At 58.0% G+C, this 55,913-nt stretch carries 63 protein-coding genes and 1 tRNA gene (1 of these 64 running past the window's edge); 24 read left to right on the top strand and 40 right to left on the bottom strand.

The window, feature by feature from the left end; genetic code table 11:
- The 5 genes in view from lptG to rsmA are tightly spaced (at most 45 nt apart) and all read left to right on the top strand, a layout consistent with a single transcriptional unit that may run on beyond the window.
- Positions 1-267 carry the 3' end of an LPS export ABC transporter permease LptG gene (gene lptG, locus C8N45_RS15670; protein ID WP_108387203.1) on the top strand. The gene continues 828 nt to the left of window position 1, outside the view, so the window shows 267 of its 1,095 coding nt (coding positions 829-1,095); the start codon falls outside the window, past its left edge; its stop codon occupies positions 265-267.
- Between the two features lies 1 nt (position 268).
- Positions 269-2,365, top strand: coding sequence for an LPS-assembly protein LptD (locus C8N45_RS15665; protein WP_108387283.1), 2,097 nt, complete (start codon positions 269-271; stop codon positions 2,363-2,365).
- A gap of 18 nt (positions 2,366-2,383) precedes the next feature.
- Positions 2,384-3,607, top strand: a complete 1,224-nt coding sequence (locus C8N45_RS15660) for a peptidylprolyl isomerase (RefSeq protein ID WP_108387202.1) — start codon at positions 2,384-2,386, stop codon at positions 3,605-3,607.
- Positions 3,604-4,563, top strand: a complete 960-nt coding sequence (gene pdxA / locus C8N45_RS15655) for a 4-hydroxythreonine-4-phosphate dehydrogenase PdxA (protein WP_108387201.1) — start codon at positions 3,604-3,606, stop codon at positions 4,561-4,563. Before C8N45_RS15660 ends, pdxA begins: the two co-directional genes overlap by 4 nt.
- Positions 4,564-4,608: 45 nt before the next feature.
- Positions 4,609-5,454, top strand: a complete 846-nt coding sequence (gene rsmA / locus C8N45_RS15650) for a 16S rRNA (adenine(1518)-N(6)/adenine(1519)-N(6))-dimethyltransferase RsmA (protein ID WP_108387200.1) — start codon at positions 4,609-4,611, stop codon at positions 5,452-5,454.
- A 29-nt stretch (positions 5,455-5,483) separates the two neighbouring features.
- On the opposite strand, the gene C8N45_RS15645 is transcribed toward rsmA, so the two are convergent.
- The 7 genes from C8N45_RS15645 to C8N45_RS15615 all read right to left on the bottom strand — a co-directional run bounded on the left by C8N45_RS15645 (position 5,484) and on the right by C8N45_RS15615 (position 11,834).
- Positions 5,484-6,053: a DUF4167 domain-containing protein gene (locus tag C8N45_RS15645; RefSeq protein WP_108387199.1), complete on the bottom strand. Its 570-nt coding sequence runs from the start codon at positions 6,051-6,053 to the stop codon at positions 5,484-5,486.
- Positions 6,054-6,244: 191 nt separating this feature from the next.
- Positions 6,245-7,129, bottom strand: a complete 885-nt coding sequence (gene prmC / locus C8N45_RS15640; protein ID WP_245882693.1) for a peptide chain release factor N(5)-glutamine methyltransferase — start codon at positions 7,127-7,129, stop codon at positions 6,245-6,247.
- On the bottom strand, positions 7,126-8,181 hold the full coding sequence (prfA, locus tag C8N45_RS15635) for a peptide chain release factor 1 (protein ID WP_108387198.1): 1,056 nt from the start codon (positions 8,179-8,181) through the stop codon (positions 7,126-7,128). The genes prmC and prfA overlap by 4 nt, the downstream gene beginning before the upstream one ends.
- 18 nt (positions 8,182-8,199) lie before the next feature.
- The gene (locus C8N45_RS15630; protein WP_108387197.1) at positions 8,200-8,652 is read right to left on the bottom strand and encodes a DUF1499 domain-containing protein; all 453 of its coding nucleotides are present in this window, start codon (positions 8,650-8,652) and stop codon (positions 8,200-8,202) included.
- A 67-nt stretch (positions 8,653-8,719) separates the two neighbouring features.
- A complete protein-coding gene (gene speB / locus C8N45_RS15625; RefSeq protein WP_108387281.1) occupies positions 8,720-9,661 on the bottom strand; it encodes an agmatinase in 942 nt (313 codons plus the stop codon).
- Entirely contained in the window at positions 9,661-10,629 is a 969-nt protein-coding gene (gene speB, locus C8N45_RS15620; RefSeq protein ID WP_108387196.1) for an agmatinase, read from the bottom strand. The genes speB (C8N45_RS15625) and speB (C8N45_RS15620) overlap by 1 nt, the downstream gene beginning before the upstream one ends.
- Positions 10,630-10,676: 47 nt before the next feature.
- Positions 10,677-11,834 carry a M20 aminoacylase family protein gene (locus C8N45_RS15615; RefSeq protein ID WP_108387195.1) on the bottom strand — a complete coding sequence of 386 codons (1,158 nt, stop codon included), beginning with the start codon at positions 11,832-11,834 and terminating at the stop codon, positions 10,677-10,679.
- Between the two features lie 62 nt (positions 11,835-11,896).
- Here C8N45_RS15615 and mazG point away from each other — a divergent pair, with 62 nt between their 5' ends.
- The 10 genes from mazG (at position 11,897) to C8N45_RS15565 (ending at position 20,378) form a co-directional block, all read left to right on the top strand.
- A complete protein-coding gene (mazG, locus tag C8N45_RS15610) occupies positions 11,897-12,724 on the top strand; it encodes a nucleoside triphosphate pyrophosphohydrolase (protein WP_108387194.1) in 828 nt (275 codons plus the stop codon).
- Positions 12,725-12,792: 68 nt separating this feature from the next.
- The gene (locus C8N45_RS15605) at positions 12,793-13,797 is read left to right on the top strand and encodes a Fe(3+) ABC transporter substrate-binding protein (RefSeq protein WP_108387280.1); all 1,005 of its coding nucleotides are present in this window, start codon (positions 12,793-12,795) and stop codon (positions 13,795-13,797) included.
- A 38-nt stretch (positions 13,798-13,835) separates the two neighbouring features.
- Positions 13,836-14,519 carry an HAD family hydrolase gene (locus C8N45_RS15600; protein ID WP_108387193.1) on the top strand — a complete coding sequence of 228 codons (684 nt, stop codon included), beginning with the start codon at positions 13,836-13,838 and terminating at the stop codon, positions 14,517-14,519.
- A gap of 289 nt (positions 14,520-14,808) precedes the next feature.
- Positions 14,809-15,684, top strand: a complete 876-nt coding sequence (locus tag C8N45_RS15595; RefSeq protein WP_108387279.1) for an ATPase — start codon at positions 14,809-14,811, stop codon at positions 15,682-15,684.
- A gap of 23 nt (positions 15,685-15,707) precedes the next feature.
- Positions 15,708-16,625, top strand: coding sequence for a homoserine O-acetyltransferase MetA (gene metA / locus C8N45_RS15590; protein WP_108387192.1), 918 nt, complete (start codon positions 15,708-15,710; stop codon positions 16,623-16,625).
- Position 16,626: 1 nt separating this feature from the next.
- Positions 16,627-17,604 carry an alpha/beta fold hydrolase gene (locus tag C8N45_RS15585; RefSeq protein ID WP_245882691.1) on the top strand — a complete coding sequence of 326 codons (978 nt, stop codon included), beginning with the start codon at positions 16,627-16,629 and terminating at the stop codon, positions 17,602-17,604.
- Between the two features lie 100 nt (positions 17,605-17,704).
- A complete protein-coding gene (ppk2, locus tag C8N45_RS15580) occupies positions 17,705-18,574 on the top strand; it encodes a polyphosphate kinase 2 (RefSeq protein ID WP_108387190.1) in 870 nt (289 codons plus the stop codon).
- Entirely contained in the window at positions 18,567-19,184 is a 618-nt protein-coding gene (locus C8N45_RS15575; RefSeq protein WP_108387189.1) for a TetR/AcrR family transcriptional regulator, read from the top strand. The genes ppk2 and C8N45_RS15575 overlap by 8 nt, the downstream gene beginning before the upstream one ends.
- A gap of 11 nt (positions 19,185-19,195) precedes the next feature.
- Positions 19,196-19,711, top strand: a complete 516-nt coding sequence (locus C8N45_RS15570) for an acyloxyacyl hydrolase (protein WP_108387188.1) — start codon at positions 19,196-19,198, stop codon at positions 19,709-19,711.
- Between the two features lie 346 nt (positions 19,712-20,057).
- Positions 20,058-20,378, top strand: coding sequence for a flotillin domain-containing protein (locus C8N45_RS15565; protein ID WP_108387187.1), 321 nt, complete (start codon positions 20,058-20,060; stop codon positions 20,376-20,378).
- A gap of 111 nt (positions 20,379-20,489) precedes the next feature.
- On the opposite strand, the gene C8N45_RS15560 is transcribed toward C8N45_RS15565, so the two are convergent.
- The 3 genes from C8N45_RS15560 to C8N45_RS15550 are packed head-to-tail and all read right to left on the bottom strand — an operon-like array spanning position 20,490 to position 23,217.
- Complete coding sequence (locus tag C8N45_RS15560) at positions 20,490-21,563, bottom strand: ABC transporter ATP-binding protein (protein WP_108387186.1); 1,074 nt, start codon at positions 21,561-21,563, stop codon at positions 20,490-20,492.
- On the bottom strand, positions 21,560-22,360 hold the full coding sequence (locus tag C8N45_RS15555) for an ABC transporter permease (RefSeq protein ID WP_108387185.1): 801 nt from the start codon (positions 22,358-22,360) through the stop codon (positions 21,560-21,562). Before C8N45_RS15555 ends, C8N45_RS15560 begins: the two co-directional genes overlap by 4 nt.
- On the bottom strand, positions 22,357-23,217 hold the full coding sequence (locus tag C8N45_RS15550) for an ABC transporter permease (RefSeq protein ID WP_168769494.1): 861 nt from the start codon (positions 23,215-23,217) through the stop codon (positions 22,357-22,359). The genes C8N45_RS15555 and C8N45_RS15550 overlap by 4 nt, the downstream gene beginning before the upstream one ends.
- A 168-nt stretch (positions 23,218-23,385) precedes the next feature.
- Here C8N45_RS15550 and C8N45_RS15545 point away from each other — a divergent pair, with 168 nt between their 5' ends.
- Positions 23,386-23,934: a hypothetical protein gene (locus C8N45_RS15545; RefSeq protein WP_108387183.1), complete on the top strand. Its 549-nt coding sequence runs from the start codon at positions 23,386-23,388 to the stop codon at positions 23,932-23,934.
- A gap of 35 nt (positions 23,935-23,969) precedes the next feature.
- Here C8N45_RS15545 and C8N45_RS15540 read toward each other — a convergent pair whose 3' ends face one another.
- The 11 genes from C8N45_RS15540 to C8N45_RS15490 all read right to left on the bottom strand — a co-directional run bounded on the left by C8N45_RS15540 (position 23,970) and on the right by C8N45_RS15490 (position 34,487).
- Positions 23,970-25,103, bottom strand: a complete 1,134-nt coding sequence (locus tag C8N45_RS15540; protein WP_108387182.1) for an alanine racemase — start codon at positions 25,101-25,103, stop codon at positions 23,970-23,972.
- Between the two features lie 2 nt (positions 25,104-25,105).
- On the bottom strand, positions 25,106-26,263 hold the full coding sequence (locus tag C8N45_RS15535; RefSeq protein WP_108387181.1) for an amidohydrolase: 1,158 nt from the start codon (positions 26,261-26,263) through the stop codon (positions 25,106-25,108).
- 24 nt (positions 26,264-26,287) lie between these two features.
- Positions 26,288-27,463: a thiolase family protein gene (locus C8N45_RS15530; RefSeq protein ID WP_108387180.1), complete on the bottom strand. Its 1,176-nt coding sequence runs from the start codon at positions 27,461-27,463 to the stop codon at positions 26,288-26,290.
- Between the two features lie 11 nt (positions 27,464-27,474).
- Positions 27,475-28,767 (bottom strand): ArgE/DapE family deacylase, encoded by a 1,293-nt coding sequence (locus tag C8N45_RS15525; protein ID WP_108387179.1) that lies wholly within the window; start codon positions 28,765-28,767, stop codon positions 27,475-27,477.
- Between the two features lie 8 nt (positions 28,768-28,775).
- Positions 28,776-29,429 (bottom strand): 3-oxoacid CoA-transferase subunit B, encoded by a 654-nt coding sequence (locus tag C8N45_RS15520; protein WP_375342477.1) that lies wholly within the window; start codon positions 29,427-29,429, stop codon positions 28,776-28,778.
- A complete protein-coding gene (locus C8N45_RS15515; RefSeq protein ID WP_108387177.1) occupies positions 29,416-30,108 on the bottom strand; it encodes a CoA transferase subunit A in 693 nt (230 codons plus the stop codon). Before C8N45_RS15515 ends, C8N45_RS15520 begins: the two co-directional genes overlap by 14 nt.
- Positions 30,108-31,460: an aminotransferase family protein gene (locus C8N45_RS15510; protein WP_108387176.1), complete on the bottom strand. Its 1,353-nt coding sequence runs from the start codon at positions 31,458-31,460 to the stop codon at positions 30,108-30,110. Before C8N45_RS15510 ends, C8N45_RS15515 begins: the two co-directional genes overlap by 1 nt.
- The gene (locus C8N45_RS15505) at positions 31,457-32,227 is read right to left on the bottom strand and encodes an amino acid ABC transporter ATP-binding protein (protein ID WP_108387175.1); all 771 of its coding nucleotides are present in this window, start codon (positions 32,225-32,227) and stop codon (positions 31,457-31,459) included. The genes C8N45_RS15510 and C8N45_RS15505 overlap by 4 nt, the downstream gene beginning before the upstream one ends.
- A 15-nt stretch (positions 32,228-32,242) precedes the next feature.
- On the bottom strand, positions 32,243-32,899 hold the full coding sequence (locus C8N45_RS15500) for an amino acid ABC transporter permease (RefSeq protein ID WP_108387174.1): 657 nt from the start codon (positions 32,897-32,899) through the stop codon (positions 32,243-32,245).
- Between the two features lie 18 nt (positions 32,900-32,917).
- Positions 32,918-33,565, bottom strand: a complete 648-nt coding sequence (locus C8N45_RS15495; protein ID WP_108387173.1) for an amino acid ABC transporter permease — start codon at positions 33,563-33,565, stop codon at positions 32,918-32,920.
- A gap of 148 nt (positions 33,566-33,713) precedes the next feature.
- Entirely contained in the window at positions 33,714-34,487 is a 774-nt protein-coding gene (locus C8N45_RS15490; protein ID WP_108387172.1) for a transporter substrate-binding domain-containing protein, read from the bottom strand.
- 142 nt (positions 34,488-34,629) lie between these two features.
- On the opposite strand from C8N45_RS15490, the gene C8N45_RS15485 reads away from it, so the two are divergent.
- Positions 34,630-35,589, top strand: a complete 960-nt coding sequence (locus C8N45_RS15485; RefSeq protein ID WP_108387171.1) for a LysR family transcriptional regulator — start codon at positions 34,630-34,632, stop codon at positions 35,587-35,589.
- Between the two features lie 61 nt (positions 35,590-35,650).
- Here the strand turns inward: C8N45_RS15485 and rpsI are convergent, their stop codons facing one another.
- The 3 genes from rpsI to C8N45_RS15470 form a co-directional block, all read right to left on the bottom strand.
- Positions 35,651-36,148 carry a 30S ribosomal protein S9 gene (rpsI, locus tag C8N45_RS15480; protein WP_108387170.1) on the bottom strand — a complete coding sequence of 166 codons (498 nt, stop codon included), beginning with the start codon at positions 36,146-36,148 and terminating at the stop codon, positions 35,651-35,653.
- On the bottom strand, positions 36,148-36,609 hold the full coding sequence (gene rplM / locus C8N45_RS15475) for a 50S ribosomal protein L13 (protein WP_108387169.1): 462 nt from the start codon (positions 36,607-36,609) through the stop codon (positions 36,148-36,150). The genes rpsI and rplM overlap by 1 nt, the downstream gene beginning before the upstream one ends.
- Positions 36,610-36,756: 147 nt before the next feature.
- Complete coding sequence (locus tag C8N45_RS15470; protein WP_108387168.1) at positions 36,757-38,157, bottom strand: aminotransferase-like domain-containing protein; 1,401 nt, start codon at positions 38,155-38,157, stop codon at positions 36,757-36,759.
- Positions 38,158-38,243: 86 nt separating this feature from the next.
- Here C8N45_RS15470 and C8N45_RS15465 point away from each other — a divergent pair, with 86 nt between their 5' ends.
- Entirely contained in the window at positions 38,244-38,471 is a 228-nt protein-coding gene (locus C8N45_RS15465) for a DUF1127 domain-containing protein (RefSeq protein WP_108387167.1), read from the top strand.
- 59 nt (positions 38,472-38,530) lie between these two features.
- On the opposite strand, the gene C8N45_RS15460 is transcribed toward C8N45_RS15465, so the two are convergent.
- Complete coding sequence (locus C8N45_RS15460; protein WP_108387166.1) at positions 38,531-38,950, bottom strand: PaaI family thioesterase; 420 nt, start codon at positions 38,948-38,950, stop codon at positions 38,531-38,533.
- A gap of 52 nt (positions 38,951-39,002) precedes the next feature.
- Between C8N45_RS15460 and C8N45_RS15455 the strand changes: the two genes are divergently transcribed.
- On the top strand, positions 39,003-39,785 hold the full coding sequence (locus tag C8N45_RS15455; protein WP_108387165.1) for an enoyl-CoA hydratase: 783 nt from the start codon (positions 39,003-39,005) through the stop codon (positions 39,783-39,785).
- A gap of 49 nt (positions 39,786-39,834) precedes the next feature.
- On the opposite strand, the gene C8N45_RS15450 is transcribed toward C8N45_RS15455, so the two are convergent.
- The 3 genes from C8N45_RS15450 to C8N45_RS15440 form a co-directional block, all read right to left on the bottom strand.
- The gene (locus C8N45_RS15450; protein WP_245882704.1) at positions 39,835-41,256 is read right to left on the bottom strand and encodes a carboxypeptidase M32; all 1,422 of its coding nucleotides are present in this window, start codon (positions 41,254-41,256) and stop codon (positions 39,835-39,837) included.
- A 51-nt stretch (positions 41,257-41,307) separates the two neighbouring features.
- On the bottom strand, positions 41,308-42,444 hold the full coding sequence (gene ctaA, locus C8N45_RS15445) for a heme A synthase (RefSeq protein ID WP_108387164.1): 1,137 nt from the start codon (positions 42,442-42,444) through the stop codon (positions 41,308-41,310).
- A gap of 108 nt (positions 42,445-42,552) precedes the next feature.
- A complete protein-coding gene (locus C8N45_RS15440) occupies positions 42,553-43,293 on the bottom strand; it encodes an RNA methyltransferase (RefSeq protein ID WP_108387278.1) in 741 nt (246 codons plus the stop codon).
- Positions 43,294-43,451: 158 nt separating this feature from the next.
- Between C8N45_RS15440 and C8N45_RS15435 the strand changes: the two genes are divergently transcribed.
- Complete coding sequence (locus tag C8N45_RS15435; protein WP_108387163.1) at positions 43,452-44,078, top strand: thiamine phosphate synthase; 627 nt, start codon at positions 43,452-43,454, stop codon at positions 44,076-44,078.
- On the opposite strand, the gene olsA is transcribed toward C8N45_RS15435, so the two are convergent.
- From olsA to C8N45_RS15420, 3 genes are all read right to left on the bottom strand, one after another.
- On the bottom strand, positions 44,040-44,885 hold the full coding sequence (gene olsA, locus C8N45_RS15430) for a lyso-ornithine lipid O-acyltransferase (protein ID WP_108387162.1): 846 nt from the start codon (positions 44,883-44,885) through the stop codon (positions 44,040-44,042). The genes C8N45_RS15435 and olsA overlap by 39 nt on opposite strands.
- On the bottom strand, positions 44,878-45,657 hold the full coding sequence (gene olsB / locus C8N45_RS15425) for an L-ornithine N(alpha)-acyltransferase (protein WP_309499067.1): 780 nt from the start codon (positions 45,655-45,657) through the stop codon (positions 44,878-44,880). The genes olsA and olsB overlap by 8 nt, the downstream gene beginning before the upstream one ends.
- Positions 45,658-45,785: 128 nt before the next feature.
- Positions 45,786-45,968: a DUF3553 domain-containing protein gene (locus C8N45_RS15420; RefSeq protein ID WP_108387276.1), complete on the bottom strand. Its 183-nt coding sequence runs from the start codon at positions 45,966-45,968 to the stop codon at positions 45,786-45,788.
- Positions 45,969-45,996: 28 nt separating this feature from the next.
- On the opposite strand from C8N45_RS15420, the gene C8N45_RS15415 reads away from it, so the two are divergent.
- On the top strand, positions 45,997-46,587 hold the full coding sequence (locus tag C8N45_RS15415) for a histidine phosphotransferase family protein (protein WP_108387161.1): 591 nt from the start codon (positions 45,997-45,999) through the stop codon (positions 46,585-46,587).
- Here the strand turns inward: C8N45_RS15415 and C8N45_RS15410 are convergent.
- The 9 genes from C8N45_RS15410 to C8N45_RS15370 all read right to left on the bottom strand — a co-directional run bounded on the left by C8N45_RS15410 (position 46,584) and on the right by C8N45_RS15370 (position 53,731).
- The gene (locus tag C8N45_RS15410) at positions 46,584-47,849 is read right to left on the bottom strand and encodes a glutamate-5-semialdehyde dehydrogenase (RefSeq protein ID WP_108387160.1); all 1,266 of its coding nucleotides are present in this window, start codon (positions 47,847-47,849) and stop codon (positions 46,584-46,586) included. The genes C8N45_RS15415 and C8N45_RS15410 overlap by 4 nt on opposite strands.
- A 10-nt stretch (positions 47,850-47,859) precedes the next feature.
- Positions 47,860-48,966 carry a glutamate 5-kinase gene (gene proB / locus C8N45_RS15405; protein WP_108387159.1) on the bottom strand — a complete coding sequence of 369 codons (1,107 nt, stop codon included), beginning with the start codon at positions 48,964-48,966 and terminating at the stop codon, positions 47,860-47,862.
- Positions 48,954-50,000 carry a GTPase ObgE gene (gene obgE, locus C8N45_RS15400; RefSeq protein ID WP_108387158.1) on the bottom strand — a complete coding sequence of 349 codons (1,047 nt, stop codon included), beginning with the start codon at positions 49,998-50,000 and terminating at the stop codon, positions 48,954-48,956. The genes proB and obgE overlap by 13 nt, the downstream gene beginning before the upstream one ends.
- Before the next feature lie 18 nt (positions 50,001-50,018).
- Positions 50,019-50,540 (bottom strand): GNAT family N-acetyltransferase, encoded by a 522-nt coding sequence (locus C8N45_RS15395; RefSeq protein ID WP_108387157.1) that lies wholly within the window; start codon positions 50,538-50,540, stop codon positions 50,019-50,021.
- Positions 50,537-51,049 (bottom strand): GNAT family N-acetyltransferase, encoded by a 513-nt coding sequence (locus C8N45_RS15390; protein WP_108387156.1) that lies wholly within the window; start codon positions 51,047-51,049, stop codon positions 50,537-50,539. The genes C8N45_RS15395 and C8N45_RS15390 overlap by 4 nt, the downstream gene beginning before the upstream one ends.
- On the bottom strand, positions 51,046-51,588 hold the full coding sequence (locus C8N45_RS15385; protein WP_108387155.1) for a GNAT family N-acetyltransferase: 543 nt from the start codon (positions 51,586-51,588) through the stop codon (positions 51,046-51,048). Before C8N45_RS15385 ends, C8N45_RS15390 begins: the two co-directional genes overlap by 4 nt.
- Before the next feature lie 173 nt (positions 51,589-51,761).
- A complete protein-coding gene (rpmA, locus tag C8N45_RS15380; RefSeq protein WP_108387154.1) occupies positions 51,762-52,031 on the bottom strand; it encodes a 50S ribosomal protein L27 in 270 nt (89 codons plus the stop codon).
- Positions 52,032-52,043: 12 nt separating this feature from the next.
- Positions 52,044-52,697, bottom strand: a complete 654-nt coding sequence (locus tag C8N45_RS15375; RefSeq protein ID WP_108387153.1) for a 50S ribosomal protein L21 — start codon at positions 52,695-52,697, stop codon at positions 52,044-52,046.
- Between the two features lie 200 nt (positions 52,698-52,897).
- On the bottom strand, positions 52,898-53,731 hold the full coding sequence (locus C8N45_RS15370; RefSeq protein ID WP_245882690.1) for a DUF2059 domain-containing protein: 834 nt from the start codon (positions 53,729-53,731) through the stop codon (positions 52,898-52,900).
- A 140-nt stretch (positions 53,732-53,871) separates the two neighbouring features.
- Between C8N45_RS15370 and C8N45_RS15365 the strand changes: the two genes are divergently transcribed.
- From C8N45_RS15365 to C8N45_RS15355, 3 genes are all read left to right on the top strand, one after another.
- A tRNA-Ser gene (locus C8N45_RS15365) sits at positions 53,872-53,961 on the top strand.
- Between the two features lie 121 nt (positions 53,962-54,082).
- Entirely contained in the window at positions 54,083-55,303 is a 1,221-nt protein-coding gene (locus C8N45_RS15360) for a tyrosine-type recombinase/integrase (RefSeq protein ID WP_245882689.1), read from the top strand.
- Complete coding sequence (locus C8N45_RS15355) at positions 55,296-55,718, top strand: hypothetical protein (RefSeq protein WP_108387150.1); 423 nt, start codon at positions 55,296-55,298, stop codon at positions 55,716-55,718. Before C8N45_RS15360 ends, C8N45_RS15355 begins: the two co-directional genes overlap by 8 nt.
- Positions 55,719-55,913 lie beyond the last annotated feature (195 nt).

Here is a 55,913-nt window from a genome sequence, read left to right as displayed (position 1 = left end):
TTTCATAGCGAACTGGCGCTGCCTGTCTTTCTGGTGGCGATGGTCATGATCGGTGCGAGCTTTACCCTGCGGCATCAACGTGGCGGGCGCACCGGACTGATGGTGATGTTTGCCATCACCTTGGCATTCCTCATCTATTTCGTACGCAACTTTGCGCAGGTTTTGGGCGAAAACGGCCAGCTTCCTGCCCTTCTTGCGGCATGGGCACCGCCCTTTGCGGCCATAGGGCTGGCGCTTGGTTTTTTGCTGCATAGCGAGGATGGCTGACTTGCGCTGGTTATTGTTCTTGTTCTGTATGTGGCCCTGCTTTGCCGTGGCCCAAGGTGCGGCCACACTTGTTGCTGACAGCGTAGTGCTGACCGAGGACAAGCAACTGGTCGCCAGCGGCAACGTCGAAGTGCTGTATGAGGGCACAAAGCTGACCGCCACGGCAATCACCTATGATCAGCCGTCAGACCGACTGGTTATTGATGGCCCCATTGTGATCAAGGCGGCTGACGGGACCCTGCTGGTCGCGGACAAGGCCGACCTTGATCCGCGCCTGCAAAACGGCATGTTGCTGGGGGCGCGGCTTGTGCTGGATCAGCAATTGCAGCTTGCCGCCAACCAGATTGACCGACGCGAAGGGCGCTTTTCACAGCTTTACAGGACCGCCGCCACGTCCTGTCAGGTCTGCGGCGAAGGCCCGCCCCTTTGGGATATCCGCGCCGAACGTGTCGTGCATGACGCCGAAGAAAAGCAGCTTTACTTCGACAATGCTATCGTCAGGATCAAGGGGTTACCGGTTTTCTGGCTGCCCCGCATGCGCCTTCCTGACCCTACGCTTGACCGGGCGAATGGTTTCCTGATCCCAAGTCAGGAAACGAACACCCAACTGGGGGTCGGCATACGTCTGCCGTATTTCGTGACACTGGGGGATTCGCGCGATGTGACCCTGACCCCCTATTTGTCTGAAAAAACCCGCACGTTGGAACTGATCTACCGCCAAGCCTTCACAAACGGAAACCTGCGCCTGCAAGGCGCGGCGAGCAGAGACACGCTGGAAGAAGGTTTGCGGACCTATCTGTTTGCGAACGGGAATTTCAACTTGCCGCAGGATGTCGCGCTGCGCTTCGACATCGAGACTGTGTCTGACCCTTCATACTTGTCTGACTATAATTATTCATCGAAAGACCGAATCGATAGCGCTGTCAGTATCATCAGGGTCAAGCAAAACAGCCTGTTACAGGCCAATCTGACCTACTATCAAACGCTGCGCGACGACGAAACCAACAGCACGCTGCCTCCGATTGTGGCCGAGTTGGGATATGAACAGCGGCTGCGCCCCGCCATTGGCGGCATAACCCATGTCGAGGCAGGGCTGGACCTGTCCTACCGGTTCAGTGATCTCGACGGCGTGCGGGGGCGCGATGTTGTGCGGGCAGGCGTCGCGAGCGGCTGGGAAAATAGTTGGGTCCTGCCCGGTGGCATTCTGGCAAGCGCACAAACAGGAGCGCGCCTCGATGCCTACTGGGTCGCGGATGATGCGGCCTTCTCTGATGAACGACTGCGTGTTGTCCCGAACGCGGCTGTTGCCTTGCGCTGGCCGTGGGCCATGACAACAGCCACAGGTGTCACACATGTCATAGAACCTGTGGTGCAGGCGGCTGCATCAACGGCACTTGGTGGCACCCCCCCGAACGAAGACAGCACCCGCAACGAATTTGACAGTGGCAATTTGCTGGCGCTTTCGCGGTTTGCGGGGGATGATGCCGTTGAAACCGGCACGCAGGCCGCATATGGCGTGTCATGGACCCGCTATGGCAACGAAGGCGCCAGCAGCAGGCTGGCCTTTGGACGGGTGGTCAGGGACAGTTCCGAGACTGATTTTACGCCCTCTTCTGGCTTGAGTGGCAGCTTTTCAGACTGGCTGATTGCAGGACAGATACGCACGCCCGACGGTTTTTCCTTTGATGCCTATGCACTGCTTGATGACACAGGGGAGGCAACCCGCGCAGCCAGCCTGATCGGGTGGGAAAGCCGCGACCTCTCGCTGGCGACGGCCTATATCTGGCAGGCCGCCGATCCAATCGAAGAACGCGAGGAAACACTGTCGGAATGGACCGTGGATGCAGGCGCCAAAATAACACAGGCCTGGTCGCTGACTGCAGATGGGCGCTACAACGTCGCTCAGGATCGCCCCGTCAGCGCGGCGCTCGGGCTGAGGTGGCGCAACGAATGCGTGACCATCGACGTTTCCGCCTCGCGCCGCTATTCCTCTTCGACTAACGTAGAACCAACAACAACATACGGCATCAGTGGATCCCTGACTGGATTCTCTGTCGGACGATCACAAAGTGGCCCGGCCGCCCCTTGCAGGAACTAAAAGCACGATGAGGACCCAATGCGCGCACGACTGACATTCGCAGCTTTTCTGGCATTCATACTGAGCCTGACCAGCCTTGGCGGTGCGCAGGCCCAAGGCCAGTTCGCACCGGTTATTACGGTCAACGACAGGGTCATTACCCAGTTTGAACTATCGCAGCGCATCTTGCTGTTGGAACTGTTCCGTACGCCGGGTGATCTGAACAGGCAGGCGCGCGAGGGCCTGATCGAGGATCGCCTGAAACAACAGGAGATGGACAGGGTCGGCCTGTCGCTGACCGATGAGGCCCTGAACACGGCGCTCGAAGAATTCGCAGGCCGGGCCAATCAGGATCTGGACAGCTTCAACCGTTTCTTGCAGCAAAATGGTATCGCACCGGAAACCCTGCGCGATTTTGTCAAAGTGGGCGTGTCGTGGCGTGACTATATCCGGACCCGTTTTGGACGGCAGGTCACGATCACCGACAATGATATCGAACGCGCCATCGCCCAAAGGGGCAATCGGCCCACGGCCATCAAAGTGCTTTTGTCTGAAATTATCATTCCCGCCCCGCCAGACCGTGCCCGGGAAGCGCAGGCAACGGCGGAACGGATTTCGCGCCTGCGCTCATTCGCAAGCTTTGAGGCCGCTGCGCGCGAAGTCTCTGCACTGCCGTCACGCGATCAGGGCGGGCGGCTGGGATGGCTTCCGATCACAAACTATCCGCCTCAACTGCGCCAGCTTTTGCTGGACTTGCGCCCCGGTGAAGTGACCGAGCCGATCACGATCACCAACGGCGTCGCCCTGTTCCAGATGCGCGGCATCCGCGAAGTGGCACAGTCTGTCAGCCCGCCCGTCAGCATCGACTATGCCGCCTATTACATCGCCGGTGGCCAAAGTGCCGCTGCCCTGCAAACCGCGCAGGAGGTCGCAAACCGCGCAGACACCTGCGATGATCTATATGGGATCGCAAGAAACCAGCCAGCCGAGGTGCTGGACAGGTCCGACGTGCCGCCTGCCGATATTCCCGGCGATGTCGCACTGGAACTTGCCCGGCTTGACCCGGGCGAAATCTCGACCAATCTGACCCGCGACAATGGCAACACGCTTGTCTTGCTGATGCTGTGCAGCCGGACTGCTGCGGGACAGGCAGGCGCTGACCCTGATGCCGTACGCAACCAGATCAGAAGCCAGCGACTGGGCGGTTTTGCAGACGCGCTGCTGTCTGATCTGCGCGCAGCGGCGGTCATTGAAACCCGATGAAGCCAATCGCGGTCAGTTGTGGTGAACCCGCAGGTATCGGCCCTGAAATCGCCGTTGCCGCTTGGGCCGCATTAGGCAATGCACTGCCACTTTTGTGGATCGGCGATCCGGGGCACCTGCCCGCAGGCACCGATATTGCGATCACGCAGGACCCATCCAACTGGATAGCCGGCAAATTCAACGTGCTCGCCCGTGATTTTGGCCCCCCTGCAATTGCAGGTACGCCAAACCCTGCCCATGCCCAAGGGGTCATTGATGCGATTGCAACCGCCGTGTCGCTGACGTCTCAAGGGACGACTGCGGCGCTTTGCACCGCGCCTATTCACAAGGCCGCCTTGGCAGATGGGGCGGGCTTTGCCTTTCCGGGTCATACCGAATATCTGGCGCATCTGGCAGGAGCGGAGCAGGTTGTCATGATGCTGGCCTGTCCTGCGTTGCGGGTTGTTCCCGCGACAATCCATATTCCGCTGTCCGCCGTCCCACAGGCGCTGACCCCTGCGTTACTGCGGCAGACGGTGGACATCACCCACAAGGCGCTTATCAAGGATTTTGGCATTGTGGCCCCGCGCATTGCGGTTGCGGGCCTGAACCCGCATGCGGGCGAGGATGGCAAGATCGGGACTGAAGAGCAGGCCTGGATCAACGACACCATTGCCGCTCTGCGACAGACCGGAATGGATATCAACGGCCCGATGTCGGCGGATACGATGTTTCATGCTGCTGCCCGTGCCACATATGACGCCGCTATTTGCATGTATCATGATCAGGCCCTGATCCCGATCAAGACCATTGATTTTGCAGGTGGTGTGAATGTCACGCTGGGGCTGCCATTCATTCGCACATCCCCTGACCACGGCACCGCCTTTGATATCGCAGGCCAGGGCAAAGCGGATCCGACGTCGATGATCGCCGCCTTGCGAATGGCGGCCGAAATGGCGCAGGTGCGGCATGGCTGATAGGTTTGGAGCCTCCGGCGGGGATATTTTTGGCCATAAGAAAACATGAGCAGCATTGATGATCTTCCCCCCCTGCGCGAGGTCATTGCCACGCATGGGCTGGCAGCGAAAAAATCGCTGGGCCAGAACTTTCTTCTTGATCTCAACCTGACAGCCAAGATTGCCCGGCTTGCGGGGGATCTGACCGCTGCCGATGTGCTTGAGATCGGCCCCGGCCCCGGCGGGCTGACCCGCGGGTTGCTGGCCGAAGGTGCGCGCAAAGTACGGGCGATCGAGAAAGACCCGCGCTGCATGCCCGCGCTGGCAGAGATTGCCGACGCCTATCCCGGTCGCTTGCAGGCCATTCAGGGCGATGCGTTGGATGTGGACCCGCTGGCCTATTTGCAACCACCCATCAAAGTGGCGGCGAACCTGCCCTACAACGTGGGTACCGAATTACTGGTCCGCTGGCTGACACCGCCTATGTGGCCGCCGTTTTGGCAAAGCCTGACGCTGATGTTCCAACGCGAGGTTGCCCAACGCATCGTGGCCACCCCTGGCAGCAAAGCCTACGGACGGTTGGCCCTGTTGGCGCAATGGCGTACCGATGCGCAGATCGTTATGGAACTGCCGCCCGAAGCCTTTAGCCCGCCACCTAAGGTCAATTCGGCTGTGGTGCATCTGACGGCCCTGCCCGCGCCACGATTTGCAGCCGACGCTGCCGTCTTGAACCGGGTTGTCGCTGCAGCCTTCAACCAACGGCGCAAGATGTTGCGGTCAGCCTTGAAATCGGTAAGTCCAGATATCGAACAGCACCTGATGGAGGCGGGGATCAAACCAACGGAACGCGCAGAGCAGGTTGGTTTGGAAGCGTTTTGCGCACTCGCCCGCAGCTTGGAACAGGACAGCTAGACCCCCACGGAAACAGGAAGGCGCGTGCGTTATTCCGCTGCTTCGGGTGCGTCGGGCGTGGATTGTGGGGAAGCGTCGCCATCACTGGCCGCCTTGCGCGGTTTGCGCGGCGCCCGTGGTTTGCGCGGGCGTTTTGGCTTTTCTTCCGGCGTTTCAACCAGACCGCTGTCTTCGCGGTCAGCCTCTGAGGTTTCAATAACCGGCTGTTCCATCTTGGACGGGTCAACTGGCGCATCGGGCTGGGCAGCCTGGGCCGCTTCCTGTGCTTTTAACCGTTCGTTGCGCTCGCGGTCCCGCTCTGCCTGACGCTCGCGGTTCTGGGCTTCCTGTTCTTCGCGGCGTGCATCAACTTCGCGTTGGGCTTCGGCCAAAAGACGGGTGTAATGTTCGGCATGTTGCGCAAAATTTTCCGCGTCAACACGATCGCCCGACAATACCGCATCGCGATGAAGCTGGTTATATTTTTCGATGATCTGTTGCGGTGTTCCGCGCACTTTGCCATCCGGGCCAGAGCTGTCAAACACCCGGTTGATGATGTTACCGCCCGAGGGCCGGTTATTGCGGTTCTTATTCCGCGACCGTGACTTCGATGATCTCATTGATGTGCTTTCAAGCCTTTGGCTGTCGTTGCGCTAGCTTCTGTCGCGCTCGCTTGCGCGTCTTTATTATGGAGCCTTGCGATGTTTTGGCGACTGATCGGGGAAAGGACTTCAAAAACCCTCTCACCATCCGATGCATCTAAATAGGCATGTGAGGGGGTTCATGACAAGTCCAAATTAGGAAAAATGCGCTATTTCGGGGTTTTTGCGCTATTGGTGGACAGGTTTTGCGGCATTTTTCCACTCACAACTCTGTCGCGCCCATCAAGGTCCGGAAGGACATCCACGGCAACCAGACCGGCTGCTTCCATCATGTCGCGGACCGGCTCTGCCTGCGTTGGCCCGATCTCGACAATCAGGCGTCCGCCGGGGCTCAAATGGGCGGGTGCACCTGCAATCAGGGTGCGATATGCAGTGAGCCCGTCCGCCCCGTCGGTCAGCGCCATGGGCGGTTCGTACAGCCGCACCTCGTCTTGCAGCCCCTCCATTTCTGTGGCGGCGATATAGGGGGGATTGCTGACAATCAGGTCGAAGCGACCAATTATGCCTGCAAGCCAGTCAGCACGCTGAAACTGCACCCTGTTGGCCACACTATGGGTCTGCGCGTTTTGCTCTGCGACTTGCAAGGCCTGCTCAGACAGGTCCGTGGCATACCCGTGGGCCCCAGGGCGCTCGGCCAAGAGCGTGACGATGATCGCCCCGCTGCCGGTTCCAAGATCAAGGACCCTGTCAAAGGGCTGACCCAAAGCCGCCATAACCAATTCTTCGGTTTCGGGGCGCGGGTCCAGCACGCGACGATCAACAAAGAACTCACGGCCAAAAAAGTTGCGGCGCCCTAGAATGTGACTGACCGGTTCACCCTTGATGCGCCGGTCAACCAGGCCAAGTGCGGCCTGTAATACCTCATTGGGCAGATCGTCGCCGCCCAGCAAGGTCAGCCTTTGCGACGGCACCCCCATCGCATGCGCCAGAAGCATGCGCGCCTCGCGCGGCCTGTCAGGGACAGGGCCGCCTGACCTGGCAGCCGCGTTCAGACGATTGATAAGGGTAGTGATTGCCTGCTGAACCGTCGTCACGCGCCCATCTCGGCCAGCAGGGTTGCCTGAGCGTCGGCCTGCAAGGCACTGATCACCTCATCCAGATCGCCCTGCATCACCTGCCCCAGCGAATAAAGCGTCAGGTTGATCCGGTGATCGGTCATCCGCCCTTGCGGGAAATTATATGTCCTGATCCGTTCGGACCTGTCGCCGGACCCCACCTGGCTTTTGCGATCGGCAGAGCGTTCGCTGTCAACCCGTTGACGCTCCAGATCAAACAGCCGGGTTTTCAAGACCTGCATGGCAATTTCACGGTTACGATGTTGGGATTTTTCAGAGCTGACAACTATGATTCCCGTGGGTTCATGCAGGATGCGCACGGCTGAGTCAGTTGTGTTGACGTGCTGGCCGCCGGACCCGGATGCGCGCATCGTATCAATACGAATATCGGCGGGGTTAATCTCTATATCCACGTCCTCGGCCTCTGGCAGGACAGCGACTGTCGCGGCAGAGGTATGGATGCGCCCACCGCTTTCGGTTTCAGGCACGCGCTGGACCCGGTGCACGCCGCTTTCGTATTTCATCTTGGCAAAAACGCCATCGCCTGCGATGCGGGCAACCACTTCCTTGATGCCGCCAAGCTCTGTCAGGCTCTGCTCCAGTATCTCGAAACGCCAGCCCTGCCGTTCGGCATAGCGCTGGTACATCCGCAAAAGATCCGCGGCAAAAAGTGACGCCTCATCGCCCCCTGTGCCGGGTCGAATTTCAAGCAAGGCAGGGCGCGCGTCGGCGGCATCTTTGGGCAAGAGGGCCAGCTGCACTTCCTCTTCTGAGGCCGCAAGTGCGGCGCGCAATTCCGGCAATTCAGCTTCTGCCAACTCTTTCATCTCGGGATCGGACAACATCGCCTCTGCGTCGGCGATCTGGCTGAGCAGGTCCTTGTAAGCGGTCACGGTTTCGACCACCGGACGCAATTCCGAATATTCGCGGCCCAGTGCACCGATGTCATTGCCCGCGCTGCCATCTGCCATCTTTGCCTCAAGAAACTGGAAGCGGTCGATGATCTGTTCAATCTTGTCTGCTGCAATCATGGCATAGGAAGTGGCCGATCAGGGGGCCACGGTCAAGAGCCCAAGCTCAGCAAGCCAGCGGTTGACGCGTTCCTTGTTGACCCCAAGATCGGATTTTCCATAGCGGGCACGGGCGCTGATCTGCAACAGGGGGGTCTGCCCGTCTTCAGCCATCACGATCTGCACTGTGGTATAGTCAGGAAAGCCGAATATCCGCGAGCGGGTGACATAGGTTATCTGGCGTTCCTCGACGCTGCCAGCAAGCCAGCGGGTGCGCGGTGTCGATTTGGCAATGTCGTCAAGCACCTCAAGTAATCGCTGTGGTGTCGTCGTAATCTCGCGCGTGACCGAATAACCCTTTGATGCAGGGTAGTCGCCGGGCACGTTGGCCGGAAAGGTCGCATGCACACTTTCTGCCGTGACCGGAATCACGCGCGGCAGAATGAGCGCCGCGGCCAACAAGACGATCACACCCAAAAGAAACCAGCGCATAGCAAACCTGCCCCATTTAAAAACTACTTTGCGCCCTCATAAGGTCATCTCCGAAAGGCCGCCAGCCTTAACGGTAGGGAACCCCGGGCAAAATCGACAACATTTCAAATATAAGGTTGGCACCGGTTAAGGCCGTGTTACCAGACGGGTCGTAGGGCGGCGACACTTCGACCAGATCGCAGCCAACGATGTTCAGTCCACGCAACCCCCGGATCAGCTCCATCGCTTGCGGCGTTGTCAGCCCGCCAATCTCTGGCGTGCCAGTGCCGGGCGCAAAGGCCGGGTCAAGACTGTCGATATCGTAGGTGATATAGCACGGCTGATCACCGATTTTCGCCTTGATCTCCTGCGCCAGTGGCGTCAGCGATTTATGCCACAGATCAGGCGCAAGGAACTGGTTGAAACCCCAAGCAGCGGCTTCCGCAAAGTCATCGGCCGTATATCCGGTGCCACGAAGCCCAATCTGAAACACTTTGTCGGGCGTGATGATTCCTTCCTCATAGGCGCGCCTGAACACAGTGCCATGGGTTTCGCGTTCACCGAACATCTCGTCATTCACATCTGCATGGGCATCGACATGAACAAGTGCCACCGGCCCATGCTTGGCCGCCACTGCGCGCAACACGGGCAAAGTCAGCGTATGATCCCCGCCAAGGGTCATCGGTATAAAGTCATGCCGCAAGTGCGCGGCGTAAGCCTCTGTAATAATGCGGATACTATCGCTTAAGCTAAAGGTATTGATCGCAATATCGCCCAGATCGGCGCATTGCAGGGCATCAAACGGGGCGGCGCCTGTCTGAATGTTATAGGGTCTGATCATGGCGGACTGTTCGCGCAGCTGTTTGGGGCCCATGCGGGTGCCCGACCGCCACGATGTCCCGATATCCATAGGAATGCCGATAAAGCCGACATCCAACCCGTCTGCCGTCTCCACTTGCGGCAGGCGCATAAAACTCTGCGGCCCCGAAAACCGGGCCAGATCATTGCCGCTGATGGGCATATTGGGCATCATTTTTTCCTTTTGTTCCAAAGGGCCAGACAACAAAGCTCCATCGCGATATGCGCGCCCGCAACGGCCGTGGCGCCGGTCGTGTCATAGGGGGGCGAAACCTCGACGATATCGCCGCCGACCATGTTGATATCGGCCATATCACGCAGCATTGCAGCGGCCTGCCAACTGGCCAGACCGCCCCAGACTGGCGTGCCCGTGCCGGGCGCAAAGGCTGGATCAAGCGCGTCAATATCAAAGGTCACGTAAGTCGGGCAATCGCCGACACGGTCTCTGATCCGGGCCGCGACCCATGCAGGGCCCCTTTCATGACAGGTCCGTGCGTCAATGTAAGGCATCCCCAGATAATCGGCACAGTCCGTCCTGATCCCGACCTGCAAAGAATGGTCCACATCCACCAGCCCCAGCTTGACCGCCTTGTACATCATGGTGCCGTGGTCAATGCGGTCCATATCATCATCGGGCCAAAGGTCGGAATGGGCATCAAACTGCACAACGGCCATCGGTCCGAATTTCTCGGCATAAGCCCGCAAGATCGGGAGCGTGATAAAGTGATCCCCGCCCAATGTCACCGCGCGGCACCCTCGGGCCAATATGCCCGCGATATGGGCCTGCACCAGTGCGGGAACAGATCGCACATCAGCATAATCAAACGCTACGTCGCCATAGTCCGCGATGGCATATTCACCCAAAGGATCAAACCCGTCCCACCCATAAGGCGGGTCATAGGTCTGCAAGCTGGAGGCTTCGCGAATTGCACGCGGGCCAAAACGGGTGCCAGGGCGATGGGTAACGGCCTGATCGAATGGCACCCCGGTCACAGCCAGATCAAAGCCTGTCAAATCCTTGCTATAGGTCCGGCGCAAAAATGAAGTGGCACCACCAAAGGCATTCTCGAATGACAGCCCCCGCCGCCCCTCACGCGTAAATGCACCATCCACATCTTCGCGGGCCTTCTTCAATGACATAACCGTCCCCTGACTTTCTTCGTCCAATCAAACTTTCGCCGAAGGCATCACGACAGCGGCAAAGCGCGCTCCACCAGCTTTGCAAAGAATGACGCGCCCGCAGGGGCGGCCTCATCATCAAAATCATAGGCGGGATGATGCAGTCCCGCAGTATCACCATTGCCGACGAACAAGTAAGCACCGGGCCGTTCCTCAAGCATATAGGAAAAGTCCTCTGCGCCCATCTCGCGTCCGGCGGCCTCATCGACATCGGCAGAGACTTCGCGGGCGACATCGGCAGCGAACGCCGTTCTTGCCGGGTCATTGACCGTGGCCGGATAGCCAACATCATAATTAAACGCGGCAGTCACACCATAGGTCGCCGCCTGCCCGTTCACGATATCTTCCAGCCGGGTCCTCACCATCGCCTGCACCGACTTGTCGAACGTGCGCACGGTGCCGTTCACATAGGCCGTGTCTGGGATGATATTGTCGGCAGACCCGGTGTGAATCTGGGTGACAGAGACCACCAGATCCTTCTGCGCATCATGATTGCGGCTGACGATAGTCTGGATTGCATTGACCATGCCGACAGCCGCAACAATCGGGTCGGCAGTCTCGTGGGGATAGGCGCCATGGCCGCCGCGTCCGGCAATATGGATATGGAACGTGTCCACCGCCGCCATTATTGGCCCCGGCATCGTATGGAATGCGCCCACACCCACCCCCGGCGCATTATGCAAAGCATACACTTCGCGGATGTCAAACCGTTGCAGCGTGCCCTCCTGCACCATAACCTGCGCGCCGCCACCGCCCTCTTCGGCGGGCTGGAAAATCAGCGCAACGCGGCCTTTGAAGTTTCGGGTCTCAGCCAGATAGCGGGCCGCGCCCAGCAGCATTGTTGTGTGTCCGTCGTGGCCGCAGGCATGCATCCGCCCCGGTACGGTCGATGCGTAATCCAGCCCGGTCTTTTCATCCATCGGCAGCGCATCCATGTCAGCCCGCAGGCCGATCGTCGGGCCATCACCCTGACCGTTGATGATCGCCACCACACCGGACGTGGCGATCCCCTCGTGAATTTCGTCCACGCCGAAGTCGCGCAACCGTTCCACAACAAAAGCTGCGGTCTGATGGCAGTCAAACTGCAATTCTGGGTGCATATGCAAATGTCTGCGCCAGGCGGTCATATCATCGGCATAATCGGCGATCCGATTGATTACAGGCATGGGTGGCACTCCGCTATCAGGCTCAATAGGGTGCAGTTGAACGCAACTTACCGGACGACGCAATGGCCCACGACCTTATTCATGATCCAAACGGAGGCATGCCACGGCTGCTCGAAATCATGCGGCGGCTGCGCGACCCGCAAACCGGCTGCCCCTGGGACATCGAACAGGACTTCGACAGTATCGCGCCATACACAATAGAAGAGGCCTACGAGGTCGCCGACGCTATCGCACGCAGTGATTGGGGCGAACTGGAGGGCGAATTGGGCGATTTGCTGCTGCAAACAGTCTATCACACGCAAATGGGGTCCGAGGCCGGACATTTCACCTTTGACAGCGTGGTCAAGGCGATATCGGACAAGATGGTCGCACGGCATCCGCATGTTTTCGGCGACGAATCACGCGATAAATCGGCCGAACAACAGGTGTCTGACTGGGAACGTATAAAGGCGGCAGAGCGGGCAGGCAAAGCCCAGACGCGTACGCTTGACGGGGTGGCAACAGGCCTGCCCGCCCTGACACGGGCGGTGAAACTGCAAAAGCGTGCGGCACGGGTTGGATTTGACTGGCCCGACACATCCCATGTCATTGACAAGATCGTCGAAGAAGCGGGCGAGTTGGTCGAGGCACGCGACAAGCTGACGCAGGATGAGGTCACGGAAGAATTCGGCGATCTGATGTTTGTCGTCGCAAACCTTGCCCGCCATCTGGATATCGACCCCGAAGCGGCCCTGCGCGCCACAAACGCCAAATTCACAAGGCGGTTTGAAGCTGTCGAAGATGCGCTAGCAGATATTGGCAAAACGCCAGCCGACAGTGATCTGGCGGAAATGGACGCCCTTTGGGACGCAGCCAAACTGGCAGAAAAGCAAAAAATAATGTCTGACTAATTTATTCAGGTATTGACCCGACAAAAAGACTCAGGCTTAAGGGCACCATTAACAACGGAGCCTTCATGATGACTATGCGAACCCTTCTTCTTGCAAGCACCTGCGCCGCAATGGCCGCCCCTGCACTGGCAGACGTCAACATCTACACCACCCGCCAGCCCGAACTGATCCAGCCGGTGATGGATGCCTTCACGGATGAAACCGGCATCGCCGTCAATCTGGCATTTGTGGATGACGGGCTTGTCGAACGGTTGAAAGCCGAAGGCGCCCGTTCGCCTGCCGATCTGGTGATGACGGTCGACATTGCCAACCTCAAACAGATTGTTGATGCCGGTGTCGTCCAGCCTGTGCAAAGCGATGTGCTGACCGCTGCCATCCCAGACACTTTGCGCGACTCTGAAAACCGCTGGTTTGGTCTGACGACACGGGCGCGGATCGTCTATGCCTCCAAGGACCGGGTCGCCGATGGCGAAATCACCACCTACGAGGACCTTGCTTCTGACAAGTGGAAAGGCCGGATTTGCAGCCGTTCGGGGCTGCATAATTACAACCTTGCCCTCATGTCCGCAGTGATTGCCCATGTCGGCGAAGAAGCGGCAAAAACTTGGGCTACGGGCGTACAGGACAATCTTGCGCGCAAACCCGAAGGCAACGACCGTGCGCAGGTCAAGGCGATCTGGGCCGGCGAATGCGACATCAGCCTTGGAAATACCTACTATATGGGCAAGATGCTTGAAAATGATGAGCAGATCGAGTGGGCCAACGCCGTCGACATTATCTTCCCGACATTCGAAGGCGGCGGCACCCATGTCAATGTCTCTGGCGTGGCCATGACGACCGCAGCGCCGAACAAAGACAACGCACTGCAACTGATGGAATTCCTCGTGTCGCCCCAAGCGCAGTCGATCTACGCCGAACTGAACTATGAATATCCGGTTCTTGAGGGCGCAGATCTGTCCGATCTGGTCGCCGGTTGGGGGACCTTCACCGCAGACGACACCAATCTGAGCGAACTGGCTGCAAATCGTCCTGTTGCTTTGCGGATCATGGAAGAAGTCAACTTCGACGGATAAGTCTGGACAACAACCCGGCGCTCAGGTTTTCAAAGCAAATGGACAAGAAGACCACCATCAATGCAAACGACCGCCCCATCCGGGCGGTCGTTTTTGATATGGACGGGCTGCTGCTGGATACCGAACGGATTTATTTCGAAGGATACAAACGCACCCGCGCCAGCTTTGATCTGCCCCCCGATGATGCGACCTTCCTCGAGATGATCGGACGCCCTCAGGCTGAAGGACAGGCCGTTTTGCAAAATGGTCTGCAAGGGATCATGAAAGCCGCAGTTTTTGACGCCCGGTGGGCTGTGGAAGTCCGCGCACTGACCCAAGGCCCCCTGCCCGTCAAACCCGGCGTTGCGGCTATGGTCAGCCACTTGCAGGGCACGGGCCTGCCCTATGCCATCGCCACCAGCACCAAGACACCCAACGCCCACAAGCATCTGGCGCAGGCTGGCATCGGTCATCACTTTCCGATCATCATCGGCGGTGATCAGGTGACACGCGGAAAACCCGCGCCCGATATCTATCTGCGGGCAGCCGCAACCCTTGGGATCGCGCCCGCCGACTGTGCGGCGTTCGAGGATTCCGAAAACGGGGTCCGCGCGGCATTGGCGGCAGGCATGACCACGGTACAGGTGCCTGACATCAAACACCCCTCGCCCGACTTCGCGGCCTCTGGTCAACACATAGCGGCGGATTTGGTCGCAGGGGCAAAGCTGTTGGGGCTGATGTAGCGGCGACCGCCGATTCAATTTTCAGATCGACGTTCTTTGACGGTGTAGGCACGTTTCTTCCAGTTTAAATGCGGATGATCGCGAAAAGAGATCCAACCCCCAATAGGGCCGCAATAATGGTGGATTCCACTCAATCCACCCTGATGGAATGAGTTGAAAAGCAACATTCCATTCCGAAGGTCAGCAAAAATCAACTACTCTTCCGGCGCCAACGCATAACGGCCCACCCGCGACAATTCGAGTGAAAGGCCCTAGCGTCTTGGATCACATGGCTTTAACCCTTGCCACCATGATTTACACAACCGCTGACCATTGGCGCAACGCCCCGCAAAAACGTGTCCTGCTGTTTGCTATGTCGGGGCTTGGCAAAACCTATCTGTCCAAAATGCTGCGTGACAGCGGGGACTGGTTTCATTATTCGATCGATTACCGCATTGGCACCCGCTACATGGGCGAACAGATCGCCGACAATGCCAAGCGCGAGGCGATGAAAATCCCATTCCTGCGGGATTTGCTGCGCTCCAACAGCATCTATATCGGGTCCAACATATCGTTCGATGACCTGCGCCCGATGTCGTCTTATCTGGGCAAGCCCGGCAACCCCGACTTGGGCGGGCTGCCGTGGGATGAATATACCCGCAGGCAGGCGCAGTTCGAAGCCGCCGAAGTGGCCGCTCTGCATGACACCGGATATTTCATCGAACGCTCGTATGATCTGTACCAATATCCGCACTTCATCTGCGATACGGGTGGATCAATCTGCGAATGGGTCGATGCGCATGATCCGGATGATCCGATCATGACAGATCTGGCTTCCAGGACCCTGATGGTCTGGATCAAGGGCACCGACGCGCATACCGCCGAACTTGTCCGCCGGTTTGACCGTGAACCCAAGCCGATGTCCTATGATCCCGCCTTTTTGCTGGCAACGTGGCAGGCTTATCTGACGGAATTCAGCACAACGCCAGACAAGGTGGACCCGGATGATTTCATCCGCTGGGCCTTTGCCAAGGCACTGGCCCACCGCCAGCCCCGTTATCAGGCCATGGCCGACCGGTGGGGGATCACGGTACCGATGGATGCGGTCACGCAGGTTCACGATCAAGCGGGATTTGTGGATATGATCGCCGACGCCCTTGAGAAGCACAGCGCACCCACTATTTGATGCACCCAATCAGGACCTGACCGATGCCAATCAAATTGCCTTCCGCCCTGCCCGCTTATGACGTCCTCAGCCACGAGGGTGTCATGGTGCTGGACGAAGATGCCGCCGCCCATCAGGATATCCGCCCGCTGCGGATCGCCTTGTTGAACCTGATGCCCAAAAAGATCGACACCGAAAACCAGTTCGCGCGGCTGATCGGGGCAACGCCGTTGCAAATCGAACTGACCCTGATCCGCATGTCAGAGCATCAGACCAAAAACACCGCCGCCGCCCACATGGAGGAATTCTATCACCCGTTCGAAGAGGTGAAGGACCAGAAATTTGACGGGTTGATCATCACCGGCGCCCCGATTGAGCATCTGCCGTTCGCTGACGTGACCTATTGGCAAGAGCTGACGCAGGTCTTTGACTGGACCCAGACCAATGTGCATTCCACTTTTGGTGTCTGCTGGGGCGGCATGGCGATGATCAATTACTTTCACGGCGTTGAAAAACACCTTCTGAAGGAAAAGCTCTTTGGCTGTCTGCGCCATCGCAATACAGCCCCCAATTCACCTTATCTGCGCGGGTTCTCCGATGATTGCGTGATCCCCGTCAGCCGGTGGACTGAAATGCGCCAGGATGAAATTGATGCCACCCCCGGCCTCAAGACGCTGATTACCAGCGATGAAGCTGGCCCGGCACTGGTCGAAGATCAGGATCACCGTGCGCTCTATATCTTCAACCACTTCGAATATGACAGCGAAACACTCAAGCAAGAATATGATCGCGATATTGCAAGCGGCACACCGATCAATATCCCTGCCAATTACTACCCCAACGATGACCCGACCCAGACACCGCAGAACAGATGGCGCAGTCATGGACATCTGCTTTATGGGAACTGGATCAACCAGATTTATCAGACCACGCCTTTTGAGCTTGAAAAAATTGGGACGTAAATTGATCACAACTGTTACGCTTTGTGCAGTCCTTGCAATTGGAGTGACGGGCTGCGCGCGCTACCGTGCCGCGCAGGCAGAGCAGACCTATCCGCCCGTAGGCCAGTTTGCCGAAGTGACCGGCGGGCAGGTCCACTATGTGCAAAAAGGGTCCGGTCCGCATCTGATCTTGTTGCATGGTGCCGGTGGAAACCTGCGTGAATTCACCTTTGACCTGATGGACCGTTTGACGGACCGCTATACGGTAACCGCCTTTGACCGCCCCGGCATGGGATACACCGACCGCGTACAGGGTGTTGAGACCGGACCAGTAGCCACCGAAGGCGACAGCCCGCTGCAACAGGCCCGTATGCTGCGCGAAGCCGCCACAGCACTCGGCATCACCGACCCGATTGTGGCGGGCCACAGCTTTGGTGGCATTGTGGCTTATGCTTGGGCCGTTGAGGGGCTTGATAGTGACAACCCTGTGAATGCCAAGGCGCTGGTATCGCTGGCGGGGGTTACTATGCCATGGCCCGGCGATCTTGATCCTTACTACACAATCAACGGCAGTGCCTTTGGCGGTCTTGTCACTGTGCCCCTGATCGCGGCGCTGACCCCGCCCAGCGTTGTGCGCAGCCGGATCGAGGGCACATTTGCCCCCCAACCTGCCCCTGATGGCTATGCAGAGCATATCGGCGCCGGCCTGACCCTGCGCCAGGACAGCTTTCGCGCCAATATCCGGCAGGTCAACACGCTGCGCGCCCATGTGGTTGAGTTGTCCAAACGGTATCCCGATTTGACCCTTCCGATTGAAATCGTACACGGAAACGCTGACGATACCGTCCCGATCAACATTCACGCCGAGGTGGTGATCGAAATCGTCCCTTCTGCCAATCTGACCGCGCTTGATGGCGTTGGGCATATGCCCCACCACGCGGCACCTGAGGTTGTGACTACCGCAATCGACCGCGCCGCCACGCGCGCAAAACTACGCTAATGCAAATGTGGCCGCCGCTGGTTTGCCACTTCTGATAAAGCCGAATTGCGCTTGGCGCTGCAAACCCCCATATATGGAGGGACGGATCGGGAGAGCTTTCATGGAATTACCCCACGGTGGTGGTATCAGCCGCTATTTTGAACAGGATGCGCCTGATGACGTACGCGACGCGATCAAAACTGCACGCAAATCCGATATCCTCAATCCCGATTTCCCCTATGACACGCGCTGGAAGCGCAGCAGCTACGAGGAAGCGCTTGAAAAGCTGCAAATCGAACTTGTGCGCATGCAGGCATGGGCCAAGGACACGGGCCAGCGCATTGCCATCGTATTCGAAGGCCGCGATGCGGCAGGCAAAGGCGGCACCATCAAGCGGATTCGCGAAAACCTGAACCCGCGCAACACCAAGGTGGTGGCCCTGTCCAAACCAACCGAAACCGAAGCAGCACAATGGTATTTCCAACGCTATATCGCGCATCTGCCAGCCAAGGGCGAGGTCACGATCTTTGATCGCAGTTGGTACAACCGTGGCGTGGTTGAACATGTTTTCGGATTTTGCACGCCGCAGCAGCGCGAACGCTGGTTCAGCCAAACCCCTGAATTTGAAAGCATGCTGGTCGACGAAGGGATCACGCTGATCAAGATCTGGCTCAACGTCGGGCGCGCCACGCAGCTCAAGCGGTTTCTGGACCGCGAAAAAGACCCATTGAAACAGTGGAAACTGTCATGGATTGATGTCGAAGGACTTGCCAAATGGGGCCCCTACACAGACGCAATTGGCGAAACCTTGCGGCGCACCGATACCCCCGCCGCCCCCTGGACGGTGGTGCGGTCGGATGACAAACGGCGCGCACGGGTGCAGGTGATCAGCAAAATCCTGCATCAGTTGGATTACACCCATAAGAACCCTGCGGCCCTTGCCGCCATCGACACACACGTTGCAGGAGGCATCGACCTCTGGCATGCCTAAGCGTGGGTATCATCACGGCAATCTGCGCGAAGCGTTGATTGCGGGCTGTCTGACGCTGATCGAAAAGCGCGGGCCCACTGGCTTTACCCTTTCTGAGGCCGCGCGCGAGGCAGGTGTGACACCTGCGGCAGTCTATCGCCATTTTGAAGGGCGCGAGGACCTGATCGCCGCTGCAGCCCTGCAAGGCTACGAGATGTTTGGCGACTTGATGGAACATGCATACAACAATGGCCAACCCTCGGCACTGTCCGCATTCGAAGCGACCGGGCGCGCCTATCTGGCCTTTGCGCGCAAATACCCGGGCCATTATATCGCGATGTTCGAATCCGGCATTTCAATCAACCGCACGTCAGAGCTGAACGCGGTCGCGACCCGCGCCATGGGCGTGTTGGAAAAGGCCGCAGAAGAGCTGTCAAAACATATTCCCGCCGAAAAGCGCCCGCCGCCACAGATGTTCAGCGCGCATATTCTGGCGATGTCACACGGCGTCGTTGAATTGTTCGCCCGCTCAAATCCGGGCACGCAAAGCCCTTTCCCCCCCGAGGACCTGCTTGAAACGGGTATCGGCATCTACCTGCGCGGGCTCGGCCTGCTGGACCCTGACAGTTAGGACACGACACAATGGACGGAACGCTCGCTGTAATCTGGTTGCTCACAAGCTTGACTGACATGGGTTTTAACGATTGCCCAACAGGATGTTTGCGCGAAAAAGCCCAGACGCAGCGCCTGTCGTTCAGTGCGGCCGACGTGCAGTTTCAAGACGAGTCGATTAGCGAGGAACTCTATATCGGGCTGGACGCCAACCGCAGTTTTGGCCCGTTCCAACCCACCATGGGCGGGTCGGTCACAAATGATGGCGACTTGTGGTTCGGTGCGGGTGCAAAATGGACGTCGCAGCAGGTCTTTGACGTCCCGCTTTTTGTCGAAACCTCGCTGATGCCGGGGGTTTATAAATCAGGTGATGGGCCTGACATCGGCGGCGCTCTACAGTTTCGCTCTGCCTTTGGGGTCGGATACAGCTTTGACAGCGGGGCGACCCTTACTGTGCTCTATGATCATCGGTCGAATGCCGACAGCCAGCCGCTGAACCCCGGCCTCGAGACGCTGTCGATCCGCTACGCCATTTCGCTCGAATAGCGCGTTTCCCCACAGAATTTGCCCGTTATGTAACCATGGCTCATGATTAATCGATGATTCCCGCGCCTGATTGTTCACTTCGCCGCAACAGGTTTCCATCATCGCCTGCACGGTACTGAATTTTGGGGTAGATGTAACAACGCGTGAAATCCAAGCGATGTATACAGCCAGCGTTGGAGGGCCGATGAAAGATGTATTTCTCAGTCCACAAGCCATCCCGTTTTCTATTGCGCTTCGCACCTGTGCGGGCTTGGGTTTTGCCCTGCCGCCTCTGGCCACGGTCCCTCCAAGCTTTATGCCTTTTCCGAGGGCCTGCTGAAAAAAGGATTGGAGCCGAAGGCCGACAATGCGATCGCAGGTACCGAAAACGCTGACTGCGGACATCAGCAGGAAAAAGCTGGCCATCGCACGTCCGGAGGCCCTGCCCGACGTTATTGCCGAGATCCCCAAACCCGCTGAAAAGATCAATTCGATCAAGATCCATCAGGTCACAGGCATGAACGGCGGCGGTTCAGGTCGCGATGGCATTCGCGTTGCGTCGGTCAATCAGACGCTGGACGGCAACAAGGGCATGGCGTTGCAGATGCCCGCAATGAAAAAGCTGGGCGAAGAGATGGGGCCGAGCCATGAAAGTGGCCTGACAAGATGTTACCAACGGCAGCTTTGACGCGCCGTCACGGTCCGACACTTCTGCGACAAACGACAGCCCTGCCCCCAAAACCACGCCAAAGCCCAAAGCGGAGGCGTAGCCAAACCGTAAGATGGATCTTGATCCATCCTACCTGAAACAAACCATGGCACGCGGGTCCCAAACCACGCGCGTGGGCGCGCCCACCTCTAGAACCGGGCGCCCCATGATGTTTTTCATCGCAATATTCAACGGCTTGTCGCTGCCGGAAATGCGTACATCATAATAGGTCATGTCACCGTAATAGACGACCTCGTCAACGATCCCGTCCAAAATCCGTTTATCCGTGACCTCACCATCAAACAGCAGGCCCAGCGTTTCGGGGCGCATCCCCACCACGGCAGGCCCCGGCTGGACAGGCTCAGGCATTTGATCAAGGGCCAGTTGGACCATGCCGAACCCCTCCACTTCCACGCCGCCGTCGTGCACCTGTGCGGACTGGAAATTCATCTTGCCGATAAACGACGCCACCTGCCGGTTCTGCGGCCGCCGGTAAAGTGTCTCGGCATCCGCCAACTGACCGATGCGCCCCTCAAACATCACGGCGATCCGGTCTGACATGACCAGCGCCTCTTCCTGATCATGGGTCACAAGCACAAAAGTAATCCCCACATGGCGTTGCAGCTTGATCAGTTCCACCTGCATCTGTTCGCGCATCTTTTTGTCCAGCGCCGACAGCGGCTCATCCAGCAGCAGCACCTTGGGCTTCAGGATCAGGGCCCGCGCCAGCGCCACCCGCTGCCGTTGCCCGCCCGACAGGGCGTGTGCCGCGCGTTTGCCGTAACCCTCCAGCCCCACCATCGCCAGCGCTTCGGCAACCATGGATGCCTTGGCATCACGGTTGAGGTCCGCGCGCTTGCGCAGGCCAAATGCGACGTTCTCTGCCACGCTCAAATGGGGAAAGATGGCGTAGGATTGAAAAACCATATTGGTCGGGCGCAGGTTGGCAGGCACATCAGCCATATCCCTGCCACCAATCGTCACAACACCATCTGACACAGCTTCAAACCCGGCAATGGTGCGCAACAACGTGGTTTTGCCGCAGCCTGACGGCCCCAGCAGCGAAAAGAACTCACCCGCTCCGATCTCGAGATCGATATCGCGCAAGGCATGATAGTCGCCGTAGTATTTATTGACGCCTTTCAGCGTGATCAAAGGGGTCACAAGAACCCTCCCTTATCGTTGACGCCCGCCCGCGACATGCCGCGGCGGCGCAGAATTTCGGCGATTGTCAGCAGCAGGATGGACAGGGCCACAAGTAGGGTGCCCAAGGCCATCACTACCGGCAAGGATTTGGGAAACCGCAGCAACCCCCAGATATAGACCGGCAAGGTCGGTTCGGACCCCGACAAAAAGAACGCGATGATGAACTCATCCAGCGAGATCGTGAAAGTAATCAGCAGCGACGCCACAATGCCCGGCATAACCGGCGGCAAGGTAACAAGCCGAAAAGCCGAAAACCGGCTCTCGCCCAGATCCATCGCGGCCTCCTCCATGGAGGGATCGAGATTTTGAAAGGCCCCGTTCAGGATAGCAATGGAGAACGGGGTACAGATCAGCACGTGGGCCGTGATGATGGTCCAGTTGGACAAGCCCAGATCAAGGATCTGGACGACGACAACCAACAAGGATACCGCCACAATGATCTCGGGCAGCACCAGCGGCAGCATAATGAATCCCATGATCCCGGCCTTGGCCGGAAACCGGTACATTGCCCCCGCCCGCGCCGCGCAAATGCCCAGCAGCGTGGACAAAACCGCTGTCATGCAGGCGATAAACAGCGAGTTTTTCAGCGCCGCATGCAGCGCAGTCGTGGTCCAGAGTTCCCCAAACCATTTTGTCGTCGCCCCCGACAGCGGAAAGGCGATGATCGTGGCATCATTGAAGGCAAAGATCGGCAGCAAAGCGATTGGGGCATAAAGGAAAACCAGATATGCTATCGCATAGATACGCAGGCTCATGTGCGGCCCCGCAACCAACGCCGGTTAAGCAAAATCAACACCAGTGAAATCGCGGTAACGGACAACATGGCCACAACAGCCAGCGCCGCCCCGAGCGGCGCATTGTTGAGGGCCAGAAACTGGGTCTGGATCATATTCGCCACCAGCTTGCCACCTGCCCCGCCCATCAGTTCCGGCGTCACATAGTCCCCGATCGTCGGTATAAAGACAATCAGAACCGCAGCCACAACCCCGGGCACCGACAGCGGCAGCGTGACCCGCAAAAATGTCATCAGCTTGCTTTCACCCAGATCTTGCGATGCCTCCAGCAGCGACCGGTCGATCTTTTCCAAGGCCACAAAAATTGGCAGGATCGCAAAGGGCGCAAAGGCATGGGCCAGCGCAATAATCACCGCGTTGACGTTATAAAGGATAAAGGTCAGCGGCTCTTCGATCAGGCCTGCGTTGATCAGCCCGCTGTTGACCACACCGTTATAGCCCAGAATGACTTTCCACAGAAAAACCCTGATCAGGTAGGACGTCCAGAAGGGGATCGTAATCAGGAACAACCAAAGCGATTTACGCGCGGGCCGGACATGAAACGACACGAAATAGGCTACCGGATAGGCAGCGATGACGGTCACGACAGTGACACAGGCCGACACATAGACAGAGCGTCCCAGCAGTGCGCCGTAAATCGGCTTTTCAGCCAATTCGCGATAGTTGTTCAGGGTGAGCGTCGTGTCGACAGTCATGAAATCCTGTGTCCAGAAACTGAACAACACGATGGCCCCCAAGGGCACCGCCAACAGCAGCAGCGCATAGACCAAAGGCGGGCTGACCATCAGCAACCCGCGCCCGCTTTCAGAAGAGGTCATCCATCTCCACATTGCGCGATGGTTCCGCCTGTTGCGGGAAAGATCAATATGAAATCAGACAGCTGCACGAATAATATCGTGATTAATCGGATAGAGTGAATTCTGTGCCATAGTTCGACCAACCGCTGCCCCTATAGGATGGTTAAATGCAATTGAAAGGCCGAAAAATTGATCAAAAACCTTGTATTGTTGGCGCTTTGCCTTCCCTCTTTTGTGAGCGCCGATACGGCCTATTGGGAGTATCGGGACTGGCGGGTCATGGTGGAATCCTTTGATACCGGCGAAGATCACCGCGTCAACTGCACCGCGATGACAGGGGGCGACGGCGACCCCAGTTTGCGGATCGAAATATCAAATGGTGACGCCTTGCCGCCCTCTTATTACCCCGTGCCAGTTCTCTACGAAGGGGCGCCGCGCGGCTATCCGACGATGATGCAGGACGGCCAGCGCGTGTTGTTCACATTCGATGACGCCAGCCTGACCGAAGGGTTCGTCAGCGCAGGGTTTGATGATCAGGGCTTTGCCTGGGCGCAGGCGCATGCTCACGATAGTGACAGCCTTTGGCTGTTGCAGCAGATGCGGCAGCTGAACACACTATGGGTCACGCTTGACGGTGAAATCGTGTACGAGGCATCGCTCAACGGGTTCACCGCCGCCTATGGCAAAATCGCAGAGCAATGCGGTTTTTCCACAGCGGGTGTGATTGATGTGCGCTAGCCTCTATTTGATCCGGCACTCGCTGTAGCGCAGGATCAACAGCCCTTGTGGTCGCGATATATCCGCGGGTTTCGCATCCCCCAGTCGGAAAAAAGGTCAGGCAGGATCGTCCCGAATTGCGCGGTGGCCCTGTCTGGCCCAATTGCCTGTGGGCCGCTGCCGCCAAAGACCGTCGCCACATCGCCAATCTGCGCTGCGGCAATGTCGCTGACGTCCGCGACAATCGTGTTCATCGACACTTTCCCAAGTACCGGCGCCAACTGGTCCCGGATCAGGACAGCCCCACGATCCTGTGCGATCCTGCCGTAACCGCCCGCATAGCCGATGGAAATGCAGGCAAGGCGTCGGTCAGCCTCCAAACGGCTATCACGATCATAGCCGACGCTGGAGCCAGCTGGGTAATCCCCCACCTGAACCACGCGGGCCTGCAATTCCATGGTTGGAAGGAAACCCAACTCCGGCTTCAGAAACCCGTAAAGGATCGCCCCGCAGCGGTACATATCGGTCCCGACAGGGACACCTGAAAGCAGGGTCAGCGTGCTGCCGGCATGGGACAGAAGCGCGGATCGTTCCAGTTGGCTGTTGTCACAGACCCAAGACACCTGCTGTGTGAAAAGCGCAGCACTCTCTTGCAGCGGTTCGGGGTCGTTCGCGGGAAAGTGGGTGCATACGCCAACGATGCGTTGCCCTATTTCATCAAGTATTTGCAGACATTCCTGCTGTCCCGCCTTGGTCGCGATTTCCAATCCATCCCGCGACATGCCATCAGCATTCAAGGCCAGATGCAGGCCAGAGATTGTTTTTGCCGCGCCGTGTATCGCGCGCAGCTGACGGGCCGTGGCAAGAGAGCCCACCTGTTCTTCAACCCCATCCTTCAACGCGCCTTTGATTTCCTGCGGCGTCGCCGCACGCAACCGGATCATTGTACCGGTGAAGCCCGCGGCACGCACTGCACGCGCCTCTGCATTTGACGTGATACCGATGCAAGGTACGCCTTGCTCTCGCAGCAAAGGTACCACCTGTGCGATGCCATGCCCGTAGGCGTCCGCCTTCAAGACCGCGCAGAACCGCACGCCTTGGGGCAAAAGGCCAAGCGCCAGTTCAAGGTTCCTTGAAATCCGGTCCCGGTCTATCAAACACCACGCGCTTGGCTCGGACATCTGCGCCATGTTCAACTCTGCGGGCTGCCCAGAGTGCGGTCAATAATACCGCTGAACAGATCGGCCATGGCCGGGATCAGCGCATCGGGAAAGTCATAATCGGGATTGTGCAGTTGGGGATGGTCTTGGCCTGCGCCGACATACAGCAAGGTGGCCTTTGCACCATCGCCCCCCACGCGCCCGAAGTCTTCGGACCAACTCATCGGGGTTGGCATGTCATAAATCGCGCGCCGCTGATCCTGCGCCACATGCCGCGCAATGGCGGTCGCCTCCGTGTCGTTTGCGACCGACAGAAAAATGTCGTGCCAGTGCACCTCAGTTGTCAGGTCGGGAGTGTTTTGCGCAACCAGCGCCATCGCGTCGCGGACCAGCGCGTCCATTCTCGCATCGGTCATGCAGCGCAGCGTCACACGCAACTCGCCCTGTCCCGGTGCGATGCCAAAGGTCGGCTCACCCAGCCGCGCATGGGTCAGCGTGCACAGCGCAAACTCATCGTCGCCTATAGTGCCCGTGCCCAGCTTTGGCAGCGCCTCCATCAACGCGGCCATTGCCCGGGCGGGTGAGACGCCGTCTTGGGGTGCTGCGGCATGGGTGCTTTTGCCCTCAAGCAGAATTTGCATCCCCCGGGAGGCGCAGTTGCCCGGCCCCGCCCGCAGACCGATTTCACCCAGCGGGCGACCGGGCACATTATGATAGGCAAAGGCATAGTCGGGGCGGATTTCTGGCCAGCGCGGATCCGCAATCACCGCCTTGGCACCTGCACCGGTTTCTTCGGCGGGCTGAAACAGCAGGATAACGCGCCCGGTGGCAGGCCGTGTTGCCAACAGATTGGCCACCCCCAGAAGGGACACCATATGCCCGTCATGGCCGCAAAGATGCCCTTTGCCCACGATTTCGGAGCGGTACGCATGATCTGATGTCTCATGAATCGGCAACCCGTCCAGTTCACATCGCAACAGGACGGTTGGCCCGTCCTCCCTGCCCTTGAATTCCGCTGCAACACCATGCCCACCAAGCCCGCGCCAGATGCGATCGGCCCCAAGAGCGGCAAGTTCCTGCGCAATAAGTGCGGCGGTCAGCGCCTCCTCCCCTGACACTTCGGGGCGGCGGTGCAGGTCATGGCGCAATTTCGTCAGCGCGGCGCATTGTTGTTGGGTAAGACCCGTCATGTTCGCCCCTTCGGGTTCAGGTTATCAGAAAATCTCGAACAGCCCGGCGGCACCTTGCCCGCCACCGACGCACATGGATACAACTCCCCATGTCACGCCTCTGCGCTTTCCTTCCAGCAGGATATGCCCAGCCATGCGTGCCCCCGACATGCCATAAGGATGACCGATAGAAATCGCGCCGCCGTTGACGTTCAGTCTGTCATCGGGAATTTCCAGAGTGTCCCTGCAATAAAGCAGCTGTGCTGCGAAAGCTTCGTTGATTTCCCACAGGCCAATGTCATGCAGCCCAAGCCCCGCGCGTTCTAATAGTCGCGGGATTGCCACGACGGGCCCGATCCCCATTTCTTCGGGGGCGACACCGGCAACGGCGAACCCGCGCAGGGCACCCAAAGGGGCCAAGCCGCGGCGCGTGGCCTCTTGTGCCTCCATGATGACCAATGCAGCGGCGCCGTCAGACAGTTGACTGGCATTGCCCGCGGTGACGGTCTTGCCATCGCCCAGCACAGGGGCAAGCCCCGCAAGCCCTGCGGCTGTCGTCGTGGGGCGGTTACATTCATCCTGCGCAAGGCGAACGTGCTGTTCACGGGTCTCGCCTGTTGTTTTGTCTTTCACCAGACTGACCGTGTCCACAGGGATAATCTCGTCGGCAAAAAGCCCGGCCTGTTGTGCGCGTGCGGTCCGTTGCTGACTGGCCAAGCCATATTCATCCTGTGCGGCGCGGGTGACGCCGTAGCGTTTTGCCACGACCTCTGCGGTTTCCAGCATGCTCAGGTAATAGCTGTCCTGTGTGTTTGGGTCGTGGTAGCGGTGACCATTCCAATGGCTGTTCTGCACCAGCGAAATACTTTCCACCCCGCCAGCAAGTGCTATGTCCACCCCTTCGCAGCGCACCATGTGGCCTGCGATTGCGATGGCGTTCAGGCCAGAGGCGCATTGCCGGTCAACGGTTGCCCCTGCAACGCTGTCAGGCAGGCCTGCCGCCTGCGTGATATGCCGGGCCACGTTGGCACCGGATGACCCTTGGGTCAGGGCTGATCCAAAGGCGGTCTCTTCAACCTCGGGCCCGGTCAGGCCTGCCCGTTCCAGCGCGGCGTGCACGGCGGGTTTTGCCAGGCTGGGGGCAGTCGTGTTGTTAAATGCGCCGCGATAGGCCTTGCCAATCGGCGTGCGGGCCGTGGACACGATAACAGGGTCGCGCATGTGCCGTCTCCTCAGAAGTTTTCGGTGCCGCACCAGTCAGCAATAAACAGGGCGGTGGCCTTGGTAATCCGGCGCATACTTTCCAGATCAACCCGTTCGTTAAAGCCGTGGATCGCCTCGGCGCGCGGGCCGTAGACAAGTGCGGGCGTATCGGCATAAAGCCCAAAGAAGCGCGCATCCGTGGTGGCGGTGATCGCCTCGCGGACCAGCGGTTCACCGGTGGTGGATTGATGGGCGTGATCCAAGGCATTGATGGCCGCCGCCGCATTGGCGGAACTGTCTTGCGACAAGGCGTAACCTTCGGCATGAAACCCGTGATAGACGATTTCCGGCAGCGCGTTGCGCAGGAAATCATTCTCGCGCGCGGCATCAAGGATCACTTGTTCGATCTCGGCTTTGGCAGCGACGATGGACTGGCCGGGAAAGATCGCCATGCGCACGTCAAATACGCTCCATGCAGGGACTGAACTGGTCCAATCCCCACCCTGAAATTTGCCCACATTGAGGTTCAGCGCGTGATCCATGTGGGCGTAGTCATCGGGGCGGTTTTCGGCGGCATTCCAGCGATGTTCCATGGCGTGAAGGGCATTGATCAGGGGGATTGCCGCTTCGATCGCGTTTGCGCCGCTGCCGGCATAGGCCACGTGGGTGGGCCGCCCCTTCAGGTGGACCTGAAACCAGATCACGCCAAGTTGGGCTGTGACAAGATGCTCTGCAAATGGTTCAGGGATAAGTGCCGCATCGGCGGTATAGCCACGCGCAAGACAGGCCAGCGCGCCATTGCCGGTGCATTCTTCCTCGACCACGGATTGGTAATAGACGTCAGCCGCAGGGGCCAGACCACAGGCGGCCAGCGCATCGAGCGCAAAAAGGTTCGACGCAAGACCCGCCTTCATGTCGCCGCCGCCGCGCCCGTATAGCCAACCATCTGCGATGCGCGGCTCGAACGGTGGGCTGTCCCACATATCCAGCGGCCCGGCTGGCACCACATCAACATGGCCATTCAGGATCAACGAACGCCCTTGTCGGGTCTTTGATCGGTGCGCGCCGACAACATTGACGGCATTGTCGTATGGGCCAAGCACCGGCGAAAAGCCCGGAAGGTCCTGAATTTCGGCCACATCTATCTGCCAGCGATCGACAGCATAGCCGCGCACGGTCAGCGCGCGTGCCATGAAATCCTGCGCGGATTGTTCCTGCCCGCGGGTGGATGGATGGGCGGTCAGTTCCGACAGAAAGGCCGTTTGCTGGTCAAAGCCTGCGTCCACCGCATCGCACAACCGGGTTTGCAGATCAGATTGCATGGGGAACCTCAGAATCTGGGGAGAGTTGTTTCAGGAATGTTCAGCGGTGCGCCGGTGGCATCGGCGACCTCTGACGGGCTGACCTCATGGGCGGTTTCCACCAGTGTGAACCCGCCCTGCCCCACATCAATAACCGCCATATCGGTGAATATGCGCGCCACGCACCCTTTAGCCGTCAGCGGTAGGCTGCATCTGTCTTTCAGCTTGGGGTTGCCCGCACGGTCTGTATGGGTCGTGAGCACAACAACCCGCCGCGCCTTTTGTGCCAGCTCAATGCCCCCACCAACACCGGGAGAGAATTTGCCGGGAATTTTCCAGTTGGCCAGATCGCCGTTGGCCCCTACCTCGAACGCGCCCAGCATGGTCAGGTCCAGCCGACCCGAGCGGACCAGTGCAAAACTTGTGGCGCTGTCGAAAAAGGCAGAGCCGGGCACGGTAGAAACGTAAGCTCCGCCTGCATCGATCAGGTTCCGGTCAGCCTGTTCGGCGGATAATGTCGGCCCAATCCCCGTCAGCCCGTTTTCCGTATGCAGACAGACGGGAAAGTCAGCAGGCAGATGATTGACGACACGTGTCGGCAGTCCGATCCCAAGATTGACCACCATGCCAGGTTTGAGTTCGCGGGCCGCACGCGCGACCATTCGGTCTCTAGCGTCGGACAACGGCATATTCCTTTGAAAGCGCACCCAATGCGGCGACATGGTCGACAAAGACACCGGGGGTGTGAATGTCATTTGCGGCCAGCGCGCCAAGGTGCAACAACTGCTCGGCCTCGGCAATGACGCAATCAGCCGCCATCGCCATCAGCGGGTTGAAGTTCTGCGCAGTGGCAACATAGGCCAGATTGCCGAATGTATCGGCGCGGGCCGCATGGACCAACGCCACATCGGCCCGCAGTGCGGGCTCTACAAGCAGGTTCTTCCCGTCAAACGCGACCACCTGTTTGCCCTCGGCCAGTTCGGTTCCGATGCCAATATCGCTCAGGATTCCGCCCAGCCCCGCACCGCCTGCGCGGATACGCTCGGCCAGAATGCCCTGCGCGTTGAATTCAACTGTGATCTCGCCCGCATTCATCAGCCTGATTGCATTGGCGTTAAGGCCCAGATGCGTAGTGATCAACCGCGAGACCTGCCCACTTTGCAGCAGATGGTCGATGCCCATGTCGGGTTCATTGGCGTCATTCTTGATCACAGTCAGGTCGCGCGCACCGTGGCGCACCAACGCCTGTATCAGCGTAAATGGCGTGCCGGGCACACCAAAGCCACCGACCATCACGGTCGCACCATCCTTGATTTGCGCAATCGCCGCTTCAATGCTGCTGCTTTTGTCGGGCAGTTTCATCAGGCCACTTCCAGAACAGGCAAGCCTGCCTCTTGCGCAAAAGCCTCGATCGCGTCGCGTAGAATGGCCATCATGTCCCTGATCTGCGGTTCGGTGATGATCAGCGGTGGCGCCACAAGGAAGTGATCACCGGATGTGCCGCCACGTGTGCGCCGCGAATAGATGATCAGACCGCGGGCGTAGGCAAGTTCGACCAGCCGCGTGTGGGCGTCGAGCCCGACAGGGAGCGGTGCCATCGTGTTGCGGTCAGAGACAAATTCAAACGCCGTCAGCAAGCCCTTGCCACGCACATCACCGATAAACGGGTAGCGTTCCATCAGGCTTTCAAGCTCTGCCATCAGGACTTTGCCCATGCGGGCCGCGTTTTCAACCAGTCCCTGCTCTTCCATTTCTTCAAGCACCGCGAGGCCTGCGGCACAGGCCAGCGGATTGCCTGCATAGGTGAACCCGTGCTGAAAGCCGCCCGCGTCCAGCACAGGTTCGACCAACCGCTTGCCCGCGACAATCGCCCCAAGCGGGGCATAACCCGCGCCAAACCCTTTTGACATGGCCACAATATCTGGCGTGATGCCCCAATGTTCTGCGGCGAGAAATTTGCCGGTGCGGCCTGCCCCTGTCATGACTTCGTCATAGATCAGCAGCACACCGAATTCGTCGCAAATCTCGCGCACGCGGCCGTAGTAGCTATCAGGCGCGACAAGCGCACCGGTGGACGCGCCGCCGACAGGTTCCATCACAAAAGCCAGGACGTTTTCGGGGCCTTCCTGCACAATCTGATCGCGCAGCAATTCGGCATATTTCAGCCCGCGCGCTTCTTCGGTCAGGTTATCGCGGTCAAGATATGTAGCGGGTGCGGGCACTTTGGGCATGCCAGCCAGCATCGGCGCAAAGGGTTCGCGCAAGGGGTCATACCCTGTCAGGTCCAATGCACCGAACGTGCAACCATGATATGACGGAAAGCGTGAAATCACCTTGTAGCGCTGCGGCTGGCCTTGGGTCAGTGCATATTGCCGGGCCAGTTTGACCGCACTTTCAACCGCCTCTGACCCACCAGAGACGAAAAACACACGGTCCAGACCTGCCGGCATCAGGGACACCGTCTTGGCAGCCAGATCCTCGGACGGATGGGTGCGAAAATGCAGCCGATAGCCGAATGTTGCCCGGTCCATCTGCGCCTTGATCTTGGCCAGAACGCGCGGGTTGGAATGCCCGATATTGGACACCATCGCACCGGATGACCCGTCGATGTAGCGCTTGCCGTTTTCATCGAACAGATAAATCCCTTCACCCCGATCAAGAAAGGGGCGCGGATTGCGGGACTGATAGAACAGATAAGAGGCCTCGTTGCTCACTTGGCACCTTCCAGATGTTTGCGCAGAAATGCGCGGGTGCGGTCTTTGGTCGGGTTTTTGAACAGGATTTCAGGCGGGCCTTCTTCGACCACAACACCCTGGTCCATGAACAGGACGCGGTCGCAGACCGATGCCGCGAAATCCATTTCGTGGGTCACAATGATCATTGTCATCTGCTCTTGGGCCAGCTTGCGCATGACCTGATTGACCTCTTCGACCAGTTCCGGATCAAGCGCCGATGTGGCCTCGTCGAACAGCATCAGTTTTGGCTTCATCGCAAGTGCGCGCGCAATTGCAACGCGCTGTTTCTGACCGCCAGACAGTTGCGATGGATAATAGTCGATCCGCTCCAGCAAACCGACGTGATCAAGCTGTTCCTCTGCCAGCTTGTCAGCCTCCTCCTTGGACAGTCCGTGCAGCATCATCGGCGCCATGGTCACATTTTCGCGGGCGGTCATATGGGGGAACAGGTTGAAATGCTGGAATACCATGCCAACCTGCTGACGCATCTGGTTGATGTGTTTTTCATATTGCCGATGGGGCAGCTTCTGGTTCACCTGCACCCCGTCAAGCCAGACCTCGCCGCCTGTCAGCGGGTCCAGATCATTGATCGCCCGCAGCAAGGTCGATTTGCCCGACCCTGACGAGCCGATGATCCCAACAATCTGCCCGCGCTCCACGGTCAGGCTGATATCCTTGAGCACCTCAACAGTCCCAAAGGATTTTTGCGCGTGCCGGATTTCGACAAAATTTGGATGATCGGTCATACTGGCCTCTTTTGCTCAGCGAGAGATGGAGATGCGGCGTTCAATGCGGCGCTGCACCCATTCCATCCCAAGGTTGATGACGTAGTAACAGGCGGCTGCCAGCAGGTAGAATTCGAACGGCCGATAGGTCCTGCCAATGACGCGCTGGGCCGACAGCGTCAGTTCGCTTACCCCGATCACGGACACCAGCGCACTGTCTTTCAAAAGCGCGATCATATTGTTGCTGATCGGGGGGATCACGTCACGCACCGCCTGGGGGATCACAACCTTGCGCAGCGCCTCTGTCCGGCTCAGACCCAAGGTACGCGCGGCCTCCATCTGGCCCTTGTCGACCGCAAGAATGGCCGTCTGGATCAGCTCAGAATTATAGACTGCAAAATGCAGCCCCAGCCCGACAATCCCCGCAACAAAGGCGGGCAGGTCAATGCCGATTTGTACCAACCCAAAGTAGATCAGGAATAGCTGTAGCAACAGCGGCGTGCCCATGAATATCCACGCGATCAGACGAAACGGCTGCCGGATGATCCATGGCGCATAAAGCGCAATCACCGCAAAGATCACCCCACCAAAAAAGCTGAGAAGTGCTGCAGCGATCGTAATCCCGATCGTCCAGGCGCAACCCAGAAGGATCACATCAAGGTATTTAGGGATGACAGTGAAATCGAGGCCCATCAGTTCGTTCCTTCCCGATCAGCTGATCTGCACTTTGCGGTCCAGCCAGGCAACGCCTTTACCAGTCGCATAGATGATGATCATGTAAAGCAGGCCCGCCAGCAAAAACATTTCAAACGGCTTGTAGGTAGACCCGATATAGCGCTGGGCTGTGTAGGTCAGTTCAACCACTGAAATCGCGGCAACCAGCGCGGTTGCCTTGATCAGCATGTTCAGGTTCACCCCCAACGGGCGCACCATCAACCGTGCGGCCTGCGGCAGGATGACCTTGTAGGTTGCCTGCCATTGGCTCAGCCCCAATGTGCGCGCGGCCTCGCGTTGCCCTTTGCTGATGGAAATGATCGCCCCACGGATCGTTTCGGTCATGTAGGCACCTGCATTGATGCCAAGCCCGATCACACCGGCTTCGAATGCGTCAAGCTGAATGCCGATCTGCGGGCCACCAAAGTAAAGAATGAAAAGCTGGATCAACGCGGGCGTGCCGCGAAACAGGCTGACGTAGGCCGCGCCGAGAAACCGCACAAAGCCAAACCGCGAAAGGCGTGCCGCCGCCCCCAGCGTGCCGCAGATCAGCCCGAGAATCGCCGTCAGCACCGACAAAAGGATCGTGACCCAAGCCGCCTCCAGAAAGAACGGATAGACTTTGAGCATCAGTTCGAAGTCCACTTTTCACTCCATTGTGTTGGTTGACACGCATCGCTGACGGTGGACTGTCCCGACGGAATCACACGGCATTGTTGGGAAAAAATTGTTGGGAAAAACCGATTCAGATCGGGTAGCCCCGCCGCCGTCATGGCAGCAGGGCAAGGCACGGTTAGCGAATATCGGCGCCGATCCACTCTTCAGCGATGGCCAGATAGGTGCCGTCGTCCATCATTGAATCCAGCGCTTTTTGCATTTCTGCGGCCAGTTCAGGATTGCCTTCACGAATCGCAATGCCAGCACCAAAGGGCTCAGTGGTCGGATCGCCGAACATCTCGAACTCCTGCCCTTTTTCGGTCATTGCGAGAATGGCGGCGATCGAGTCGTTGACAATGGCGTCAACACGGCCGTTTTCCAATTCAAGCAGCAATTCGGGCAGACCTTTATAGGTATTGATGGAATAGCCGCGCTCCCGCGCCCAATCCTCGTGGGTTTCGCCCAAGGTCAGGCCGACCTTAGCGCCTTCGAGCCCGTCAAGGCTCGTGATACCTGACCCCGGCTTGGTAAAAATCGCACGTTTGTCAGAATAGTAGGGCCCGACAAAATCGACGACCTCATCACGCTCATCCGTGATGGTCATAGAGCCGACAATGGCATCGTACTTGTTGGCCAGCAGCCCGCCGATAATACCGTCCCAAGCGGTTGTGACGATTTCAACTTCAAGCCCCATGCGTTCGGCGATCTCGGCGCCGATGGCCGGGTCAAAACCAACCACCTGATTTTCATCGTTCACAAAGTTGAAAGGAGGATATGCACCGGACATGGCGATGCGGATCACCCCTTTTTCCTTTAATGTATCAAGCTCTTCTGCGGCAACATTCATCCCGAATGTAGCCAGACCCGCAGCGGCGATTGCGGATTTCAAAATTGTTCGGCGAACCGTCATATGTCATTCTCCCTAGGTGTGTCACGCTTTTTGGCCATTGCAGGCACAACGCTGGCGGATCTGTCCGCTCTGTAAATAAAACTTGCATGGCAGCGAGTATCGCGCAAATAGATAATCAGTATTATTGATATAGATGAAATCTATGAAGCAGCCGCACATACAAAGATTCCCCTGGAACCTCGACTGGAATCTGCTGCGCACCTTCATGGTCGTGGTCGAACAGCATGGAATTTCCAAGGCAGCCGATTTCCTTGGGCTGAAGCAGCCCACGATTTCGGCAGCACTCAAACGTCTGGAGCAACACACAGGGCAGACGCTGATTATCCGCAAACCAAACGAGTTTTCCGTCACGCGGGCGGGGCAAGTGCTATACACGGAATGCGCCAAGATTTTCGGATCAGTCTCGCAGCTTCCTGCGTTGCTCAATGTCGCCCATGCAGAGCTGCGCGGACATTTGTCGATTGCCACAACCAGCCATGTGGTATCCGAACATTTCGACAATATCCTGAGTGAATTCAACAGGTTCTACCCCCAAGTGACCTTTTCTTTCACAGTCTCGGAAAGCAACGAGGTTGAAACGATCGTGTCGCAGAACCGGGCCAGTTTTGGCATTTGCCTGCTGTCCGAAACGCCGAAAAACCTGGATACACTTGTGCTTTACCGCGAATATTTCGGGCTCTATTGCGGGGCGCGGCACCCGCTGTTCAATGCCCCGCATATCGATCCTGCCGCGTTGGAAGGCGAAGCCTTTGTCGCCTTTCAAACCGAGGCTGAAGGCGGTCCACTCGAAGCGATTTCACGACTGCGGATTCGCCTAAGGCTCGCGAATAGCTGGCGGGGGGTGTCGTCAAGTCTGAATGAAATCAGGCGTATGATCATGGCGAACATCGGCATTGGGGCATTGCCGCTGCATGTCGCCAAACGCGACGTTGACGCTGGTCGTTTGCGCCAGTTGCCCCCTTATACCGATTTACCGATGGTGAACATTTACGTGATCACCAATCCCGAACGCCGCTTTTCCGATGCGGAAGCAACATTCCTGTCGGCATGTGCTGCGAAACTCTCAAAAATCGACATCGCAGAGCGGACATACGGGGCCTGAGACAAAAGCAAAAAGGGCAGTCCGATTGGACCGCCCTATTCCGAAAATCATGTGCCAGCGATTAACGCTTAGAGAACTGGAAGCTCTTGCGGGCTTTCGCCTTACCGTACTTCTTGCGTTCAACAACACGGCTGTCGCGTGTCAGGAAGCCAGCGGCTTTCAGTGCAGCGCGCAATGTTGGATCATACAGTTGCAGCGCCTTGGAAACACCGTGCTTGACTGCACCGGCCTGACCAGACAGACCGCCACCCTTGACCGTTGCCATCACGTCGAACTGACCGGTCACACCGGCAACAGAAAACGGCTGCGCAAGAATCATCTGCAAAACGGGACGTGCAAAATATGTGTTCATATCCTTCCCGTTCACCGTGACCTTGCCGGAACCCGGCTTGATCCAGACGCGGGCAACCGCATCTTTGCGCTTGCCGGTCGCATAGGAACGGCCCAGTTCATCACGAACGGGTTCACGTGGGGCAGCTTCGACGACGGGCGCATCAACAGTCTCGATGCCTTCTGCGACTTGGCCCAGCTCTTCGAGCGAGTTTACTTGGTCGGCCATTATGCGGTCCTCGTGTTCTTTTTGTTCATGGATTTCACATCCAGAACTTCGGGCTTTTGGGCTTCCATACCGTGCTCGGTGCCTGCGAAGACGCGCAGGTGTGTCATCTGCTGGCGGGACAGTTTGCCACCGGGCAGCATCCGCTGCACAGCTTTCATGATCACGCGCTCGGGATGCGCACCTTCAAGGATGTCAGCTTTGGTCTTGGACTTGATCCCGCCGGGATGACCCGTGTGCCAGTAATAACGCTCGTCACGCTTGTTACCGGTCATCTGGATTTTCTCGGCATTGATTACAATCACATTGTCGCCCATATCCATGTGCGGCGTGAAAGATGGCTTGTGCTTGCCGCGCAAGCGCATCGCGATGATCGACGCAAGACGACCAAGAACAACGCCTTCAGCGTCGATCAGGATCCATTTCTTGTCGATATCCGCAGGAGTTGCGGTAAAGGTTTTCATATCTCACCAATTCGTTTGGGGTGGCGTGCGGCCACTGTCATTCGGATTGGGGTGTTATAGACAGGGTTGCGACCCAGTCAAGCAGCATAAACTTTAATAAATGATGCAATATCAATGCGTTAAAATTTAGGTATTAATTTACCCCACTCAACCATCGACCAAGGCATCCGGATTCCCAAGCAGATCATTCATAACGTCCAGCGCCTGCAGGTAGCGCATATCTGAAACACAGGTATTGACGGCAAGCCGCACAGCGTTCGGGGCCATCGCGGTAGAGAGAGCAAATTCATCCGCAGGCCGGATCGTGACACCTTTGCCGGCACATGCCATTGCAAAACTGGAAGCCCGCCAGCCAGTTGGCAGTTGCAGCCAGACGAATGGTGCATCCTCGCGCCAGCGGATATTCCAGCGGCCAAGCTTGTTGACAGCAGACCGCACCCGCCCGGCTGTGCGGGCTATAACGTCAGACCGGATTTGCGCCGCGTTGCCGGATGTCAAAAGGTTCTCGCACAGGTCGACAATCGGCTGTGCGACACCATAATGAGAGCTTTGCGCCACCTGACGCAGTGACTTGCCGCCATCCAGCGGGGCAACAGCGTAACCAAAGCGCAAAGCCCCGCTGACTGACTTGGTCAGGGCCGAAACATAATAGGACTGGCGCGGTAGAATCGCGCGGTAACATGGCACATCGGTCGATCCTGTTGTGTGACAATCATCCTCGATGATGCTGAATCCAAAACGTTCTGCAACGGCAGCAATCGCCTTTTTGCGGGCATAGCCCGTCTTGACTGTGGTCGGGCTGTGCACTTCGGCTGCCGTGATCAAGACCTGCCCGCCATGTTTGCGATAGGCCTCGACCAAGGCTTCGGGAATGATCCCCTCTTCATCCATCGCCACCCCGACAACCTTGGCCCGCAACAACCTTGCTGCGTGGCGGGTGCCCGGATAGGCTAACTCTTCGGCGAGGATGACAGGCTGCGGACCGTGCAATATATCCTGCAGAGCGAGGATACAGCCGTTCTGAGCGCCATTTGCCAAGACCACATCATCGGCACCAATCGGGCCCAACCGCCCCTGCCCGATCCAATCCACCACAGCTTGTCGCGCATCAAAATCCGTTTCTGCGGTGGGATAGCTGATATGCGGTCGCCTGCGCGACTGGGCGAGACGGATCAGCGTCTCGTCAATGATCACCCCCTGCCCGACATCAGGGACCCGGCTGCTGCGAAAGTCAGCGGTTTCTTCATCAACCGCGTGCAAAAGCGGGGTTTCGGCCTTCCGCGTCTTTCTGGCCGGGCCTGATACAAACGTCCCGCGTCCTACTTCTGCGACCAACAGGCCTTCATCGGTCAGTATACCGTATGCACGTGCAACTGTCCCCGGTGTGATGCCTGCGCGGTATGCCAAATCACGCACAGGGGGGAGTTTTGCGCCTTGTGCCAAGCTGCCCGAGGCGATCGCATTCCTGATCGCTTGGGCGAGGGCCTTGTATTTTGCGCGCCCTGCACCTGACAGGTCGGGTTGCCATATTGTATCGGGTACAATCATTTCCTAGACCTAACACTCTCACTAATTGTATCAGTCAGCCATAGCATCTTGCTATATTGTGTCAATACAATTGAAGGAATGAACCCATGTCACAAGCGCTGAGATCTGCGCACATCGCCACATTGAACGACCACGTACCACTGCCAGTTCTGGCGGTCGTTGCGGTCCGTTTTGCGGTGGCCGTGACCAAATGGGATCGCCTGCGAAAGACCCGCAAGCATCTGCGCACGCTTGATCCGCATTTGCTGCGCGACATTGGTCTGGACCCTGTGACCGCGCAAGCGGAAGCCGACAAATCTTTCTGGCAGGACTAGGATCAGGACCCTAAGCCTTTGCCATTCCCCAACTGGGCTGGATCAATTCCGGCCCGTTTTTATTTTGGCGGTATCGCATAGGTCAGCGACGCGCGCGCAACCGGCGGCGCAAGCCCTTCGCTATACAGCAACGCATCGCCGACCGCCAAAACACGACCCAATTTCAGCAGCCGGGTCACGCACAGCATATCAACACCGGCGGCGGGCTTGCGCATGAAATCAATCGAGCAATTGGCTGTCACCGCCAACGCCACAGGCCCCAGCCGGGACAGAACAGCAAAATACATACCAAGATCAGCCAACGCAAACATGCTTGGGCCCGATACTGTGCCGCCGGGGCGCAAGTGCCTGTCTTGAACATTTAGCCGGACGGTCACCTGGCTCTCGTCGAGGGCGTCAACGGTAAAATCACCAGCCACTTGGGGGAATTGCTCTGCAACGAAGCTTTCAAGCGCTGCAATGTCCATCTTCAGTTCCAAATTCCTGCGTCCTCCCCTAGAGTTCGGGACAAATCACCATGGGGGGCCAAGAATGACAATCCTAGACAGACAAGACGCAGGGCATATTGCAACCCTGACAATGAATGCACCGGACCGCCTGAACGCATTGTCAGACGCGATGCTTGCTGCTTTGCATGGCGCATTTGATACAATCGCCGAGGATGACTCCATCAGGGCCGTGATCCTGCGCGGCACGGGCAAGGCCTTCTGTGCGGGCCATGATCTGAAGGAAATGCAAGCCGGCAGGCAGGCACCTGATGGGGGTGCCGGTTATTTCAAGGACCTATTTGATCGCTGTGCCGCCATGATGCAGCGGGTGCAATCAATGCCGCAGCCCGTCATCGCACAGGTACACGGCATTGCCACAGCCGCAGGCTGCCAGCTTGTCGCAACCTGCGACATGGCGATTGCGGCGGACGACACGCGATTTGGGGTCAACGGCGTCAACATCGGCCTGTTCTGTTCCACACCAATGGTCGCCCTGACGCGCAATATCCCGCGCAAGGCCGCGTTCGAGATGCTGACAACGGGGCGGTTCCTGCATGCAGCCGAGGCCCGTAAACTCGGGCTGATCAACCGCGCCGTCCCAATGCAAACACTGGACGCCGAAACTCGGTCGCTGGCACAAATGATCGCCGCAAAACTGCCAACCGCCATCAAGATCGGCAAGTCGGCCTTCTACGAACAGCTCCAAATGCCAACAGCAGACGCCTATGCCTACACAGGGGCAGTGATGGTCGAAAATATGCTTGATCAGCAAACAAACGAAGGCATCACCGCATTCCTTGAAAAACGCGATCCGGACTGGTCTTAGGGCCATGGCTTCTTATGGCCAAAAATATCCCCGCCGGAGGCTCCGACAGTCATAACCCGTAAATTGCGCCGAATTTATCCTCTAGGTAGGCCAACAGCGGCCCTTCTGACGGCGGCCCGCCAGCGGCATGCGTGATCGTCTCCACAGGCGTGCGCAACCCACCATATTTTTGCAGGTTGTCGCGTAGCCATCCGGTCGCCTGTGACGTGTCACCCTTGGCCAGTCCGCTATCCAGATCAGGCACCGCCTTGCGCAGTGCTTCATGCAGGCAACCGGCATAGACATTACCCAGACTGTAGGTCGGGAAATAACCAAACAGCCCTTCAGACCAATGCACATCCTGCAAGACACCGTTTGAAGGTCTATCAACGGCAAATCCGAAATCGGCCGCAAACCGGTCATTCCAGGCCGCCTCCAGATCACCAACCGCCAGATCACCCGCGATCAGTGCCCGCTCAAGATCAAAACGCAGCAGCACGTGCAAATTATACTGCACTTCATCTGCCTCGGTGCGGATAAACCCGTCGCTGACACGGTTGACCGTGGCAAAAAAGGCGTCTTCATCGGCGATCCCGAAGTCACCGAACATGTCGCGCATCTGCCCGTAAAGCCAGCCGGTAAAAGCACGGCTGCGGCCTAGTTGGTTTTCATAAATCCGGCTTTGGCTTTCATGGACGCCCATTGATACACCGCGGCCCAACGGGGTCAGCAGATGTTGTGCGTCAATCCCTTGTTCATAGGCGGCATGGCCCACCTCATGCACGGTCGAATAAAAGCAGCCAAACGGATCGTGGGCACTGGTGCGGGTGGTAATCCGCACATCCAGCCCCGACCCCGATGAAAACGGATGCACCGCCTGATCAATACGCCCGTTTTGCACGTCATATCCAAAGGCCAGGGCGAGCTTGTGTGAGAGCGCCAGCTGCCCTGCTTCATCGAAAATCTGGTTTAGCTGGGCCGGGGCGGGCTGCTCCAGAATGGCCGCGCGCAGGGCAACCAGTCGCGGGCGCAACGCATCAAACATCGCCGCCAATTGCGCCCCTGTGGCACCTGCCTCGTAATCATCAAGCAGCGCGTCATAGGGGTCGGCGTTGCCTGCAACCGCCGCCGCCTCCTCCTTGCGCAGGTCCACGACCTCTTGCAGGATCGGAAGAAATGCCGCCACATCTTCATCGGCGCGAGCCCGCGCCCAGACACCGTGCGCCAGTGATGTGGTCTTGGCCAAAGCTGTAGCCAACTTTGCGGGCACCTTGGCGGTGCGCTCGAAATTGCGGCGGATGTGGCGCAGGTTGGCTTTGGCAACCTCATCAATTGCCTCGGCCTGCGCCAACCATTCACCCACGCGCGGATCAATCCGACGTGCATGCAGGATATTCGCCATCGCGCCATGCTCTTCGGCCCGCTGTGGGGTTGCGCCCGCGGGCATCACGGTTTCCTGATCCCAACCCAGACGACCTGCGATCTGCCCCAGTGCCTCGGTCTAGCGCTGAAACGCCATAAGTTCTTCATATGCAGACACGGGTCAGGCCCCCTTGATAGATTGCGGCAATGGATATTGCGCCAGAAAGCGGGCGCGCAAGATCAGCGCCCACAGCACAACGGCCCCCAGCTGATGCACGATGGCAATCTGCCACGGGGCTGCGTAGATCACAGTGACAATCCCCAACACCATCTGGACCAGCATCAGCGCCATGACCGCATTGAATGCAAACCGGGTCAGGTCGTTGGCCGACTTGCGGGCACGCAGCCACACGACCAAGCCGAACAGAAACAGCAGATACCCCGCCATCCGGTGCATGAACTGAACAAGCCCCGCATCCTCAAAGAAGTTCCGCCAGAGCGGTTGAAGATCAAAAGGCTGCGGCGGCAAAAACCCACCTGCCATCAAGGGCCAGTCAGGATAGGCGCGGCCCGCGTCAATGCCTGCGACCAGTGCGCCCAGCAAAATCTGAAAGAAGGCAAAGCCAACCAGAAACGATGTCATCCGCGCAAGGCCCGCATCGCCGCTGCGCCGGGCCTGCAACAAATCCGCCTGCGTGCGTCCCAGCCGGTAGACATACCAGCTGATGAAGCCGAATATCACAAAGGCAAGGCCAAGATGGGTGGCCAGCCGATATGACGCGACATCCAGCATCCCCTCCTCAAGGCCAGAGGACACCATCCACCAGCCGATAAAGCCCTGCAAACCGCCCAAAGCGCCGATAAACAAAAGCCGCCCGGTCCAGCCCGCAGGAATCTTGCGGGTTGCAAGAAAGAACAGAAAACCTGCCGCCCAAACCAGTCCGATCACACGGCCAAGCTGCCTGTGACCCCACTCCCAATAGTAGATAACCTTGAACTCAGTCAGTGTCATGCCCTTGTTCTGCAACTGATATTCCGGAATGGCGCGGTATTTGTCGAACTCCGACTGCCAGACATCCGCAGACAAGGGGGGCAACGCACCGGTGACAGGTTTCCATTCCGTGATCGACAGGCCGCTGTCGGTCAGGCGGGTCAGACCGCCAACGACTATCATAACGACGACCAATGCGAAAAGTGCCATCAGCCAGACGCGGATCGCCCCGCGTGCACCCTGGGCCACCTTGCCAATCCCGCCCGGAGCGGCAACCTGCTTGGGCGTATCGCCGACCTCTTCAAAAATACTGCGTTTGGTGGCCATGCCCCCTCCGGTCCTGTTTATTGATGCGCGGAACCTATGCTTGGCAACAGGCGGCTGCAAGCGTCAGAGTGCCACAGACGCCAGACCGTAAGATGGATCCTGATCCATCTACCCGCGTTCTTTCCAACGCACCATCTGGCGCATGACTCCATGTAAAATCTGCACATCTGCGCGGGTCAGCGGCATGCGTGACCACAGGTTGCGCAAATTCATCTTCATGTTCGCGGCTTTGGCCTGCGGAAAAAAGAAACCAGCAGTCTCCAGCCGTTCTTCAAAATGACTGGCAAGCTTTTCTATTTCGATCTGTTCTGCCCAGTCAGCGACAGCATCCACACGCACAGGTTCAACCGGAGCCGCCTCGCGGCGCCATTCATAGCCGGTCAGCAGTACGCATTGCGCCAGATTCAGTGATGGAAAGTCCGGGTTCACCGGCACCGAGATAATCGCGTTGGCCCGGGCAATGTCGTCATTTTCCATGCCTGCGCGCTCCGGTCCGAACATGACCGCCACCCGCGCGCCTGCCGCGATGCGCGCGCGCGCGTCTTGCATGGCAGCTTGAGGTGTGAAAACGGGTTTGGTCAACCCGCGCGGCCGCGCGGTTGTCGCATAAACAAAATCACAGTCGGCAATCGCCGCAGGCGTTGTGTCGAACAATTGGGCCTCGTCCAACAGCCGCCCGGCCCCGCTGGCCATGGCGACGGCCTTCTGGTTCGGCCACCCATCGCGCGGATCAATAATCCGCATCCGGTCCAGACCGAAATTCCACATCGCCCGCGCCGCAGCACCGATGTTTTCGCCCATCTGCGGACGGATCAGGACAAAGGCAGGTTGCGGTTTGGGATCAGGCATTGGGGGTCCTTTGCAGCATCGCGGCCTGATACGCTGGCCATGCTGACTTGGCAAGTTTGCAATGATCTGCGCAAATTCCACAGGCCACTGCCCATGGCCAAACCGCCAAAACCACGCTAGAACCCGCCAAGAATAACCAAAAGCCCGGAACGCCCACCATGACGGACGCCCCTGAACACCCGCAAATCTATCTGATTACCCCGTCAGAATTTGATCTTTCCACTTATCCTGCGCAATTGGCCGAATGTCTGGACCAGACAGATGTGGCCTGCGTCCGTCTGGCACTTTCCACCAAGGATGATAGCCGCATCGCCAAGGCCGCGGATGCCCTGCGTGAAGTGACCCACGCCCGTGACGTCGCATTAGTGATCGACAGCCATGTCCTGATGGTCGAACGTCTGGGACTGGATGGCGTGCATTTGAACGATGGCGCCCGCTCTGTCGCCAAAGTCCGCAAGGATCTGGGCGATGACGCCATCGTCGGCAGCTTTTGTGGCAACTCACGACATGATGGCATGACAGCGGGCGAATTGGGTGTAGATTATGTCAGTTTTGGCCCCGTGGGTCAGACCGCCCTTGGTGATGGCAGACGGGCCGGGCAAGAACTTTTCGAATGGTGGTCATTGATGATTGAGGTTCCCGTGGTCGCCGAAGGTGCTCTAGACGCTGAGCTGATCCGTGCCCTTGCCCCGCATACCGATTTCTTTGGCATCGGCGACGAAATCTGGGCAGAGTCCGATCCGGCGTCAGCCCTCCGCACCCTGTATCAAGCCATGCTCGGGTAGCGCACTGCGCACCTGATCTTCCAGCGCTTTTGCCAGCGCCTTGCGGTTTTCGAAATCGTTCAGCTTTACTGGCGCATGATAGATTACGGTGACTTTGCCATGCTTGGCCGCTGCCAGACTGGCCAGTAAGTGCGGGGCAAAGTCCATGTCCCCCCACCAACCATAGAATCGCAGATCGGCCCCCTCTGGCGGGGTATAAACAACAGTCACGGCCTGTAGCTGCAAGTGCGGCGCCAACGCAGGGTCAAAGAAGGCCGCAAAAAGTGTTGGTTTGAATGGCAGCACGCGCAGCCCGTCCGTTGATGTCCCTTCAGGGAAAAACAGCAACTTGTGGCCAGCAGCAAGCCGTTCCCGAAAAAGCTGCACCTGTGCGGACGCCTCGCGCCGGTCGCGCTTGATAAAGACAGTGCCGGTCGCCCGCGCCAGCCACCCAATCGCGGGCCATCCAGCAACCTCCGCCTTGGCCACGAAGTAGATGCGCTTTCGGGCATTCAGCGCGAAAATATCGAGCCAGGAACTATGGTTTGCGACAACCGCCCCGGCCCCCTGCATCGGCGCGCCCTGACTTGCATAGCCCATGCCCAGAATCCGGAAACTGTTCCGGCACACCACTTGCGTGATATAGGGCGTGACAGGTCGGCGTTGTCCGAACAACGGCCATTCGATCAGGCGCACCACAAGCAGAATGAGCAACCCGCCAAAGACCAGCGTGCCCAGCGTCAAGCCACGCAACATCACCCGAAACCACCCCGTTGCCGTGATAGGCGGCAAATCCTCTTCCGGCACACCCTTCCAGCTTTCAGCCATGTTGTTGCATCTTTTCCAGCGTGCTGCGTTGAAAGGCCCCGACAGCCGCAGTGGGCAGGATCAGGCAAATATCAGTCGTGTTGAATGCGTGATCGACGTAAGCGCCATCCCCCACAACACCCCCAAGGCGCAGGTAGGCTTTGATCAGGGCGGGTGTTTCGCGCATGGCGGCAACCCGGTCAATATGATCTGCGGCGATCTGATCCATGCGCAGGGCATTCGGGCCACGCGGCACAACGCGCAACGGCGGCGGGGCCAGATGTCTTTGGTGTAAAAGGCTGAGTGCTCCTGCAAATAAATTCACGTCCGTGCCATGAAACGACGCGACACCAAATAACAAGGTAATATCCCGCCCGGCCACAAAAGCGGCAATTGCTGCCCACAAATGCATCAGTCCCGGACCGCCGCGATAATCCGGATGCAAACAGGAACGCCCTAATTCCAGCAGGTTTTGCCCACTCTCGCGCAGAGGGGTCAAATCGAATTCGCCGTCACAATAAAATCCGCCCGCAGCACAGGCGGCCTCTTGGGTCATCACCCGGTAGACACCGACAACCTGCCGATCATGGACCTGCGACAGATCGCGCAACAGAAAATGCGTGGCGTAGGGGTCAAAACGGTCGCGTTCGCGGTGTCCCACATGGTCGACCAATGGGCCGTCACCCCCCAGTTCAGCGACAAACACATCATAACGCAGGCGCTCTGCCGCCATCAGATCGGCATGCGACTGCGCGATACTGACGTGAAATTCAGGTCGTGTCTGTTTGGTCAAGGACTGGCGCTTTCATGCCTCTGGAGGACGATTCTTAGGACCTTGGTAACTATTTGGCAACCAATTCACCGGTAGCTATCACCACCAGTCTTTGAAACGATACGCGAAAATGTTAACCATCCCCATGGCTATGCGGACCCTATAAGGACCAGCTTCACTTGGTGACCATCAATGACAACTTTGCCTTCGTGTTGGAAGTTTACGGTGATCTTGCCGTTGATATTGGACTGAACCTGCCCCTGCCCCCATTCGGGCTGGCCGGGGTGTGCCACCATCATACCAGGACTAAGGATCGCATTGATGTCTGACATAACTGTCCTTTCAAAGAGGAAAACCACCATGACCACAGATATTGCGGCCCTTGTCGGTTCCCGGATTTGCCATGACCTTATCAGCCCGATCGGGGCGATCGGCAATGGTGTTGAACTTTTGGCCCTGACTGACGGCCACGCAGGCGCTGAAATGAGTCTGATCAGCGAAAGCGTACAAAACGCCAATGCGCGCATCCGCTTTTTCCGGATAGCCTTTGGTGCTTCCGGTGCTGACCAGTTGGTCGGACGGACCGAAACGCTCTCAATCCTGTCCGACATGGCGAGCGGCGGGCGTATGACCTACCACTGGATGATCACAGATGATCAACCGCGTCGGGACGTGCGCTGTGCCTTTCTGCTTTTGCTCAGCCTGGAATCGGCGATGCCGCTGGGCGGAGAGGTGCGCATTGAAATGAACGGCAACGCCTGGGCCCTGACCGCTGCCGGGCGCCGCATCATGATCGATGACGATCTGTGGGCAAGCCTGCAATCGCCGGACTCCGGATATGTGCATACCGCCGCACAAGTGCAGTTTGCACTGCTGCCTTCTTGTCTGGCAGAGGCCGGGCGCGTGCTGCACCCGCACCTGAGCGAAGAGCAGTTGATCATGCGGTTTTAGGCGCGAATAGTTCCGTCACCGGTCACAAGATATTTGAAGCTGGTCAATTGCACCGCGCCAACAGGCCCGCGCGCATGCAGCTTTCCGGTGGCGATTCCGATTTCGGCGCCCATGCCGAATTCGCCACCGTCGGCAAACTGGGTAGAGGCATTGTGCATCAGGATCGCGCTGTCGAGTTCACGAAAGAACGTATCGGCGATGGCCTGATCTTCGGTCAGGATCGCGTCGGTGTGGTTTGACCCATATTGGCGAATATGGGCGATTGCCCCATCCACCCCGTCAACAATTTTTGCCGCAATAATCATATCAAGAAACTCTTTCCCGAAATCCTCGGGGTTGGCCGCGACCGTGCCCGGCGCTTCAGCCAAGACACCTTCGGCGCGCACCTCAACCCCGGCATCGACCAGTGCGCGGGTCAGCACGTCGCCATATTTGTCGAAAAAGGCCTGATCCACCAGCACCGCCTCTGCCGCACCGCAGATACCCGTGCGACGGGTTTTTGCGTTGATAAGCACGGCCTTGGCTTTTTCCATGTCTGCGGCCCCATCCACGTAGATGTGGCAAATCCCTTCAAGATGGGCAAAGACAGGTACCCGTGCCTCGCGCTGGACCAACCCGACAAGCCCTTTGCCACCACGGGGCACAATCACGTCGATATGGTCGGTGGCCTGTAGCATCGCCGTCACGGCTGCCCTGTCACGGGTTGGCACAAGCTGCACAGCCGCCTCTGGCAATCCTGCCGCCTTTAGACCAGCCACAAGGCAGGCGTGGATCGCCTGGGAAGAATGGAAACTTTCCGACCCGCCCCGCAAAATCACCGCATTGCCGGATTTCAGACACAGCGCACCTGCATCCGCTGTCACATTAGGGCGGCTTTCATAGATCACGCCGATCACGCCAATGGGTGTGCGCACGCGGCGAATATGCAGGCCGCTGGGCTGCGTCCATTCTTCGGTCACTTCGCCAATCGGGTCTTTTTGCGCCGCCACTGCGCGCAGTCCGTCCGCCATTGCCTTGATCCGGGCCTCATCCAGCATCAGGCGGTCCATCATCGCAGGCGAAATGCCTTTGTCGGCACCGTAAGCAAGGTCTTTCTTGTTGGCCGCGATGATCGCCGCGCGCTGGTCCCAGATCGCATCTGCCGCCGCGTTCAATGCTGCTTCCTTCGCGGCTGCCGGAGCCGTGGCCAGTTGCGTTGCGGCAAGCCGTGCATCCGCACCGATTTGCGCCATCATTGGCCCGATTGCGTCGTGATCGTTCATGTGATGTCCCCTAAAGCACCATGTCATCGCGGTGGATTAATGCAGCCCGACCATCATAGCCCAACAGTGCAGCAATGTCAGCACTGCGTCGCCCCATTATCAGCCGGGACTCGGCGCTGGTATAGCGGCACAAGCCCTGCCCCAGCCCTTGCCCGTCCGTATCTTCGATCTTGACCAGATCACCCCGGCCAAAGCTGCCATGCACCGCGACCACACCGGCAGGCAGCAGGCTTTTGCCGCGCCCCAGCGCGTCTTTGGCGCCTTTGTCAATCGTCAGGGTACCGCGTGGTTTCATGGCTGAAATCCATGTCTTGCGAGCGGCTTGCGGGTCGGTTTGAGCGGCAAACCATGTGGATGGTGCGCCCTCTTCCAAGGCGCGAAGCGGGTGCAGTCCTGTCCCAAGCGCAATCGCCATATGACAGCCTGCTTCGGTCGCGATGCGTCCTGCCATCACCTTGGTAATCATCCCTCCCTTTGACAGGCCAGAGCCTGCATCGCCGGCCATTGCCTCTATCTCTGCAGTGATTTTCTGCACATTTGCAATATGTTGGGCATCGCTATTGATCTTGGGGTTTGCGGTATAGATCCCGTCCACGTCGGACAAAAGCACGAGTTGATCCGCACCCACTGTCACCGCCACCTGTGCGGCCAGACGGTCATTATCCCCATAGCGGATTTCATCGGTCGCGATGGTGTCATTTTCATTGACAATCGGGGTGACACCAAGACCCAACATGGTTTCCATCGTGGCCCGACTGTTGAGATAGCGTCGGCGGTTTTCAGAATCCTCAAGCGTGACAAGCACCTGGCCCGCGATAATGCCATGAGGGGCCAGTGCGACCTCGTAGGCGCGGGCCAGCCTGATCTGCCCCACGGCGGCCGCCGCCTGCGACTGTTCAAGTGTCAACGAAGCGGGCGGCAGGCCCAGCACACCCCGCCCCAGCGCAATCGACCCTGACGACACCAGTATGACATCGGTGCCCCGTGCACGAATTTTCGCGACATCTGCGGCCAGCGCGTGCAACCAGTCTTCCTTTAGCGCACCGGTCGCCGTATCAACAAGCAGGGCCGATCCGATTTTGACAACAAGCCGCTTGGCATCGGTCAGGGCTGCCATGGCGCGTCTTCCTGATCTTCTGCGGCCTCCTTGCGGTGGCGCAGCCGGTTTTCGTCAATCTCGTCACGCAGGGCGCGCAGCACCTCGGGGATTCCTTCGCGACTGACGCCCGACATCAGCAAGATCGGGCCGGGGCACACTTCGGCCACCTCGTCGCGCAGAAAGGCGCGCTCTTCTTCGTCCAGCGCGTCGATCTTGTTCAGAACGGTGATGCGGGGCTTGTCGGCAAGCGCGCCGCCATATGCCTCCAGCTCGTCAATGATTGTCTGGTAGTCGCCCGCAGGGTCGCCGGATGTCCCGTCAATCAGATGCAGCAACACAGCGCAGCGTTCCACATGGCCAAGGAACAAATCGCCCAGGCCGCGACCTTCGGATGCGCCAGCGATCAGGCCCGGAATATCGGCCACGACGAATTCGACATCATCGATCCCGACAACCCCAAGGTTGGGCACCAATGTCGTGAAAGGATAGTCCGCGACTTTGGGGCGGGCGTTGGATGTGGCAGCCAGAAAAGTGGATTTTCCGGCGTTTGGCATCCCCAACAGGCCCACATCGGCAATCAGCTTCAGCCGCAACCAGATCGTCCGCTCGACAGCTTCCTGACCCGGATTGGCCCGGCGCGGGGCCTGATTGGTCGCTGACTTGAAATGCAGGTTGCCCCAGCCGCCATTGCCCCCCTTGGCAATCACGACGCGCTGGCCCACTTCGGTCAGATCGGCAATCAGCGTTTCTTCGTCCTCATCAAGGATTTCGGTGCCCACTGGCACACGCAGGATCTTGTCGTCACCATCCTTGCCGGTGCGCTGGCTGCCCATACCGTGCTGGCCGTTGCCTGCAAAGAAATGCTGCTGATAGCGAAAGTCGATCAGCGTATTCAGCCCTTCGACCGCTTCGACAATGACACTGCCGCCATTGCCGCCGTCGCCACCGTCAGGGCCGCCATATTCGATAAATTTTTCACGGCGAAAGGAAATACAGCCCGCGCCACCGGCACCGGACCGGATATAGACCTTGGCAAGATCGAGGAATTTCATGACTTTGGGCTTTCCAGACTATTGTGCTGCCGCGATAGTCCATTCGCCGCGGCTTCTCAACCCGTCCCAGTGTGTGCGGGTCAGCAGATATTTGTAACACAGCGTCGGTTCATCCCGCGCAAACGCATGTTGGACCTGCTCGCCAAGCTGGCAAAAGCTGAGTTTGTGCAACACCCGGTCTGACCCCTCGTTGTCATGCCAGCAACTTGCGGTGATCTTTGTCAGGGCCGGGTCCTGAAAGGCAAAATTGATGGCCAAGCGCCCAAAATGGGTGGCAATCCCCCTGCCCCATGCGCTTTGACGGAAGCAATAACCAATGTCACCTTTGGTCACGCCCATTATTCCCAGAAGCACGTCATCCTCAAAGATACCCCAGACGAACCCATCGCCATCATACGGGCGGCATCTGCTTTGGGTAAAGCTGCGGTCCGGCGGCCATGGCCACGCCTCCAATTGCCGCACAACATCCCAATCGCTGACGATATCGTGCAGCGCATCAGTGTTTTGAGGTTGCAAGAACCGGTGTTGCAGCTTTGTCATGCGTTCAGACTTTCCCAGCGCTCACGGGTGAGCCGCATCCTGCGGCCCTGTTCGGTCCGTCCGGTTGCGGCGCATGTGATTGGTATCTGACCCACACCTATAAATCCAAGCCGATGAAGCAAGTGCGCCGATGGCGTGTTCGCGGTCATGTGACTGGCTGTAATCGCAATCTGTTCAGGGTCCGCGAAAAAATCGGTCAGTACCGCCTTTGCCGCTTCGGTCGCGTAGCCCCTGCCCCATGCATGCTCTGCCAGCCAGTAGCCCAGACTGTCGTCTATCCCGATTGCGCCAATGAACTGATCGCCCTGCCAGATCAGGCGGGCACGCAGCCGCCCTGCCGAAACCTCGGCGATGAACCAGTCGGCATCCTCCTGCGTGTATGGATAGGGCACGACGGCCAGCCACCGGCTAATATTCAGGTTGTTCAGGGCCGATGCAATCACCGCTGCATCCTGCGGCACTGGTGCGCGCAGGACCAGCCGCTGTGTACGCAAGGTAAGTAGGGTCATTCCCCGATTTTAAGCGTATATGTCCATGTTGGTACAGTCGCGCCCCGCGCCACGGAAAAGGCTTCTGCGTCGCCCAGATAATCAAAACCGCAGTTGGTCAATACACGCGCAGAGCCGGGGTTGTCCTGAAACACTTCCGCAAAGATGCGGTCTGACTGGTGCGGATTGGCTGCAATCAGCGTGCGCACGGCTTCGGTTGCAAAACCGGTGTTCCAGAACGCAGGCGCGATCCAATAAAAAATCTCGGATTGGGCGCGGTCCATCCGTTCAAGGCTGATGAGGCCCAATGCTTCGGCGTGGCCTTTGGCAGAGCCATCGATCACCCAGACATCTTCGGCGCGTTTATTTTGCGACGCCCGATCAATCATCGCCTCGACCGAACCGGGGGGCAGCGGATGCGGCATCGCGCGTGTGCCGCGTGCGACGCGATCGTCGGCGGCATACATCGCGATCAATCCCGCATCTGATTTGCGGCATGGGCGCAGGATGAAACGGTCCGCCGTGATCGTATCCTGCACGGTGATATCTTCATGTTTCACTGCTTTCCCTCCTCGAAAACAATTCGTTCCTGCCACCCCCTAAAATAACTTGGTGGCAGAAATATGAACGTCGGGGCCTCACTCACCCGGTCTCGCATTCCAGACCTTGCCCCAAAAGAAAAAGGGGACCGGTTTAACCGATCCCCCCATTAACATGTTCTGAGAATTTCGGCTTATTCAGCGGCCTCCGCCACGGGGAGAACCGAAATAAAGGTACGGCCCTTTAGGCCTTTGTGGAATTTGACGTTGCCATCAATGGTCGCAAAAATCGTATGATCCTTGCCCATGCCAACGCCCATACCGGGCCACATTTTTGTGCCACGCTGACGCATGATGATGTTGCCAGGAACGACTGTTTCGCCGCCGAACTTTTTAACGCCGAGGCGGCGACCTGCTGAGTCGCGACCGTTACGGGATGAACCGCCTGCTTTTTTATGTGCCATTGGTGTCTCTCCTTAGCCTTTTGCCAGCTCGGCCGCTTGTGCGATCCAGCCTTCACGTTCGATGCGGCCTTTGAACGACAGTTTTTCGTCCATCGCAGCCACGTCTGCTTCTGTCCATGCTGCGATCTGCGCGAATGTTGTCACGCCAGCTTCAAGCAGCTTCTTTTCAAGTGCGGGGCCTACGCCTGACAGTTTTTTCAGGTCGTCCGCGCCAGCGGCAGCCTTTGGCGCGGCCTTGGGCTTTTCTGCTTTCTCAGCAGCAGCCTTTGGAGCCGCCTTCGCCTTGGGGGCGGCTTTTGGTGTCGCTTCCATTGCCACGCCTGAGCCGGAAACGGCAGCCATCACGCCGGACTTGTCAGCACCCTTTTCAAGGATGTCGGCAATCCGCACCAGCGTCAGTTGCTGACGGTGGCCCTTTTTGCGCTGCGAGCCGTGCTTACGGCGGCGCTTGACGAAATTGACTGTCTTTTCGCCTTTGATCTGGTCGATGACTTCGGCCTGAACGCCCGCGTCAGCCACCAAAGGTGCGCCAACAGTCGAGCCGACCATCAGAATCTCGTTGAATTGAATTTTGTCGCCAGCCTTTGCTGCCAGCTTTTCGACACGAAGCACGTCACCCGATGTGACTTTATACTGCTTGCCGCCGGTTTTGAGAACCGCAAACATCTGTTATTCCTTCATCTTCCGCGTCTCTGAGGCCCCGGAGCGTTCCGGCGTTATGTACCTGTGGACTGCGCGCCCTTGGGCGATATTTCACATGACACCCCGACATACCCTTGTCGAGATGGGCGGCTTATCAAACCAAAGCCCTTGTAAGTCAACCCGGAATTGGGTGCGCGACGCAGACAAAAGCCGATTTTACGGCCCTAAAGCTCGCGACTGATGACAAACCGCGACGCCCCCAGCCCCAACGCCCGCGAGACATCATCGAACATCCCGTCAAAGGCAACAAACAAGGCATTGTTCAGGTCCTGTCCCGCAGGTGATGCCGTGAAGGTAATGTATGCCTCCAACTCTTCCTCCGACAGCGGCTGGAAGGCCAGCATCAGGTAGGCGTATAACCATTCCCGGGTCGTTGCCCTGATCTCGGCCTCCTGCTGCCAGACCTGTTGCAGCGCTGTCTCGGCGGTCAAGCCTTCAGGCATCGCGCCCCCGTCAATCAACCCGGACAAGAAGGCGTAGTTCGAGTTCATGGCACCAACGATGTTGGCTTCGATCAGGTCACCGGTTTCAATAAATCGGGTGACCTGCTGGAAACGGTCGGTTTTGTCGGCTGCTGCCAGGGCTGCCTGCTCCTTGCTTGCCTCCTCGACGGCCTGATCCAGAAACGCGCGTCGCGCGCTGGTCTCAAGGCTGACAATCGTGCGCCCTGTTTCCGACTGGAAAAAACCCAGCATCGCATCGACATCATCGCCTGCTAGTTCCTCGTCAAAGGCGGCGCGGACCTCTTCATACATTACCTGTGGATCATAGATATCAGACACCAGCGCGTCCCACCGCGCCTCGCGCCCCCCCGGCAACATCTGTTGCGCGACCTCGCTGCCATGTACCAGCCCTTCGGCACGCAGGATTTCGATCATTTCCGCCAGCCCCATAGCATCGAACAAGGCATCCAGTTTGTCTTGGTCCCGTTGCGCAAAGGCCGGCAAGCTAGCCACAAAAAATACAGCTGCCGCAATGGTGGCATAGAACAGGCGCATGAGAGACATTCCCTAGTTTCGACGACCTTAAACAGGATAAACACCCGTTGCCCCGAATCCAAGGGCACGCCCATATGTCCCAAGACTACAAATCCGGCTTGCGCCGGACGGATCGGCGGATTAGGAACCGTTTTTATCGCGGAGAGGTGCCGGAGTGGTCGAACGGGGCGGTCTCGAAAACCGTTGTGGGTGCAAGCCTACCCAGGGTTCGAATCCCTGTCTCTCCGCCACCACCCCATTTCTTTCATTTTCGCACAATGCTATTGACTAAATATTTTGCCATGTTTTCAGGGCAATGATAGCTATTCGGCTTTATGATGGATTTCTTTCGATTGTGCTGGTATTCTTACCTTGGGTGGTACGAATAGTGGTATTAAAATGGTGATGTCTGGTAAACTGACTAAGAAGCTAGTCGAAAATCTTGGGCCGGGCCGTCATGGTGATGGCAATGGTCTTTATCTCGTAGTTGATCCATCTCGCGCGCGTCGTTGGATAGTCCGAGTCACCGTCAAAGGGCAGAAGAACAGGAAAGGCGCACCGCTGCGCACAGACTTTGGCCTTGGCGGTGCTGATATCGTCACCATCAATCAGGCGCGAGATAGGGCGCTGGAATATCGCCGGATGGCGAAGCAAGGCCTCAATCCCCGTTTTAACGCGCACAGAGAGGTGCCCACGTTCGAAGAAGTCGCGCAGCAAGTCCACATTGATCGCATGCCAACATGGAAAAACCAGAAGCATGGGCAGCAATGGATCAATACGTTGCGCGACTATGCCTTCCCGAAGATTGGACGGATGCCAATTGATAGCATTGATCAGCCTGAGGTTTTGATGTGCCTCTCGCCGATCTGGACCGAAAAGCACGAAACCGCAAGGCGCTTGTCCCAGCGGATAAAGATTGTCTTGGACGTCGCAAAATCGAAAGGAATGCGCTCGGGGGAGAACCCGGTGACGGCAATTAAAGACGCGCAAGTTCTGCCGAAGGTGAAGGCTAAACCGAAACATCATAAAGCGATGCGCTGGCAAGATGTGCCCGCCTTCTATGCTGACCTGAAATCGCGAAATGCCATGTCCGCACATGCGTTGCGCTTCACTTGCCTCACCGGTTCTCGGACGAATGAGGTTCTCGGAATGCGTTGGCCGGAGATCGACTTCGATGCGCGCTTGTGGACCTGCCCCGAAGAACGGATGAAAACTGGTGAGCCGCACCGTGTGCCTTTGACTGATGAAATGCTCGCAATCATTGATCCGCTGCGTGATCTAAGATCCGAATTGGTGTTTGAGGGGCAGACACGGCATAAACCACTGTCCAACATGTCGATGCTGATGTTGCTGCGTCGGATGAAAGTTGAGGGCATCACGGTGCATGGCTTTAGATCGACATTTAGGGACTGGGCATCTGAAGTTGCAAATGCGCCGCGTGAAGTCGCAGAGATGAGCCTTTCCCACCGCGTTGGTTCAGAAGTTGAGCGGGCTTATGCGCGGTCTGATTTACTTGAAAAGCGAAGGTCCCTGTTGGAGCAGTGGTCTGGATTTATCACAAACGGCCGATCTTCGGAGGGAGCTGATGGCTGAAGTTGGTATCAACGAATTCGATTTGCAGTTTATTGAGCTCTTTAGGATCGCTCTGAGCGAAGAGACCAACGAATTACGGCACCGAGCTATCAAGAATGTTAAGCACGATGTCGTAAACGGGCGGATCGAACTGTTGATGAAGGAAAAGGGCCCGAAGTGGGCCTCTGACGCGACGAATCGAAACTTCATAGAATGGGTGGCCGCAACATCGATTCAAAGAAATGACGCGGCCTACGAGTTTTCAGAAACCGGCAAGCGTTATGAAGCAAAAAATGAGCGAAAGCTCAATATTGCCGAACATATCGGAAACGTCATCTTTCTCTCGATCAGGGATGGGAAATTTGAAGGTGTTCAAGTTAATGGCGGGATCCTTGAACGAAGAGATGACCTTAGAGCGCGGGGATATTTGGACTAGACAGGGTAATGATGCTCAATTTTTCCATACCGAGAATGACCGGATCATCCACAGATGGCAAACCTATGCAGGCCGCTATAGCGAGAAAACGGTTGTTCGGCTGTCCGTCGTCAGGGTTTTTGGGACCAAGAGCGTCCGAACCTAAGAGAGAGTTTGGCTCATCTGTTTGGTTTGATTATGCGGCGTGCTGGCGGT

Source organism: Yoonia sediminilitoris, from assembly GCF_003058085.1.
GTDB lineage: Bacteria > Pseudomonadota > Alphaproteobacteria > Rhodobacterales > Rhodobacteraceae > Yoonia > Yoonia sediminilitoris.
This window is presented reverse-complemented; position numbering and strand designations above follow the sequence as displayed.

Bases quoted from the DNA above. Each gene is read 5' to 3' on its own strand.
- C8N45_RS15660 (WP_108387202.1), top strand. From the start codon at position 2,384: ATGCGCGCACGACTGACATTCGCAGCTTTTCTGGCATTCATACTGAGC.
- pdxA (WP_108387201.1), top strand. From the start codon at position 3,604: ATGAAGCCAATCGCGGTCAGTTGTGGTGAACCCGCAGGTATCGGCCCT.
- rsmA (WP_108387200.1), top strand. From the start codon at position 4,609: ATGAGCAGCATTGATGATCTTCCCCCCCTGCGCGAGGTCATTGCCACG.
- C8N45_RS15645 (WP_108387199.1), bottom strand. From the start codon at position 6,053: ATGAGATCATCGAAGTCACGGTCGCGGAATAAGAACCGCAATAACCGG.
- prfA (WP_108387198.1), bottom strand. From the start codon at position 8,181: ATGATTGCAGCAGACAAGATTGAACAGATCATCGACCGCTTCCAGTTT.
- C8N45_RS15630 (WP_108387197.1), bottom strand. From the start codon at position 8,652: ATGCGCTGGTTTCTTTTGGGTGTGATCGTCTTGTTGGCCGCGGCGCTC.
- speB (WP_108387281.1), bottom strand. From the start codon at position 9,661: ATGCCCAATATGCCCATCAGCGGCAATGATCTGGCCCGGTTTTCGGGG.
- speB (WP_108387196.1), bottom strand. From the start codon at position 10,629: ATGTCATTGAAGAAGGCCCGCGAAGATGTGGATGGTGCATTTACGCGT.
- C8N45_RS15615 (WP_108387195.1), bottom strand. From the start codon at position 11,834: ATGCCTGTAATCAATCGGATCGCCGATTATGCCGATGATATGACCGCC.
- mazG (WP_108387194.1), top strand. From the start codon at position 11,897: ATGGCCCACGACCTTATTCATGATCCAAACGGAGGCATGCCACGGCTG.
- C8N45_RS15605 (WP_108387280.1), top strand. From the start codon at position 12,793: ATGACTATGCGAACCCTTCTTCTTGCAAGCACCTGCGCCGCAATGGCC.
- C8N45_RS15600 (WP_108387193.1), top strand. From the start codon at position 13,836: ATGGACAAGAAGACCACCATCAATGCAAACGACCGCCCCATCCGGGCG.
- C8N45_RS15595 (WP_108387279.1), top strand. From the start codon at position 14,809: ATGATTTACACAACCGCTGACCATTGGCGCAACGCCCCGCAAAAACGT.
- metA (WP_108387192.1), top strand. From the start codon at position 15,708: ATGCCAATCAAATTGCCTTCCGCCCTGCCCGCTTATGACGTCCTCAGC.
- ppk2 (WP_108387190.1), top strand. From the start codon at position 17,705: ATGGAATTACCCCACGGTGGTGGTATCAGCCGCTATTTTGAACAGGAT.
- C8N45_RS15575 (WP_108387189.1), top strand. From the start codon at position 18,567: ATGCCTAAGCGTGGGTATCATCACGGCAATCTGCGCGAAGCGTTGATT.
- C8N45_RS15570 (WP_108387188.1), top strand. From the start codon at position 19,196: ATGGACGGAACGCTCGCTGTAATCTGGTTGCTCACAAGCTTGACTGAC.
- C8N45_RS15565 (WP_108387187.1), top strand. From the start codon at position 20,058: ATGCGATCGCAGGTACCGAAAACGCTGACTGCGGACATCAGCAGGAAA.
- C8N45_RS15555 (WP_108387185.1), bottom strand. From the start codon at position 22,360: ATGAGCCTGCGTATCTATGCGATAGCATATCTGGTTTTCCTTTATGCC.
- C8N45_RS15550 (WP_168769494.1), bottom strand. From the start codon at position 23,217: ATGACCTCTTCTGAAAGCGGGCGCGGGTTGCTGATGGTCAGCCCGCCT.
- C8N45_RS15540 (WP_108387182.1), bottom strand. From the start codon at position 25,103: ATGGCGCAGATGTCCGAGCCAAGCGCGTGGTGTTTGATAGACCGGGAC.
- C8N45_RS15535 (WP_108387181.1), bottom strand. From the start codon at position 26,263: ATGACGGGTCTTACCCAACAACAATGCGCCGCGCTGACGAAATTGCGC.
- C8N45_RS15530 (WP_108387180.1), bottom strand. From the start codon at position 27,463: ATGCGCGACCCTGTTATCGTGTCCACGGCCCGCACGCCGATTGGCAAG.
- C8N45_RS15525 (WP_108387179.1), bottom strand. From the start codon at position 28,767: ATGCAATCTGATCTGCAAACCCGGTTGTGCGATGCGGTGGACGCAGGC.
- C8N45_RS15515 (WP_108387177.1), bottom strand. From the start codon at position 30,108: ATGAAACTGCCCGACAAAAGCAGCAGCATTGAAGCGGCGATTGCGCAA.
- C8N45_RS15505 (WP_108387175.1), bottom strand. From the start codon at position 32,227: ATGACCGATCATCCAAATTTTGTCGAAATCCGGCACGCGCAAAAATCC.
- C8N45_RS15500 (WP_108387174.1), bottom strand. From the start codon at position 32,899: ATGGGCCTCGATTTCACTGTCATCCCTAAATACCTTGATGTGATCCTT.
- C8N45_RS15490 (WP_108387172.1), bottom strand. From the start codon at position 34,487: ATGACGGTTCGCCGAACAATTTTGAAATCCGCAATCGCCGCTGCGGGT.
- C8N45_RS15485 (WP_108387171.1), top strand. From the start codon at position 34,630: ATGAAGCAGCCGCACATACAAAGATTCCCCTGGAACCTCGACTGGAAT.
- rpsI (WP_108387170.1), bottom strand. From the start codon at position 36,148: ATGGCCGACCAAGTAAACTCGCTCGAAGAGCTGGGCCAAGTCGCAGAA.
- rplM (WP_108387169.1), bottom strand. From the start codon at position 36,609: ATGAAAACCTTTACCGCAACTCCTGCGGATATCGACAAGAAATGGATC.
- C8N45_RS15470 (WP_108387168.1), bottom strand. From the start codon at position 38,157: ATGATTGTACCCGATACAATATGGCAACCCGACCTGTCAGGTGCAGGG.
- C8N45_RS15465 (WP_108387167.1), top strand. From the start codon at position 38,244: ATGTCACAAGCGCTGAGATCTGCGCACATCGCCACATTGAACGACCAC.
- C8N45_RS15455 (WP_108387165.1), top strand. From the start codon at position 39,003: ATGACAATCCTAGACAGACAAGACGCAGGGCATATTGCAACCCTGACA.
- ctaA (WP_108387164.1), bottom strand. From the start codon at position 42,444: ATGGCCACCAAACGCAGTATTTTTGAAGAGGTCGGCGATACGCCCAAG.
- C8N45_RS15440 (WP_108387278.1), bottom strand. From the start codon at position 43,293: ATGCCTGATCCCAAACCGCAACCTGCCTTTGTCCTGATCCGTCCGCAG.
- C8N45_RS15435 (WP_108387163.1), top strand. From the start codon at position 43,452: ATGACGGACGCCCCTGAACACCCGCAAATCTATCTGATTACCCCGTCA.
- olsA (WP_108387162.1), bottom strand. From the start codon at position 44,885: ATGGCTGAAAGCTGGAAGGGTGTGCCGGAAGAGGATTTGCCGCCTATC.
- C8N45_RS15420 (WP_108387276.1), bottom strand. From the start codon at position 45,968: ATGTCAGACATCAATGCGATCCTTAGTCCTGGTATGATGGTGGCACAC.
- C8N45_RS15415 (WP_108387161.1), top strand. From the start codon at position 45,997: ATGACCACAGATATTGCGGCCCTTGTCGGTTCCCGGATTTGCCATGAC.
- C8N45_RS15410 (WP_108387160.1), bottom strand. From the start codon at position 47,849: ATGAACGATCACGACGCAATCGGGCCAATGATGGCGCAAATCGGTGCG.
- proB (WP_108387159.1), bottom strand. From the start codon at position 48,966: ATGGCAGCCCTGACCGATGCCAAGCGGCTTGTTGTCAAAATCGGATCG.
- obgE (WP_108387158.1), bottom strand. From the start codon at position 50,000: ATGAAATTCCTCGATCTTGCCAAGGTCTATATCCGGTCCGGTGCCGGT.
- C8N45_RS15395 (WP_108387157.1), bottom strand. From the start codon at position 50,540: ATGACAAAGCTGCAACACCGGTTCTTGCAACCTCAAAACACTGATGCG.
- C8N45_RS15390 (WP_108387156.1), bottom strand. From the start codon at position 51,049: ATGACCCTACTTACCTTGCGTACACAGCGGCTGGTCCTGCGCGCACCA.
- rpmA (WP_108387154.1), bottom strand. From the start codon at position 52,031: ATGGCACATAAAAAAGCAGGCGGTTCATCCCGTAACGGTCGCGACTCA.
- C8N45_RS15375 (WP_108387153.1), bottom strand. From the start codon at position 52,697: ATGTTTGCGGTTCTCAAAACCGGCGGCAAGCAGTATAAAGTCACATCG.
- C8N45_RS15370 (WP_245882690.1), bottom strand. From the start codon at position 53,731: ATGCGCCTGTTCTATGCCACCATTGCGGCAGCTGTATTTTTTGTGGCT.
- C8N45_RS15355 (WP_108387150.1), top strand. From the start codon at position 55,296: ATGGCTGAAGTTGGTATCAACGAATTCGATTTGCAGTTTATTGAGCTC.